This is a genomic window from Bacillus sp. GW823-FHT06A10, from assembly GCF_058795375.1.
Window position 1 is genome coordinate 333842 of record NZ_JBXAHT010000002.1, and the last position, 57671, is coordinate 391512.

The following is a 57671-nucleotide window of genomic DNA, read 5'->3' on the forward strand; positions in this document are numbered from 1 at the left end:
ACGGGAGCAACGGGTCCAACAGGAGCGACAGGAATAACAGGAGCAACGGGTTCAACAGGTCCAACGGGAGCGACGGGAATAACAGGAACAACGGGTTCAACAGGTCCAACGGGAGCGACGGGAATAACAGGAGCAACGGGTTCAACAGGTCCAACGGGAGCGACAGGAATAACAGGAGCAACGGGTTCAACAGGTCCAACGGGAGCGACAGGAATAACAGGAGCAACGGGTTCAACAGGTCCAACGGGAGCGACAGGAATAACAGGAGCAACGGGAGTGACAGGCCCAACAGGAGCAACAGGTACAAGTATCACGGCGACATATGCATTTGCAAATAATACGTCAGGAACAGCGATATCAGTACTTCTAGGTGGAACGAATGTCCCGCTTCCGAATAATCAAAATATCGGTCCAGGTATTACGGTTTCCGGGGGAAATACAGTATTTACGGTTGCAAATGCTGGAAATTACTATATTTCATATTCGATTAATATAACGGCTTCATTATTAGTTAGTTCACGGATTACAATCAATGGAGCACCACTTGCCGGAACAATCAATTCTCCTGCTGTAGCGACCACATCATTTAGCGCAACAATCATTACAACTCTTGCAGCAGGAGATGCTATTAGCTTGCAATTATTTGGTTTGTTAGCTGTCGCAACATTATCAACAACTACTCCAGGAGCAGTGTTAACGATAATAAGATTAAGTTAAACTATAACTCTCTTACTCTTTTAAGATTAAGAGAGTTTCTACATATAATAAGAAGTTAATGAAGTAAAGCATAGTTATACAAAAGTCAGAATATTATGATTGTAACGCTATGGTGACTATAATATAATGAAAATAACCATCATGAATGAACATTCATTTATTTTTTATGTATTTGAAGGGGGAATGAAGGTGGAAAAACCATGGTTGAAAAGTTATCCAGAGGAAATTCCGAGTACGATTTCTTATGATATTCAGCCGCTTCATAGATATGTAGAACAGATGGCTTCTCGCTACCCAGAAAAGAAAGCGCTTCACTTTTTAGGGAAGGATATTACGTTTTCGGACTTCCATGATAAGGTGAAGCGGTTTGCAAATTATCTTCAAAAGCTCGGTGTGGAAAAGGGTGATCGAGTTGCTATTATGTTGCCGAATTGTCCGCAAGCTGTAATTGGTTATTACGGTACATTACTTGCGGGAGGTATCGTAGTACAAACCAATCCACTGTATACAGAAAGGGAATTAGAATATCAGCTTCATGACTCGGGAGCAAAAGTAATACTTTGTCTCGATTTAGTGTTTCCAAGAGTAACGAATGTTCAATCTGCTACAAAAATTGAGCATATTATCGTAACTCGTATTGCAGACTTTTTACCATTCCCTAAAAATCTATTGTATCCATTTGTGCAGAAAAAACAGTCGAATTTAGTTGTGAAAGTATCAGAGAGTGAAACGATTCATCTTTGGAATTCAGTAGAAAAAGAAGTGAATACGAATGTTGAGGTGCCTTGTGATCCTGAAAATGATCTAGCTCTTTTACAGTACACAGGAGGAACAACCGGATTTCCAAAAGGAGTTATGTTAACGCATAAAAACCTCGTCTCTAACACGTTAATGGGAGTTCAATGGTTATATAATTGCAAAGAAGGAGAAGAAGTCGTTCTTGGGGTTCTTCCATTTTTCCATGTTTATGGTATGACAGCTGTTATGAATTTAAGTATTATGCAAGGATACAAAATGGTCCTTATTCCAAAGTTTGATATGAAAATGGTTTTTGAAGCGATTAAGAAGCATAAAGTGACATTGTTTCCAGGGGCACCAACTATTTATATCGCTCTTTTAAATAGTCCGCTTTTAAAAGAATACGATATTTCTTCTATTCGTGCTTGTATTAGTGGATCAGCACCACTGCCAGTAGAAGTACAGGAAAAGTTCGAAAAAGTTACAGGTGGTAAACTAGTAGAGGGATATGGTTTAACAGAATCCTCTCCGGTTACACATAGTAATTTTTTATGGGAAAAGCGAGTACCAGGTAGCATCGGAGTTCCGTGGCCAGATACAGAAGCAATCATTATGTCGCTTGAAACTGGTGAGGCATTACCGCCAGGAGAAATAGGTGAAATTGTAGTGAAAGGCCCTCAAATTATGAAAGGATATTGGAATAAGCCAGAGGAAACAGCGGCTGTATTGCAAGATGGCTGGCTCCATACAGGTGATGTTGGCTACATGGATGAAGATGGATTCTTCTATGTAAAAGATCGCAAGAAAGATATGATTGTCGCGAGTGGATTTAATGTGTATCCTCGTGAAGTTGAAGAAGTATTATATGAGCATGAAAAAGTGCAAGAAGTAGTGACAATTGGAGTTCCAGATCCGTACCGAGGAGAGACAGTTAAAGCATTTGTTGTGTTAAAAGAAGGTACGGAATGCTCTGAGGAAGAATTAAATCAGTTTGCACGTAAATATTTAGCGGCTTATAAAGTGCCGAAAGTATATGAGTTTAGAGATGAATTGCCGAAAACGACAGTAGGGAAAATTTTGCGCCGTGTTCTAATAGATGAAGAGAAGAGAAAGAATGAGGATGAGCAAACGGGCTAAGGCCCTTTCTTTTTGAAAAAATAGGATTGACACTTTTCTAAATAGTCAGTATTATAAGAATATGAATGACTATTCATTCAGTCATCTTCTTGAAGGGGACAGTAAAGTGAAGAAAAATAGACCGAAATACAATCAAATTATTGATGCGGCAGTCATTGTGATTGCGGAGAATGGGTACCACCAAGCGCAAGTTTCTAAAATCGCAAAGCAAGCTGGGGTAGCTGATGGCACGATTTATTTATATTTTAAAAATAAAGAAGATATATTAATATCCTTATTCCAAGAGAAGATGGGAGAATTTGTCGAAACAATTCGTCAAAAAACAGCAGGAATTGAAAGCGCTGTATCGAAGTTATTCATGTTGGTAGAAACGCACTTCTTGCTGTTGTCGCAAAATGATCCGCTTGCTATCGTTACGCAATTAGAGCTAAGGCAGTCCAATCAAGACTTGCGCCTTAAAATAAATGAAGTATTAAAAGGCTACTTACAAGTTATGGATGAGATTTTAGAGACTGGTATAAAACAAGGTGAATTTCAAGCAGATTTAAATGTTCGCGTGGCAAGACAAATGATCTTTGGAACAGTAGATGAAGTTGTGACCAATTGGGTAATGAGCGATCATAAGTATGATCTGGTCGCACTTTCAAAAACGGTACACGGGCTACTTATTGCAGCTTGTGGTTATCGTCAATAATGGGAGGGATCATGTTGAAATTCCTATCTGTAAGAGTTGAAGATCATATCGCGGTGGCGACGTTAAATCACGCACCAGCGAATGCGATGTCTTCACAAGTTATGCATGACGTTACTGAATTAATTGATCAAGTGGAAAAGGATGATAACATTCGTGTTGTTGTTATTCACGGTGAAGGACGTTTCTTCTCAGCAGGAGCAGATATTAAAGAATTTACATCTGTTATTGAAGCGAAGCAAGCAACAGAATTAGCACAACTTGGACAAGTTACGTTTGAGCGTGTTGAAAAATGTTCAAAACCAGTTATTGCGGCAATTCATGGAGCGGCACTGGGCGGCGGCCTTGAGTTTGCTATGTCTTGCCACATGCGCTTTGCAACTGAAAGTGCAAAACTTGGTTTACCTGAATTAACACTTGGATTAATTCCTGGCTTTGCAGGTACACAGCGCTTACCACGTTATGTTGGGAAAGCGAAAGCTTGTGAAATGATGTTAACAAGTACACCAATTACTGGTGCAGAAGCATTAAAGTGGGGACTTGTTAACGGATTGTTCTCTGAAGAATCATTTTTAGATGATACGCTTAAAGTTGCAAAACAAATTGCTGGAAAAAGTCCAGCAACAACTCGTGCTGTACTAGAGTTATTGCAAACGACAAAATCGTCTCATTACTATGAAGGTGTACAACGTGAATCACAAATTTTTGGTGAAGTATTTACGAGTGAAGATGGAAGAGAAGGTGTAGCCGCATTTTTAGAAAAGCGTAAACCTTCATTTAGTGGCAGGTAGTTCAATTATTTTTTTAATATAAATTAACAGAAAATTAAAATTGATAGAATCTTTCTGAAAAACAAGGGGGTAAATGGAATGAACATCTACGTACTCATGAAACGAACATTTGATACAGAAGAAAAAATCGTAATTAAAAACGGTGCAATTTACGATGGCGAAGCGGAATTCATCATCAACCCTTACGATGAATATGCAATTGAAGAAGCAATTCAAGTAAGAGACGCACAAGGTGGAGAAGTTACAGTTGTAACAGTCGGTGGCGAAGATAGTGAGAAAGAACTTCGTACTGCATTAGCAATGGGCTGTGATAAAGCGGTATTAATTAATATTGAAGATGATGTAGAAAATGGTGACCAGTTCACGACAGCAAAAGTACTTGCTGAGTATTTAAAAGATAAAGATGCAGATTTAATTTTAGGCGGAAACGTTGCAATTGATGGTGCATCTGGACAAGTAGGGCCACGCGTAGCTGAAGCGTTAAATATTCCATATGTAACGACAATTACAAAACTTGAAATTGACGGTACAAATGTGAAGATTGAGCGTGATGTTGAAGGTGATACAGAAGTGATTGCAACTTCATTACCAGTTTTAGTAACAGCACAGCAAGGTTTAAATGAACCTCGTTACCCATCGCTTCCAGGTATTATGAAAGCGAAGAAAAAGCCACTAGAAGAATTAGAATTAGATGATTTAGATTTAGAAGAAGATGATGTGGAAGCAAAGACAAAAACAATTGAAATCTATTTGCCTCCTAAGAAAGATGCAGGAAAAGTGTTACAAGGCGAGCTGCAAGATCAAGTAAAAGAACTTGTATCGTTGCTCCATACAGAAGCGAAAGTAATCTAATAAAATACGAAATTATATATGCAGGAGGGAAAATCTATGGCTCGTAAAGTATTAGTAATGGGTGAAGTTCGTGATGGATCGCTACGTAACGTTTCGTTTGAAGCGGTAGCAGCAGCAAAAACAATTGCAGAAGGCGGTGAAGTAGTAGGTCTTCTAATTGGAGACAGCGTTGCCTCTTTTGCAAATGAATTGATTCATTACGGTGCAGATCGCGTTGTGACAGTTGAAAATGATAAATTAAAATCATATACATCTGATGGTTATGCACAAGCGTTTTTAGCTGTACATGCTGAAGAAAATCCAGAAGGTATTGTCTTTGGACATACGGCACTTGGTAAAGATTTATCACCAAAATTAGCAGCGAAGCTTGAAGCTGGTTTAGTTTCTGACGTAACTGCTTTAGAGGTTGAAGGTGGAAATGTTATCTTCACTCGTCCAATTTACTCTGGTAAAGCATTCGAGAAGAAGATTGTAACAGACGGCATCTTATTTGCGACAGTGCGTCCAAATAACATTGCAACTCTGGAAAAAGATGAGTCTCGCAGCGGTGACGTATCTTCTATTACAGTTGATGTGAAAGATTTACGTACAATTATTCAAGATGTTGTCCGTAAAACAGCAGAAGGTGTGGATCTTTCTGAAGCGAAAGTTATTATCGCTGGCGGACGCGGTGTGAAGAGTGAAGAAGGATTTAAACCATTAAAAGAGTTAGCAGACGTACTAGGCGGCGCTGTTGGGGCATCTCGTGGTGCTTGTGACGCTGAATACTGTGAGTACTCATTACAAATTGGTCAAACTGGTAAAGTTGTTACGCCAGACTTATACATTGCATGTGGTATTTCTGGTGCGATTCAGCATTTAGCAGGTATGTCTAACTCAAAAATAATCGTTGCGATTAATAAAGATCCAGAAGCAAGTATCTTCAAAGTAGCTGACTACGGTATTGTTGGTGACTTGTTCGAAGTTGTACCTCTTTTAACAGAAGAGTTTAAAAAGTTAAAAGTACATTCATGATTTAAGTACCCTTGAGTTCCAAGTGAAGTACCCCTATATATAGAAAAAGGTGAGAGATCCCCTGTCTCTCATCTTTTTAGTATTTAATCCATATTTTTATATAGTATAAAGGAACATTTTTTTGTTACAATACATAACGATACATATTATTCGCCACGTATATAAGTTAATGATATACTCTTGGTAGAATATACTTGAAGGAGGAAATAAAATGGCAATTGTAAACGCAAATGACCAAAGCTTCGCAGCTGAAACTAGCGAAGGTGTTGTATTATTAGATTTCTGGGCACCTTGGTGTGGACCTTGTAAAATGATCGCTCCTGTATTAGAGGAGATCGATGCAGAACTAGGCGAAAAAGTAAAAGTAGTAAAAGTAGATGTTGATGAGAACCAAGAAACTGCTCGTCAATTCGAAGTAATGAGCATTCCAGCTCTTTTCGTATTAAAAGACGGTAAAGTAGTTGATCAAACGTTAGGTTACAAACCGAAAGAAGCGTTAGTAGAATTAGTTTCTAAACATTTCTAAAATAAAAAAGGCTACCAGTTGGTAGCTTTTTTTATTTTCTTTTTTACAGTCTTTCCGTTACAATAAAAGAACGTATGTTGGGTGTTTGAGCATAGTATGTTTTCAAGGGAAAATAAAAATGCTAAGTATGTAGAAATGGAGGGAGACGAGTGCACGAACATTTGAAAGAGAAGTTGGCTATTTTACCAGATCAACCTGGTTGTTATTTGATGAAAGATAAGCAAGGAACGGTTATATATGTTGGAAAGGCAAAAGTGCTTAAAAATCGTGTGCGCTCGTACTTTACTGGTTCACATGATGGGAAAACACTGCGGCTTGTAGGAGAAATTGTTGATTTTGAATATATTGTAACCTCTTCGAATTTAGAAGCACTTATTTTAGAGTTAAATCTAATTAAAAAATATGATCCGAAATATAATATTCAATTAAAAGATGATAAAACATATCCTTTTATTAAAATTACGGCGGAGAAGCAACCGCGCTTACTCATTACTCGAAATGTAAAAAAGGATAAAGGAAAGTATTTTGGTCCTTATCCAAATGCACAATCTGCTCATGAAACGAAAAAACTGCTAGATCGTATGTATCCACTTCGGAAATGTACGAATATGCCAGATAAAGTTTGTTTGTATTATCATATGGGTCAATGCTTAGCGCCGTGTGTGAAAGAAGTGACGGAAGAACAAAATAAAGAAATTGTAGATGAAATTATTAAGTTTTTAAATGGTGGACATAAAGAAGTTCGTTCAGAATTAGAAGTAAAAATGTATGAGGCCTCAGAGAAACTAGAGTTTGAACGTGCAAAAGAGTTGCGTGATCAAATTGCTCATATTGATGCGATTATGGAAAAACAAAAGATGATTATGAGTGACTTAGTGGATCGTGATGTGTTTGGATATGCAGTGGATAAAGGATGGATGTGTGTTCAAGTTTTCTTCGTTCGAAAAGGAAAGCTAATTGAACGTGATGTTTCTATGTTTCCAATTTACGATGAACCAGAAGAGGGCTTTTTAACATTTATCGGCCAATTTTATGAAAACAGTAGTCATTTTAAGCCGAAGGAAATTGTCGTTCCAGGAAGTATAGACTCGGAATTAGTAGAGCGCTTTTTAGAAGTAGAAGCGACACAGCCGAAACGTGGTAAGAAAAAAGACCTTGTAGAATTAGCAAATAAAAACGCGAAAATTGCTCTTGAAGAGAAGTTTTACTTAATTGAACGTGATGAAGAACGAACGATTAAAGCAGTAGATCATTTAGGGAAGCAGCTTGGGATTGAAACGCCGTATCGTATTGAAGCGTTTGATAACTCAAATATTCAAGGAACAAATCCTGTTTCTGCAATGATTGCTTTTATCGATGGGAAACCGGCGAAGAAAGAGTATCGAAAATATAAAATTAAAACGGTTCAAGGGCCAGACGATTATGAGTCTATGAGAGAAGTTGTGAGGCGCCGTTATACAAGGGCCCTTAAAGAAAATTCACCCTTACCTGATTTGATTATTATTGATGGAGGAAAAGGCCATCTAGCGGCTGCAAGTGATATTCTAGAGAATGAGCTCGGATTATATATTCCGATGGCAGGTCTTGTGAAAGATGATAAACATAAAACCTCCCATTTAATTATTGGGGACCCACCGGAACCTGTGATGCTTGAGAGAAATAGCCAAGAATTTTATTTATTGCAGCGTATTCAAGATGAGGTGCATCGATTTGCGATTACATTCCATCGTCAATTACATGGGAAATCTGTCATTCAATCAGCATTGGATGACATTCCAGGAATAGGTGATAAACGGAAAAAGGTATTGTTAAAACATTTTGGTTCATTAAAGAAGATGAAAGAAGCTTCTATAGAGGAATTTGTCGAAGCGGGTATGCCGAAAAATGTCGCGGAGACGATTTATACGTATTTAACAGATAAGAAGACGTTGTAGTTTACAACGTCTTCTGTTTTTTGGTATAATTTCTGAAGATTTAAAATAAATGCATCTGAATGAAAATACAAAAAAGTCAACTAAACTGATATGTCTAGTTGACTGTAGGTAATGCTTACACTTCAATGAGATCTTTTATATCCCATTTTACAAGAAATGTAATAGAGTCAGAACGTTTTTTCTTTTCTTCGTATGACTCTGCAACGACGTTCCGTTGCTTTTGAATTTGTTCAGCGATGAATCCAGCTTCTAGTTGATAAGAAGAATGTCGTTTTTGTTTTTGACGTTCTGCAATGAGTGTGCCTTTAAGTTGGAACTGCATTTCACGACGCTTATGTTCAATAATGCTTAAAGTGCCCCAGCCAGCTTTTTCAAAGAACTGAATGACTTCTTCAATTGTTTCTAGCGGATATTTTCTTGCAAGGTTTCTACCAGACCAGTATAAAATACCATCTAAATCGTTGCCGATTAAATCAGGTAGTAATTCTTCACGTAGCAATTCATAAGCGAAGGCGTTCAATGAAACATCTTCTAAAGATGTTATATCGATTGTATTTTTACTCACAATATTCCCCTCTTTCTATAGGGATTATTATATAACATTTTTCATTTATAAAAACAGATTTTTCTTTAGGGAAATCTGAATATCTAAGAAGAAAAAAAGAATTGCCAAATTATATGCAAATTATGTATACGTTTTCTTGACGCTTCGACAAAAATAGGGGTAAAATGAACTTGTTATCAAATTATGCTGAAATATTTCGAATAATTTTTTCAGTTTTTCTTATGCCAATAGTGAAAAAACATTATTGTTATAAATTAATCTGAAAACAGCAGTCAAACATTCAAGGGGGTAATGGGGACATGAAAGGCCGCGAGTATACGTTTCGTAAGTGGCACTCATTAATGGGGGTCATCCCGGTTGGTGTCTTTTTGACGCAACATCTAATTGTAAACAACTTTGCAACAAGAGGAGCAGAGGCTTTTAACAAAGCTGCAGGCTTTATGGAGCTCCTTCCATTCCGGTATGCGCTAGAAATTTTCATCATCTTTTTACCGATACTGTACCATGCTATATATGGCTTATATATTGCATTTACAGCTAAGAACAATGCGGTTTCTTACGGTTATTTCCGTAACTGGATGTTCGTTTTCCAAAGAATTTCAGGTATCGTTACGCTGATTTTCATTTCTTGGCACGTCTGGGAAACTCGTATTCAAGCAATGTTAGGTAAAGAGGTAAACTATGATATGATGGCAGATATTTTAAACAATCCAGCTATGTTTGCATTCTACTTAGTTGGTGTTGTTTCAACAATTTTCCACTTTGCAAATGGACTATGGACATTCTGCATCAGCTGGGGAATTACAGTATCTCCACGTTCACAAAGAATCTCTACTTATGTAACATTAGCTATTTTCTTAGGTCTATCTTATGTAGGTGTGAGTGCATTATTAGCGTTCATCGATCCACAGCTAGCAAATCAGTAAGGAGTGGGAGAGCATGAAAGGGAAACTTATAGTAGTCGGCGGTGGCTTGGCTGGCTTAATGGCAACGATTAAAGCGGCAGAAGCAGGAGTAAATGTTGAACTGTTTTCTTTAGTACCAGTAAAACGTTCACATTCTGTATGTGCTCAGGGCGGAATTAACGGTGCCGTAAATACGAAAGGTGAAGGGGATTCTCCATGGATCCACTTTGACGATACAATTTATGGTGGGGACTTCTTAGCGAACCAACCACCAGTTAAAGCAATGTGTGAAGCAGCACCTGGTATCATTCATTTAATGGACCGTATGGGTGTTATGTTCAACCGTACGGAAGAAGGACTTCTTGATTTCCGTCGATTTGGTGGAACGCAACATCACCGTACAGCATTTGCTGGTGCAACAACTGGACAGCAATTACTTTACGCATTAGATGAGCAAGTACGTCGTCACGAAGTAGCAGGACTTGTAACGAAATATGAAGGCTGGGATTTCTTACGAGCTGTTGTTGATGATGAAGGTGTGTGCCGAGGAATCGTTGCACAAGACTTACAAACTATGGAGATTAAAAGTTTCGGAGCTGATGCCGTGATTATGGCAACAGGGGGCCCTGGTATCATTTTCGGAAAATCAACAAACTCCATTATTAATACAGGTACAGCAGCTTCTGCTGTATATCAACAAGGTGCATATTATGCAAATGGTGAGTTCATTCAAATTCACCCAACGGCAATTCCTGGAGACGATAAATTACGTCTTATGAGTGAATCTGCACGTGGTGAAGGTGGACGTGTTTGGACATATAAAGATGGTAAACCATGGTACTTCTTAGAAGAAAAATATCCGGCTTACGGAAACCTTGTACCTCGTGATATCGCAACGCGTGAAATCTTTGATGTTTGCGTAGAGCAAAAACTAGGTATTAACGGTGAAAACATGGTGTACTTAGATCTTTCTCATAAAGATCCGAAAGAACTAGATATTAAACTTGGTGGAATTATTGAAATCTATGAGAAATTTACAGGGGATGATCCTCGTAAACTACCAATGAAAATCTTCCCAGCTGTTCACTATTCAATGGGTGGACTATGGGTTGACTATAAGCAAATGACTAGTATTCCAGGTTTATTTGCAGCAGGTGAGTGTGATTATTCTATGCACGGTGGTAACCGCCTTGGTGCAAACTCACTATTATCAGCAATTTACGGTGGTATGGTAGCAGGACCAAACGCAATTGAATATATGAAAGGTCTTTCTAAATCATCAGATGCTGTTTCATCTACTGTATATGAGCAAAATGAATTAATCGAAACAGAGAAATTTAACAATATTTTAACAATGGATGGTAATGAAAATGCATATGTTCTTCATAAAGAGCTTGGAGAATGGATGACAGATAACGTTACAGTAGTTCGTGAAAATAAAAAGTTATTAGAAACAGATGCGAAAATTGAAGAGTTAATGGATCGTTACAAACGTATTAACATTAACGATACAGCGAGATGGAGTAACCAAGGTGCTTCATTTACACGTCAACTTGCAAATATGTTTGAGTTAGCACGTGTTATTACAATTGGCGCATATAACCGTAATGAGAGCCGCGGGGCGCATTACAAACCTGAATTCCCAAATCGTGATGATGCAAACTTCTTAAAAACTACTATGGCAAAATTTGAAGGAGAAGGAAATGCACCAGCATTCCATTACGAAGACGTTGATGTTTCATTAATTAAACCACGTAAACGTGATTATTCTTCAAAACATGATGTAGCTGCTAAGGGTGAAGAGAAGGGGGATAAACAACATGTCTGAGAAAACAATCCGCCTCATCATTACGAGACAAGATGGACCAGATGCACAAGAGTTTGACCAAGAGTTTGAAATTCCATATCGTCCTAATATGAATATTATTTCGGCGCTTATGGAAATTCGTCGTAATCCTGTCGATTCAAAAGGAAACCAAACAACTCCGATCGCATGGGATATGAACTGCTTAGAGGAAGTATGCGGTGCATGTTCGATGGTTATTAACGGAAAGCCACGTCAATCATGTACGGCTCTTATTGACCAATTAGAACAGCCAATTCGCTTAAAGCCGATGAAGACATTCCCAGTTGTACGTGATTTACAAGTTGACCGCAGTCGCATGTTTAATGCTCTAAAACGCGTTAAAGCTTGGATTCCAATTGATGGTACGTATGACTTAGGTCCAGGACCAAGAATGCCTGAGAAAAAGCGTCAATGGGCTTATGAGCTTTCAAAATGTATGACATGTGGTGTTTGCTTAGAATCATGTCCAAACGTAAACAGTAAGTCTGACTTTATTGGACCAGCGCCGTTATCACAAGCTCGTTTATTCAACTCACATCCAACGGGTGAAATGCATAAAGCAGATCGCTTACGTGCAATTATGGGAGATGGAGGACTAGCAAACTGTGGTAACTCTCAAAACTGTGTGCAATCATGTCCGAAGGGTATTCCTTTAACAACTTCAATTGCGGCATTAAACCGTGATACAACAATTCAATCGTTCAAAGATTTCTTTGGTAGCGATAATAACTATTAATAAATATTGCCTCTTCATTTTGAAGGGGCAATATTTATAACTATATTTTTCAGTTTATTCTGTTTTTTGGCAGGAAGGGGAGATAGCGTTGAAGAGAATTTCTTATATTGAAGACTTCGAGAAATGGGAAAGTGGTTTTTCATTTTACAATCCTGTAAAGGTTCGTTTTGGTGAAGTAGATATGTTTGGACATGTAAATAATGTCGTTGCTTTTACTTATTTTGAAGAAGCTCGTATTGCGTTGTTTAAAGAACTTGGATTTATGCAAGAGTGGACACATGCATCATCAGAAATGATGATCGTTGTTGCGGATTTACAATGTAATTTTATTAAGCAAATATATTTTGATGAACAGTTGAAGGTGTATGTAAAGGCAGGATCGGTTGGGAACTCTTCTTTAGATCTACATTATATGGTGAAGAATGCAGAAGGAGAGGTTTGTTTAGTAGGTCGTGGAATGATGGTTCAAGCGTCGAAAAAAACAGGAAGAGGCGAACCATGGCCTGAAGAATGGAAGAAGAAATTACTACAATGATAGAGTGAAAGAAAAATAAGAGAGCAATTTGCTCTCTTATTTTTTGTCTTCCATCGCTTCTTCTAATGTTAAGTGATGTTTATATAGGTATGTAGCGTATGGATTACCAACGTAGCGTAAGTGCCATGGTTCATATGCATATTCTGTTGTATCTGTTTTATCTTCTAAGTAACGAATGACAAAGCCGAATTCATGAGCGTGTTCCGCGACCCATTTTCCTTCTGCTGTCTCCCCGAAAATAGGCTCTAATTGAAATTTAGCTGTTTTTGAACTAATATCCATTGCTAAACCCGTTTGGTGTTCACTCGTACCAGGAATTGCGCTTACTGAATTAGCCTCAGCTTTTCCTTGACGTCTAACGTATGTATCATGCAACGATTTTTGGCGTTTGTATGAACGATAACCAGATACAGCTGTAAGATCAAGCCCTTCTTTTTTCGCAGCTTTGAACATGTTTTCAAGTGCCTCCGCAGCATCTTTGCGTAGCAATGTTTTTTCTTTATCTTTTGGACTAGAAAATGGTACGTTTGGTCTCGTTAAGTCTTCAGGAATGTATCCATCTGGTAGTTTTCGATGTTTATTAATTAAGACAAGATTAGATTTTGGATTTGTTACAACTGAAAAGTCATTGTCTATTTTCTTTGCATTATGATCAGCTTTGGGAAAAGCAGGAATCTCTTCTTTTGGGTGGTTAGTATGTTTTTGACTTTCGACAGCTTTCGCTTCATTATGTAGTGGTGATTTAGAACCAAAGTAAGTGAAAGATGTGATACCGATTACAATAGTAGTGGCAGAAATAATTATTATCTTTTTCATAATGCCTTGTAATCACAGTCCCTTCTTAATAAAATGTGTATCGTTTTTTTTTTATTATAAGTCTAGTTTGTTGGAAAAGGAATATAAGAGTCATAACGTAATAGAAATGCAAAGAAAATGTCAGAAAATGTGTGAATTTGTAGTATTTTTTTATATAATTCATTTCTTATCTTTCATGAATTGCATTTTTTATGTAATATATATACATAAGAAGATGTAGCGATTATCGAGAATAAAGAACTTCTTGTATAGACTAGGAGTGAATGGGAATGGATTTTGCAACAATTATTGGACTTGTTTTAGGATTTTTAGCAGTGGTAGTAGGGATGGTCGTCAAGGGCGCTGACGTAACAGCCTTATTAAATCCTGCCGCAGCATTAATTATTTTTATCGGTACATTTGCTGCAGTATGTATTGCATTTCCGATGAATCAACTAAAAAGGGTTCCAAAACTATTTAAAGTTCTTTTTGGTTCAAATAAAAAGGATTTAAGTTATGAACAGTTGCTAGAATTATTTGTTCATTGGACATCTGAAAGTAGAAAATACGGTATTTTGTCTTTAGAGCAACAATTAGACAAAATTCAAGATGAATTTCTTTTGCGCGGTATGAAATTTGTGATTGATGGCGTATCCGCAGAAGATTTAGAGCAGATTTTGGAATCTGAATTAGAGGCAATTGAAGAAAGACATGCAAAGGGAGCTGCTATTTTTTCACAAGCTGGTACGTATGCACCGACATTAGGAGTTTTAGGTGCTGTTATCGGTCTTGTAGCTGCGCTTGGTAACTTAACTGATATTGAAAAGTTAGGTCATGCTATTTCGGGTGCGTTTATTGCAACGATTTTTGGTATTTTTTCAGGTTATGTATTATGGCATCCATTTGCAAATAAGTTAAAGCAAAAATCTTCAGCTGAAATTGAGAAAAAACGTTTAATCATTGATTGTTTATTAATGTTACAAGAAGGTACATATCCGTTTATTATGAAGAACCGCATTTTAGGTGCACTTTCTGCAACTGAGCGTAAAAAGCTAGAAAAAGGAGCAGAAAAAAATGCGGAGTAAGAAAAATAGAAGAGGCAAAAAGAAAAAACATGATGAGCATATCGATGAAACGTGGTTAATTCCATATTCTGATATGTTAACGTTGTTATTTGCATTGTTTATCGTTTTATTCGCAATGAGTAGTATAGATGCTGCGAAGTTTAAACAGATGGCAGTTGCTTTTCGAAGTGAATTAGCTGGGGGAACAGGTAACAAAGAATTTTTAAGTGATCAAAAGCCAAATGAGGAAAAAGAATTATCAGCAAGTAGCCTTGAGGCAGAACAAGCAAAAAAACAAGAAGAAGCTAGAGCTAAAGAAAAAAAAGAGATGGATGAATTGAAAGCATTACAAAAAAAGATTGATCAATATATTAATGAAAAACAATTATCCTCTTCTTTTCAAACTAAATTAACTGAAAAGGGATTAATGGTGACAATATTAGAAAATATACTGTTTGATTCGGGGAAAGCAGATGTGAAATTAGAATCTTTAGGGATTGCGAAAGAGATGTCTAGCTTACTTGTTTCAGCGTCACCTCGTGAAATTACAGTATCGGGTCATACGGATAATGTCCCTATTGCCAATGCGCAGTTTGCGTCGAATTGGGAATTAAGTACGCAGCGGGCAGTTAATTTTATGCAAGTATTACTGCAAAATAAAGAATTACAACCAGAAAAATTTAGTGCGATTGGATACGGAGAATACCGTTCAATTGCTCCAAACGATACACAAGAAGGAAAGGCAAAGAATAGACGTGTGGAAGTGTTTATCTTGCCTTTAACAGAGAAAGTAAAATAAAGAGGATGGCGAATGCCATCCTCTTTTATTTTACTTCAAATGATTTTAAGTTGTCGCGACGGATTTTATCTTTTTCTGCATCTGATTTTTTGAAATCATAATCATATAAAGCGCCTTCCCAATCGCCATACATTGGATTCGGGAAAATAATGAATTTCTCACCAAATTGTGCTTTTGAATCTTCTACTGTTTGGTTACGATCTTTTACAGATTTTCCATCAAAACCTGTGAAATCAGATAAGTTATCACCGAAGAATAAGACAATATCATGGGTTTGAGAAACGAGTTCACGGCGTTTTTCTTTTCCTTTTTCTTTCGGATCTTGTAGTAATATATGTTCTTTCGTTGCTTGAGGAGCACCTACACGCTCAAGATTTTTAATTGTTGCATCTAGTTGGTTCGTTTTACGATTTGAGATGTAGTAAATATCTACACCTTTAGACTCTGTATATTTTAAGAAATCAATTGCGCCTGGAAGGGCTTCAGCCTCAGCTTTATTAATCCAATCATCCCATTTGTAAGGATAGCCTTTGCCTGTTTTTACGCTCATTGCTTGATGAGGACTGTTATCTAAAACAGTTTCGTCTAAATCAAGTACGATAGCAGGTTTTTTCTCTGTCCCTTTTGCAAGAACTGCATCAAGCTTTAATTGACCGATATTGTACCCTTGGTAGTAAAGTGCTTTCGTTTCGCCAGCTGTTTGATACCATAAATCAGCCATTAATTGCTGTTCTGTTAATTTTACTTTCTCTTCTTTCGCCACTGTTTTCTCTGGTGTTCCTGAACATGCTACAAGTGATGTAGATAGAACCGCTACAGATAATAGAGTGGTAATGCCCCTCTTCATCTTCATATGTATCCTCCTTGATGTTAGAAAATCATTTTATATTATATATTAAAATATAATATTTTTATATGAACATTTGCATATTGTCTTTTGTATATATAGTAGTATGTCCTATATTAGAAAGATGAGCAAAATAATAATAGTTATTTTGACAAGTTTTATTGTCGTAATGACAATTATAATTGACAAAAAGGGTTTTGTTATTTACAATTTTAACTAAATAGAACAAATGATGGATTAATGACGGTGTTTACATATAAGAGGATGAAGTGTAGTGCTATATTTTTTCTTGAATAAACATAGTCTTTGAAAGAGAGTACGAATGATACTAAAGGGGAGGCTTTATACTTTGAGTTTACAAATTCAAAACTTAACGAAACAATTTGGGGAATCAAAAGCAGTTAACGGTTTGCAAATTTCGTTACCAAAAGGTGAAGTACTAGGATTACTTGGACGAAATGGTGCAGGGAAAACAACAACAATCAAAATGCTTCTCGGATTATTAACGCCTAATGAAGGTACGATTACGTGGGATGGAAAAGCATTTGGGGATAGTGGCGTAACAATTGGGTATTTACCAGAAGAAAGAGGTTTATATACAAAAAGTAGAGTAATAGATCAGTTGCGATATTTTGGTAGATTAGAAGGAATGTCGAAGAAAGAAGTAGATCACGCTATTGATCATTGGTTAGAGCGTTTAGCGATACCAGAATATAAATTTAAAACGGCTGGAGAGCTTTCAAAAGGGAATCAGCAAAAAATCCAATTAATTGCTGCTCTTCTTCATAATCCGGAACTTCTCATTTTAGATGAACCATTCAGCGGCCTTGATCCAGTTAATGCCGGGATGTTAGCTAGTATTATTGAAGAACAAGTACAGAGCGGAAAGACGATTATTTTATCAAGTCATCGTATGGAACAAGTAGAGGCTTTTTGCCAACATGTATGTATTTTGAAAAAAGGTGAAGCAGTCGTAAAAGGACAGCTAAGTGATATTAAGAAAGAATACGGTTTCCGTAATTTAACGATTGAAGATACAGTAGAGAATGAAAAGGGATTAGAGGCTATACATGTATCGTATGAAAAACAACAAGGCCTTCTTTATGTGAAAGTACAAGACGATGCGGAAGCTCTCAAGATTTTGCAACAGTTGCAAGAGCAAGGTGTTAGCTTACGACAATTCAAAATGTTAGAGCCGACGTTAAATGAAATCTTTGTAGAGAGGGCGAAATAACGATGCGTAAATTTTCTCACGTATTTTCATTTTATTTTAGGGAAGCATTTTTATCTAAAAAATCATTAATTACGAGTGCCATTTTATTTTTAGTTGTGTTTGGGATTTTTGCATTTAATCATTTTACTTCAGGCGATGATAAAAATAAGGATAAAGATAAAATTGCAGTTGTAGTAGAGAGTTCCACATATAAAGTACAAAAAGATGAGCTAAATAAGTTATTGCCATCAGCAAAAATAACACTTGGTTCAAAGGATGATTTTGATAAACTGCATAAGCAAGTAGAAGAAGGCGATTTAGATGGTCTATTCCATGTGACGGAAAAGGGTGGGGCTCCATCGATTACATATATGTATAATGGATTTCCAAGCCAAGCAACTTCTGCAATTATGGCAGGATATTTAAAGCAACAATATACGATGGTGACAATTGCCAAAAATAATGTTTCACCAGAAATTGCACAGCAATTACAAACAGAAATTCAAGTAAAGCAAGAAGCGATAAAAGATCGTACATCTTCTTTCGGAATTGCCTATTTCTTTACATTTGCTTTATATATGTTTATTGTAGCGTTCGGAAATACAATCGCAATGAATATTGCATCTGAGAAGGCGTCACGTGTAATGGAAGTAATGCTTCCGAAAGTGAAACCTCTTACGATGATGTATGCGAAAATTTTAGCGGTTGTTTCAACGGCTTTATTGCAACTTGTCATATTGGCATGTGGTTATCTTATTCCATATTTGTTAGGTTGGGTCGATTTAGAAAGTGCCTCACTATTGGGTATTCCAATTGACTTTACGAAATTAGATGCAAAGGTTGTAAGCATGTTTCTTGTTTATTTCATTACGGGATATTTACTTTATGCAATGATGTATGCTGCTGCTGGAGCTGTCGTGTCTAAGACGGAGGATTTACAAGCTGTATCTTTCCCGGTAATGATTTTAATTATGGCTGCATTCTTCATTAGTATTAAATCATTAAGTGATCCGAATAGTACTATCGTTGTTGTAAGTTCTTACGTTCCATTTTTTACACCGATGGTTACCTTCTCACGTATTGTAGCTGGTGAAGCAGGTATGCTAGAAATTACGATAACATTAGCAGTCTTATTGGCGACAATTGCGATATTAAATGCTGTTACAAGCCGCATTTACGTAAATGGCGTAATGAATTACTCAGATAAAGTGAAATTTAAAGATTTAGCGAAATTTATAAAGCGTCAATAATGAGAGAAAAGCATGATTTCCTATTGAAATCATGCTTTTTCTTTATGTATAAATTAAAAATAGTATATAATAATAAGAGTCGTCTTTTAATAGAATGAATAAAAAGGAGGGTGTGCAGATGGGGATTAGTAGTCGTTTTACAGTAGGTGTTCATATGCTGACATTACTTGCGATAGATCGAAACTCTCGCTGTACCTCTGAATGGATTGCCGGTAGTGTGAATACAAATCCAGTTGTGATTCGTCGCATTACAGGAATGTTGAAGAGAGCAGGACTTGTTGATGTACAAGCTGGTAAAGGTGGTACGACACTTGCTCGAGATTTAGAAGAAATTACATTACTTGATGTATATAAAGCAGTGGAAGTTGTAGAAGAAGGACAGCTATTTTCCTTCCATGAAAATCCCAACATTGAATGTCCAGTAGGAGCTAATATTCAATCAGTATTAGAAATTATTTTAATGCAAGCGCAAGAAGCGATGGAAAACGTGCTTGCAAATGTAACGGTAGATCAATTAGTTACAAATTTAAAGTCTAAAATGAAAGAATAAAAAAGCGAGCTTCCTCATAATGAGGGCTCGCTTTTTTTTATTCAGAAATATTGAAAATTCTATTTTTCAGTATTTAAAATGAATTTACCTACGATAGCTGCGAAGATACCACCAAGAATTGGTGCTACGATGAATACCCATAGTTGAGAAAGTGCTTCTCCACCAACAAATAAAGCTGGTGCGATACTACGAGCTGGGTTAACAGATGTTCCAGTTAACGGAATTCCTAATAAGTGGATTAAAACTAATGTGAAACCAATTACTAGTCCAGCTAAAGAAGAACTTCCTTTTTTACCTGTTACAGCGACGATAACTAAAATAAATACGAAAGTTAAAATGAACTCAACTAAAAATGCTCCAGATAAACCAAGAGTTCCGAAACCATTTTGTCCTAAATTATCTAAAGGTGTTTTAGCAGATTTTAAAATTGTTACTAACGTTGCAGTTCCTAATAAACCACCTAAAATTTGAGCTAATACATAATAACAAAGTTCCATAGCGTTCATTCGTTTGTTGATGAACATAGCTACTGATACTGCTGGGTTAATGTGACATCCAGAAATTGTTCCGATGCTATATGCCATAGCTACAATAGATAAGCCGAAAGCCATAGCGATTCCTAATGTTCCAATTCCTTCGATTCCGCCGCCAGTGACAGCTACTCCAGTTCCGAATAATACAAGTACAAAGGTACCAATAAATTCAGCGATTGCTTTTTTTAACATAATTTACCTCCTATTAATGCGCATGAAACGTATTATAACATACGTTTTAGTATAAACAGCCAATGAAATACTATTCTGATAAGGCAAAATAGGGGGACAATAAAAAAGAGTATGGTTCATCTCTATAGAACCATACTCTTTTTTTATGCTGGTTTTTTCTGTTTAACGGCTGGAATAGATCGGTTTAAAATACTATTTGCAACCATTCCTAACATAATAATAATCATTCCAAGTAGGGAAAGCCCGCCAGGAAACGAACCATTCAAGAAAACAATTTCTCCAAGTACGGTAAAGACCATCGTTCCAGCTTGTGTTGCTTCAACAGCTCCAAGTAAAGCCAGGTTATCTTTTGCTAAGTCAGTAGCAAAGAAAAATGTCATCGTTGCAATAACGCCGGAACATAATGCTAACAAAAATCCTTGAAGCATTTGGCTAGATGTTGGAATACCGGTAGTAGAAAATCCGTATACACCAAGCAAAATTGTTATAGGAAGACTTCCAATTGCCATTCCTAATACACGTTGGAACGTATCAAGGCGTCCGCCAACAAGCTCCATCATTTTTCGGTTACCGAACGGATATAAGAAAGCGGCTAATACGACAGGTAAAAAACCTGAAATGAACTGAGTCATTGTAATATGGCCTGCGGCAGTTGCTTGCATACAAATTACACCAAGTAAAATAAATAAAGCAACATATAAGCTACGAAGTGGAATTTTTCCACGTACAAGTTTCGTACCTGATTTTGTTTCTATTTTCACAAAAAATAGTGGTGATAGTAGTAAACCAGCTAAAATCGTAACTTGCCAAGTTCCAGCAACGAGCCAAGCTGGAGAAAAGACAGCTGAGAAACTTAATAAAGAATAAAAACCAATACCGGCAACAGAACCCCATCCGATCCACGCCAATGGATGTTTTTTTAACTCTTTCCATAATCCCCTAAAGTTTTTGCGAAATAAAACGATAAGGAATAAAATAGGGAGAGCAAATAAAAAACGGAAGGAAGCTGTCCAAGCCCAGCTCGTTCCAGATACATTCATTGCTCTATTAATAATAAAGGTTGCAGAAAAAAAGGCCGATGATAAAAGACCTAATAAAATTGCGCGCATGAAGTATAGCACTCCTTTCAAAATAAATAATTATGTATAGTATGATATACTTTAATTAAATAAAAGTAAACTATTTTATACTTCGAGGTGGTTTTATATATGAAAGAAAATGAAGATATGCAAACGAAAGAAGTCATTCAACAAGTTGGACAGTTATTGAGACAAATTCGAAATGAACAGAAATTAAGTTTAGAAGAATTAGCTCATAAAACAGGAGTTAGTAAATTAACATTAGGAAAGATCGAAAGAGGGGAAACAAATCCGACGCTAGCTGTCATTTGGAAAATAACGAAAGGGTTATCAATTCCTTTATCTAGATTAATGGTTTTTGGAGAACCAGTAGCCGTTGCGCGCTGTGGAGAAGGATTTGCAGTAGATGTAGGACAAGCATGGCATTTAGAAACGATGTTCCGTTATACGAAAGAAACAGGGATGGAAATGCACCGTGCTTGTTTACGATCAAATAGTATATATGAACCAGAAGCTCATCATGAAGGTGCGATTGAGCTTGTAACGGTAATGAAAGGGAAAGTGTCTATTCAAGTGGAGAATGATGTATATGAATTAAATGAGTTTGATTCCATTCAATTTGAAGCGAATAAGAAGCATATTTATAAAAATGAAGAAGAAGAAGTGGCGGTATTACATTTAACGATGAAATATTCTTCATGAAAAAATCCCCTATAGAAAAATCTATAGGGGATTTTGTATACACTATGCTCAAATATATGAAAGAATGTTATTAGTAAGAGCGTGGCATAAGTAATAAACAAATAAAATAAACTAAAAACCCCGTCCCAAAACATAAAACTGCAATGACCCAAAGTATGCGAATGAGAGTAGAGCTAATATCAAAATATTCTCCTAAACCACCGCATATACCAAATAGCATTTTATCAGTTTCGGATTTACATAATCTTTTTGACATCTTCCAATACACTCCTTTTTATAGCAAACTCTATACTTCTATTCTATATGGAAATCTATGAGGAGACTATGAGGTTGTATGACATTTTTTTAGGGAACAGTCATATTAATTGTCTTAATTTTCAGTTGATATTAAAATTATAGTAAGAGGTAACTTTTAATAAAGGGTGGGGAAATAGAGATGACGGTATATTGGTTGACTAATGTAACGCTTGAATCGGGGTATACATATGAAGAGGGGAGAATTTCAAAAACAGAAACAGAGTTATGTAGTTTACTTATTGAAGAGGGACGAATTAAAAAAATTATAGCAGGGACTGTTCAAGAGGAAGGGGTACTCATTCTTGATGCTAATCGTTTATTAATTTTGCCCGCTTTCGAAGAGATGCATATTCACATTGATAAGACATATTATAGTGGTCCTTGGAAAGCTTGTATGCCAGCAGAAAGTATTTTTACACGTTTTAATGAAGAAGAAAAAATTTTACCAAAGCAATTAGCGACTGCCCAAAATAGAGCGGAAAATATGCTAGAGTTACTACTGCAAAATGGTGCAACGAATATTAGAACGCATTGTAATGTTGATCCAATTATTGGGCTTGGTAATTTGGAGGCGACGTTAGCGGCATTAGAAACATATAAAAATCGAGTGTCTAGTAGAATTGTTGCGTTTCCGCAACATGGATTATTGCGCAGTAATTCTGTACAACTCGTGAAAGATGCGATGCGTATGGGTGCTCATCTAGTCGGAGGCGTAGATCCAGCTACAGTGGATAATGACATTGAAAAATCATTACATACAATTATGGATATCGCAGTAGAATTTAATGCGGATGTTGATATTCATTTGCATGATGCGAATAATCTTGGAACATTTACGATGAAGAGATTGGCAAGTTTAACAGAAGAAGCAGGATGGCAAGGTCGTGTAACAATTAGTCATGCACTTGGACTTGGTGGTGTTACTGATAAAGAGGCTGAAGAAGTGGCAGAAAGACTCGCAAATGTAAATATTGATATTACTTCAACGGTACCAATTGGTAAACAGGTAATCCCAATTCCGTTATTAGATAAAAAAGGTGTTAAGGTTTCATTAGGGAATGATAGTATTACAGATCATTGGTCACCGTTTGGAACAGGTGATATGCTTCAAAAGGCGAATCGATTAGCAGAGCGTTTTGGGTGGAGTGACGAAAGGTCTTTAGGAAAAGCACTTCGCTTTATTACAGGAGGAAAAGAAACGTTAAATAATGAAGGGAAGCGAGTATGGCCGAATGTAGGGGATGAAGCGAGTTTTGTTTTGACAAATGCGACATGCGCTGCTGAAGCAGTAGCGCGTCAAATAGAAAAACGTTTAGTCGTGTATAAAGGAAATATTGTTGTTGGAAGTTTAAATGAAGTGGAATTAAATAATCTTGTGTAGAAGAATCGTTTAAATATTTTGAGGGGGGTTCTAATGGTAAGTCTAGAACTCTTCTTTTTTATTCTTACAATATATTTTTTATAGGAAAGCTAGAAGGGATGAAAATTTTGGACAATCAACATAACCAAAATCATATTATGGGAACTTTGCAATGGTTTATATTTTTATTAGCAAATTCAATCGCACTACCAATTGTCGTTGGCGGATTATTTCATCTTACGACGGAAGAAATATTTTATTTAATGCAGCGTACGTTTTTTGTAGTTGGTATATCTTCTTTTTTACAAGGCTGGCTTGGGCATAGACTGCCAATTGCGGATGGGCCGGCTGGATCTTGGGTTGGTGTATTTACCGTACTTGCTTATGCAACGGCCGGACAGGATCAATTACATAGTACACTGCAAATTTTAGAATTAGGAATGATAATCTCCGGTGTTCTTTTAATAGGATTAGGAGTAACTGGTTTTATAGGACGTATTTTATTTTTATTTACGCCGCTTGTGACAGGGACGTTTTTACTTTTATTATGTTTACAATTAAGTGGTGTATTTTTAAAAGGAATGTTAGGAATTACAGCTACTATTTCTCAAATCGACGGATTTACAGCAATGATCGCGTTTAGTATATTTTTGTTCGTTATTATACTATCTAATTTCGGAAAAGGCTTTGTCAAAAGTTATGCAGTTTTAATAGGATTAATTAGTGGGTGGATTATTTTTCTCATTGCAGGAAAAGTGACAATCCCATCTCAAGTAACTCATTTTGTGCAACTTCCACATATATTTGCTTGGGGACTTCCGAAATGGAATATAGGTATGGCTGTGTCAAGTTTCGTTATGGTATGTATTTTAGTTTCGAATACGGTGGCAGCTATTATAGCAATTAATCAAGCAACTATTCATAAAGCGACTATTGAACAAAAACAGTTGAAAGATGGAACATGGGTTGGGGGGATTTCACATATCATCTCTTCTGTATTTTCAACTGTAGGTGTCGTTCCGTTACCAGCAACGGCAGGATTTATACGTTTAACAAAACAAAAGTATATACGATCGTTCTTAATGGCATGTGCGTTACTAGTCGTAATGTCTCTTTTTCCAAGTATTATTCGTTACTTAGCATCTTTACCATCTGCTGTCGCATCGGCTGTTTTAATGGCTTCGTTCGTACAGTTAATTGGAATTGGATTTAATAATATAAAACAAGTGCCGATGAGTGAAAGGAATGTAACGATTTTAGGCGTTGCAGTATTATTTGGCAGCGGCGTTATGTTTTTACCGTCTGGAGCACTCCAATCCTTGCCGTCTGTTATGCAATATATATTCGGTAATGGTTTATTTGTAGGTACGGTTGTAAGTATATTGCTAGAACAAATATGGCGCGTTGGAAAGTAAGTGGATAAAAAGAGTGTACGCACTGTATAAAAGTCTAAAATAACATAGGAAATAAAGCCCATTTTCATTCACCACCTGCACATTTCGTTCATACAATATCTTGACTAAATAAACACCCAACTTACACATACACAGCTCTGGCTTAAGCAAGGAGGGTTATACCAGTTGAAGGAAAAAGCGTATCAATCTAAACCTTTACTCACAAAGAGAGAAAGAGAAGTATTTGAATTACTGGTTCAAGATAAAACAACGAAGGAAATTGCAGGTGAACTTTTTATAAGTGAAAAGACAGTTCGCAACCACATCTCAAACGCAATGCAAAAGCTAGGGGTTAAAGGACGTTCACAAGCAGTTGTGGAGCTTCTTCGTATGGGAGAGCTCGAACTATAAGAAAGCAGCCGACTTTTATACAAAGAGTCGGCTATTTTTTTGTTTGCTTCACTTGCTATATGAATGATAAGAACACTCCATACATAAATAGGTAATAAGGAGGGGATATGTTGAAAAGGATACTGTTAGTTTCAACAAGTGCTCATGATATGAATGGACACCCGACGGGTTTGTGGCTTGAAGAGCTCGCAGCTCCTTATCATTTATTTAAAAAGGCTAAGTTTGATGTTGATATTGTGTCAATAAAAGGCGGGAGAGTACCTATAGATAGAGTGTCTATTCCGAATGGTATACCTCGCGAATTCAAGCATGTAGCTTCTTTATTACAAAATACGAGGCCGATTTCAAATGTTCATTTCTCGGATTATGATGCGGTTTTATTTGGTGGTGGGCACGGGGCGATTGTAGATTTTCCAGGCAATCCATATGTAGCAAATTTGATTGAGAATATGTATAACAATAACCGGATTGTAGCGGCTGTTTGTCACGGAGTAAGCTCCTTAGTCGGTGTGAAAAATAAGGATAGCTCGTTTTTTGTTGCCGGTAAGCGTATAACAGGTTATACAAACGATGAAGAAAAAGCTGTACATTTAGAAAAGCGCGTTCCGTTTTTGTTAGAAAGTAAGTTGAAAGAAGAAGGAGCTTTGTTTTATGTAGCGCCTAATTTTACGCCGCATGTGGTAGTAGATGGGCATTTAATTACAGGGCAAAATCCACAGTCTAGCGTGGAAATAGGTAAGGCTATAAAAAGGGCTGTAAATAAATTATAGAAAAAGTACCCGCTACTAACAAAGGTAGTGGGTATTTTTATCCTAAAATTCCCCCCTCAAAATTGGTTTGTAACTGTCCAGTTGGTGATAATGGATTCTAGTTCTTTATGTATAGTATATGAAAATGTAATAAACTAAAAAAGCATAATGAGTATAATAACTTCATTTATAATCATTCGTGAATTTGCTATACTATTTTGTATGGACAAAAGGGGAGGCTCTTTTAAATGAGAAAAGTCGCATGTGCAAATACTTATATTAATAAAATAAAGCCCGTTATTAGAAAGACGAGTTTTAGCCAATTGAAAATAGATGAAATTGCGAAATATATGGATATTAGTAAAGCTACTTTATATAAACGTTTTTCTTCGAAAGATGAAATTATTGAGGCGGTAGTAGAGGATTTTATGAATTATCTACTCGAAGGTGATGCGGACAATCAAGATGAAAGCATGTCTTTTGCAGAACGTTTCCAAAAGACGTTTATCCACTCTTTAAAATGTGTGACATATATTTCGGATGTTTTTTTGCAAGATTTGAAAGAAGCATATCCGCATTTGTCAGATCAATTAGTCGCTGCACAACAAAATCGTAATCATAATTTGCAAATGTTTTTTGAAGCGGGTATGGAACAAGGTTATTTTAATAAAATGAATGCACAATTATTTATGGTACAAGATGATGTGATGTTACGACGTATTATAGATCATTCTTTTTGTATTCAGTACGATATTACTTTAAAGAAAGCGATATTTGATTTTTATCAATTAAAGAAGTATCAACTTTTTAAACCAGAGTATATAGAAGCAATTGATGATTCTGAAATTGAAAAAGAAGTTATTGCTATTTTGCAAATGATTTCGTAAAAAAGCAGATCTCCCTTAGTAGAGGGAAATCTGCTTTTTTAGTACATATTATTTTTGCAACTGTTTTAATACTAATTCGGCTACTGAACCACCTGAAGCTGGGTTTTGACCAGTGATAACACGATTATCTTCTAGAGCAAAAGCTTCCCAAGGCTGTGCAGCTTTTTCGTAAAGTCCTCCATTTTTAATGAGTTCATCTTCTGTTAAAAATGGAACGAATTGATCTAATTCAGCTAATTTTTCTTCTTCATTTGAAAAGCCTGTTACCTTCTTACCGCTAATTAAACGATCCCCATTACTTAATGTAATATGAAATAAACCAGCTGCTCCATGACAAACGGAAGAAACAATACCGCCGTTTTCATAAATATTGCGGCTAATATTTTGAAGTTCTTTATTTTCTGGGAAGTCCCAAATAACCCCGTGACCACCTGCGTAATAAATAACAGCGTAGTCTTCTGGATTCACTTCACTTGGTTTCATTGTAGAACCGAGGCGATTCATAAACTCTTTCTTTTGGTACCATTCCCAATCGATGCTCTCCGCCATTGCTAAACTATGTGGATCAATTGGTGTATAACCGCCTTGTGGACTGACGTAATCAACTTCGTAACCCGCTTCTTCTACTTTTTTTACGAAATGTACAGCTTCACCGAGCCAAAGTCCGGTAGCCCTACTTAAATTTGGGTATTTTTCTACGCTTGTTAATACAACTAACATTTTTTTCTTCATCATAATCCTCCTATAATGTCTCTTCTATATAAAAGTTCTGTATTCGTTTCATTTTATTAAGTTAAAAAATGCAAATTTGAATAATCATGCCAGTCCTCCTTATATCAGCTTCGAAATTAGTGTATAATAACTTTTGAACAAAGTAAACTAAAAAGACTAAATTAGTTTACTTTGTATGTTTTTCGTTGACAAACTGTAATGCTGAAACTATGATAGTTCCATGAATATCGAACAATATACGTGTTTCGTTTCGAATTCAATTTATCGCGCGATAAATTAGCACCATTTATACATTTAATGAAGTTGTTTAGTGGTGATACAACATTTAAATAACTTCATTTTTTTATCTATAGTTTGACAGTTTTAAAATTGCAATCAGGAGAGTGTTACACATGGGGAAAGATATAAGTAACCATTCGAAATGGTTTGTTTTTACATTATGTTTTATTGTTTTGTTAGGACCGATGAACGCTGTGTTATTTAATGTAGCGCTAGAGGATATTGCCAATGATTTATCAATTAGTCAATTGAAAGTAAGTTGGGTTGTAGTAGGGTATTCTTTAGTCGTCGGTATCGGTTCGATGATATATGGAAAACTGGCTGATCGTTACAGTGTAAAAAGGCTATTAATTATTTCTATTATCATATTTGTAGCTGGTTCTATTGTTGGGTTTGTGAATCAATCTTATGAGATTATCATTTTCGCAAGGCTAGTGCAGGCGAGCGGAGGAGCAGCGTTTATTGCGCTTAGTATGATTGCGGTGGCTAAATTAGTTGCTCCAACTAAAAAACCGGGTGCGTTAGCAATGATTAGTTCTTCTATTGCATTAGCGGTTGGTATTGGACCTTTAGTTGGTGGGGCAATTACAAATACGTTAGGGTGGCCGTATTTATTTTTATTTATGGTTATTTCAATGGTTGGTATTTTCTTGCTCGTAAAATTTATGCCAGAAGAGGTGCAACATACCGATGAAGTGTTTCACTTTGATTTCATTGGAGCAGTTTTATTATTTGTATTGATTACGACCGTTTTATTAGGAGTGAATATTAATAGTTGGCTTTTTGTGTTATCTGTTGCTTTCCTATTTTTATTCAAGGCTCATATGAAGAGAGCAGAGTCGCCGTTTATTGATATTGAGTTGTTTACAAATAAACCATTACTGCGTTTAATAGCGGTCGGATTTATCATTAATGTGGCGTTATGTGCTAGTTTATTATTATTACCATTACTGTTAGGAAGAGGGCACGGATTGTCTCCGTTCGTTATTGGAATTGTATTGTTTGTTGCATCTCTCTTTGGTATTGTATCTAGTTTTATTACCGGAAAGATTATTCCTGCGTTTGGGAATGTGAGGATGATGTATGTAGCGTCTGTAGTTATGATCATTGGCTTTTTAATTTTAGGGATTATTCCAGACGGGAACTTACTCTTTATTTTATTTGCGGTTATTTTAACATTTATGAGTTATTCGGCAATTCAAGTATCATTAAACACATTTATTCCGAAAACATTAAATCCAGCTAAAGTTGGAGTTGGCCTTGGTTTATATAATTTAATTAACTTTTTCGGTATGGCATTCGGACCAGCTGTAGCGAGCAAAATTATGGAATCTACAAATAGTTATCGATTGAATTTTATTTTGATCGTCATTTTAATTTCTGTTCATTTCGTCTTATTAATGGGAATGTCTTCTTTTCAAAAAAAGATGGATCAATGAATATGCACTTTATATAGAAGAAACCGACTTTCTTATAGAAGGTCGGTTATTTTTCTATCTTGCAAATTATGAAAAAAAGGAGCAAAATAAAAAAGGTCCTAGTCAATACATGGGCAAATGAAAATTTTCATACAGAAGCATTTGAAGTGAGCGAACTTAAAGTGTGTAAAATATAATGATAAACATAAAAGATGATGAATGAGAAAACGGGTGATGAAGTTGAATAGAGCAATCGGTGTTATCGATTCAGGAGTTGGCGGTTTAACAGTAGCGAAGGAATTAATTCGTCAGTTGCCGAAAGAGCGTATCATATATTTAGGAGATACAGCACGTTGTCCTTATGGTCCACGTTCTCGAGAAGAAGTACGTCAATTTACGTGGGAAATGACGGAGCATTTACTAGATTTAAATATTAAAATGTTAGTTATTGCGTGTAATACAGCAACTGCAGTTGTATTAGAAGAGATGCAAAAACAATTACCAATTCCAGTAGTAGGAGTTATTCACCCAGGATCACGTACAGCTTTAAAAGTGACAAACACGTATCACGTTGGGATTATTGGAACGATTGGAACGGTGAAAAGTGGTGCATACGAAGAGGCGTTAAAGTCTATTAATAACCGTGTTATGGTAGAAAGTTTAGCTTGTCCACCTTTCGTTGAACTTGTAGAGAGTGGGAATTTCGAAAGTGAAATGGCGTATGAAGTTGTAAGAGAAACGCTGCAACCACTGAAAAGTACCGATATTGATACACTTATATTAGGGTGTACACACTATCCGATTTTAGGACCTGTTATTAAAAAAGTAATGGGAAATAAAGTACAACTAATTAGTTCTGGTGATGAAACAGCACGTGAAGTAAGTACAATCTTATATCATAGTAAAATGTTGAATGAAGGAGAAGAACAAAGCGATCATCTCTTCTTAACAACAGGAAAAATAGGCTTGTTTAAAGAAATTGCATCAAAATGGTTCGGTCAACCGATTGAAAATGTGAAGCATATTCATTTAGAAAAAGAATAATAGTAGAATTCATATAAGTGAGCTCCTGAGAAATCAGGAGTTTTTTGTTTTATCTTGCTATTTGCTGGGCAGTTAGACCCTCCACTGATTAAAGTTTCACTTTATAAGAGGCACAGCTTGTTCTAAAATGTGAAACGGCTCGTATACATAATAGTACAAACTTAGATTTTAGGGGGGAATGGCATGCCTAAATCCACTTTTAAATGGGTTGTTGGTGCTACTGTGAGCGCTGTTTTACTAACAGGGTGTGGCTTTATAAATCAGGAGAAAGCAACTGAACAAATTGATCCGCCAAAACAAGTTACGTATACAGAGGGTGGGAAGAAAGAAGTAGCTAAAAAAGATAAGCAAGGGCAAATGGTAAATAGAGAACTATACCTTGTTGATAAAAATGGTTATGTTGTACCACAAACGTTAGCTATACCTACTCCGAAAGCAAATGAGACTGTGAAGCAAACGTTAGAATACCTTGTGAAAGATGGACCGGTAACGAATTTATTACCGAATGGGTTTCGTGCAGTCATTCCGGCGAATACAACGATGACTTTAGATTTGAAAAAGGACGGGACGGCAGTTATTGATTTCTCTAAAGAAATGAAAAACTATGCGAAAGAAGAAGAGCGTCAAATCATTGAATCTATAGCGTGGACGTTGACGCAATTTACAGAGATAAAACAAGTGCAGTTCCAAATAAATGGTGAGAAATTGGCGAAGATGCCGGTTGCTGGTACACCGCTTGGTGAAGGAGTGAGCCGTGCAAATGGTATTAACTTCGATGATGAACAAGTAGCAGATGTAACAAATACAAAACCAGTCACACTGTATTTTATGGCGCAAAATAATAATAAACAGCAATACTACGTACCAGTCACACGCCGCGTTGCGGAAGGTAAAGAAAATGACTATGCAGCAATTATAGATGAACTTGTAAAAGGTCCGATCCATCAATCGCTCCTGAATGATTTTAATCCAGGCGTTAAGCTTATTACGAATCCGAAATTACAAGACGGAAATCTTACATTAAACTTTAATGAAAATATATTTGTAAACCCAGATAAAAATATGATCTCAAATTACGTATTGAAGTCGTTAGTTTTATCTTTAACAGAAAAGAAAGGTGTGAAAAATATTTCTATTGAAGTGAATGGAAAAGCAAATCTTATAGATGAAAAGGGCGGAAAGTTAATAAAACCTGTAGATCGTCCAGAAAACGTGAATACAGGTAGTTTTTAATCTTGAATAATTTGATATACTTAAGTAAGAAAGGAGAATTGCTTTTTGGGTTCTCCTTCTTTTATTGTATACATATCATACATTTAAATTTGGCTATACTAACGAGTAGTAATTAAGAGGAGGTTATTTTTATGCGAGTAGATGGTAGAGAGAAAACAGAATTACGCCATATACATATTCATACGAATTATTTAAAACATCCAGAGGGATCTGTATTAATTGAAGTTGGGGATACAAAGGTGATTTGCTCAGCGACAATTGAAGAGCGTGTCCCGCCATTTATGCGTGGAGAAGGAAAGGGCTGGGTAACAGCTGAATATGCGATGATTCCACGTGCGACAGAACAACGTACAATTAGGGAGTCAAGTAAAGGGAAAGTAACAGGACGTACAATGGAAATTCAACGTCTAATTGGACGAGCATTACGTGCGGTAGTTGATTTAGAAGCGCTTGGCGAGAGAACAGTTTGGATTGACTGTGATGTTATCCAAGCAGATGGTGGAACGAGAACAGCGTCTATTACAGGTGCATATGTAGCGATGGTATTAGCTTTCGAGAAATTATTACAAGCAGAAAAAGTATCTAAAATTCCAGTAAAAGATTATTTAGCAGCAACGTCAGTAGGAATTGTTGAAGAGCAAGGTGTTGTTTTAGATTTAAACTATGCAGAAGATTCTAAAGCAGACGTTGATATGAACGTAATTATGACTGGAAAAGGCCAATTTGTTGAAGTGCAAGGAACTGGAGAAGAAGCGACGTTTAGTAGAGCGCAGTTAAATGAACTACTTGATGCTGCGGAAAAAGGCATTTTCCAACTGATTGATATACAAAAAGAAGCTTTAGGTGACATCGTATCTCATATAGAGTAGAGGTGGAAAGTATGAAACAAGTTGTTGTAGCGACAAAAAATATGGGAAAAGTACGTGAGTTTGCTGAATTATTTGAGCGATTTGATTTAGAAGTGAAATCATTACACGATTTTCCTCATATTGAAGAAGTCGAAGAAACTGGTGAAACATTTGAAGAAAATGCGATCTTAAAAGCGGATAGTTTGAGTAGACAGTTGAATTCTATCGTAATTGCGGATGATTCGGGTCTTATTGTAGATGCTTTAAATGGAAAACCAGGAGTGTATTCAGCGCGTTTTGCTGGTGAACCGAAAAATGACCAAGCAAATATCGATAAAGTGTTACAAGAATTAAATGGCGTTGACTTTGAAAGGCGTAAAGCTCGTTTCTATTGTGCATTAGCAGTTGCTTTCCCTGAAGGTGATAAAAAGCCTGTCATTGTAAATGGGACATGTGAAGGATTTATCTTAGAACAACGCCGCGGAGAAAATGGCTTTGGATACGATCCGATTTTTTATGTGGAAGAATACAAAAAAGCAATGGCGGAATTAAGTTCAGATGAAAAAAATGCTATTAGCCATCGTGGCCGTGCTCTTCGTAAGTTAGAAGAAAAAATCCCGGAATGGTTTTTAGGAGAATAAGGGAGAGAGAATGATGAAAGCTTTAATCGTAAGCGATAGTCATAGCTCTGTGAAGGAATTACAGCAGTTGAAAGAGAAATATGAAGGGAAAGTAGATATCATGATTCATTGCGGTGATTCAGAGCTAACGCCTGCTCATGAAGAACTGCAAGGTTTCCATGTTGTAAAAGGAAACTGTGATTATGCTAACTTTCAAGATGAAATTGTAACTGATGTAGATGGAATTCGCTTCTTAGTAGTGCATGGACATCGCCATAATGTGAAAATGACATTACAAACGCTAGCGTACCATGCTGAAGAAGTGGGAGCGCAAGTTGCATGCTTCGGACATTCTCACGTATTAGGTGCGGAATTAATCGAGGGCGTTTTATTTATTAATCCAGGCAGTATTTTATTACCACGTCAGCGTGTAGAAAAGACATTTTCTTTATTAGAAATGGATGAAAATCAAATGGAAGTTCGTTTCGAAACGTTAGACGGACAACTAGTTGAACAAGCAGTTTTTAAAAGAGGATAAGAAAATTTATCCTCTTTTAAAAAAGGTGTTGACTTTATGTGTGGTTATACATATAATAAATATTGTCGATAGGGCAACGGCGCTAACGAAGAAAAGAAAATAACATATGCGGGTGTAGTTTAGTGGTAAAACAAGAGCCTTCCAAGCTCTGGTCGAGAGTTCGATTCTCTTCACCCGCTCCATGTCCCAGTAGCTCAGCCGGATAGAGCATACGCCTTCTAAGCGTACGGTCGGGAGTTCGAATCTCTCCTGGGACGCTAAAAAAACCTTGTTATCTTTTGATAACAAGGTTTTTTGTTTGTCTACAAATTGATGTATGTGCAAGAGGTTTAAAAATATTATAACGGGATATATGATAATGAGTATATGCAACAGATTAAAGTGCATTAAAAAGAGCGCTTAAAAAACGCTCTTTGCTAGTCAGTTATATTATTTGTTTGTTCAGGCTCATCAAATGGTTTATGCACGTATTGAAAACCATATCCAGCTTCAACGAGAGCCTCATCAATCTTTTCTAAAAATTCTATGCCCCATTCAGTAAAAAGATATTTCCCGAATATCTTAATAACAAAACCATACCCTTTTACTTCAGGATACCTTTCGTAAACCTCGTCACTTTCTATAAAGCCCAAATACAAATTGATTTTTTCTTGCAGTAATTCAATATGTTTTTCCTCATCAGACCAGTCTAATTCATCAGCGATGACTAAATAGGCTATTTTTTCTTCTTTATTGTAGCCCATAAAATCAACTTTTTCTAATTCGTATAAAGACATAAGTACACCTCTTATCTATTGTTTTCTTCTAATTTCAACTTTAGTTGGAGGTATTTCCGTACCGCCTACAAAAGGTGGTTTCCCTTTGCCTACAACTGTTGCGCCATATTCCTCTTATTTAATTTAAAGAATCAATAGGCTTATGATGGAACTCAAATCCATATCCGTATTATCCTAATTTTTTACTTAGAATGTTCTAAAACTTTTTACCATTCTAGTAAGATTGAGCATCGATTGTCGGAACTTATCCCCGGCAGTGTGTTACAATTAATAGAAGCGGAAAACGAGAATCTCCAATTGACTGGACCTGTGATTGGTTAGAGGGTTTAAGAAGGTCGTATAAAAAAGGGAGATGGCGCAAAGATGGCGAGATCAAATGAGAATGATTTAACGGAGAAATTGGCAGAAGGTCACCGGAAATATGGTGATGGCAATTTTACAGTACAGAATATCGGTGATGAAACTAACCCGAATTGGACTGTCGTAAAAAATGTGAGGAAGGGATCGGCAGGCATTCGCGAAGGAGAAGATATATTAAGACTGCGATCCAAATATATAAAATAGTACGGAAATGGGCGGAGCGGGAGTTCGAATCTCTCCTGGGACGCTAAGAAAACCTTGTTATCTTTTGATAACAAGGTTTTTTGTGTATTTTAAATTAGTTGTTAATAAACTTGTCAAAGACAAAACCATAATCTTTCACATTATATTGTTTCTTCGTATCAACAAGCCAGTTAAAGGCAATATCGTTCATTTCTTTAAATTGCTCTGCTAAGTTTACTTGTGCGTTTGAAATACGGCTAAAGGCATTAGATGCCATATCTAAACTTTTATGTGCATATTGTAATGTAATATCGTTGTCGTATGAAATTTCTTCGATTTTAAGTAAAGCCTTATATAAATCTTTTAATTCTTCAATATGTTTTTTATGAACATCAATTGAGTAATGTTCATCGCCCATTTGAAACTTAATTTCTACATCTAAATCAATCGTTCCTGCAGTTTCAAGTGCTACGTTTTTAATTTGATATTTGCTATAACTAAAGCGGCGTAGTGTACGTTTTTTACTTGTTGCGCTTGTACCGTCTAAGTGAATTAACCCTTTGTTTGTGAAGCAATATTCATCTGATTTGGATTTAATTAGAAAGTAAATTTTCTCCCCATCTTCATGCATCACATAATCATCAGCATCGACCTTATCATAGTCTTTAGGTGTAATGACAGAACCTACATCGCTTAGTCCTAATACATCTGCCGCCATTTTTTTAAACATATATAATCCCCCTTGTAAATTAAATTCTTAATTGTACAAAAATATATTAACACGATTTTCACCAGTTGTTTTCTTGTAATACGAAAATATCTGAAAGTAAGTTAAGAAAAGTAACGAATAATTATTTTGATTCTAAATTATTTAGTAAATCTATTAGTTTAAGAGTCGATTCGTTCAAAAATAACTAAAAGAAAAAAGTTGATTTTACAAGTAATTATAGAGAAATTCCGTGAAAGCACCTCAAGCGATATGAGGTGTTTTTCAATCTCTTTTTGAAATCTTACAATTCTGTAAGGTAACTGTAAGGTAGTTCGATGGTAAGAAATTGCTAATCTTTTATAATGAAGATAACAACGATAAAACGAGGAGGAAAAAATGATGAAAGGATTAGTTGTAACGGGCTTAACGGTTGCTTTTGGATTTGTAGCGTATGAGAAATTAACGTATGTAGTTGATGTTGTGAAACATTTGATTGCTTAGAGAAAACAGCCATGAGAGGGAAAGGGAATGAGTGAATGAATGGAATGGTTATTTGGAATTATAGGTACTTGTAGTGTAGTGTTATTGTTCTTTGTCCCAAGTGGTATACTTAGTTCGACAACAAGTTTGTTCTTCTTAAGTTTGTTTGCTTGTACGATGCTTATTATTATGTTTTTAATGAAGCGAAGTAAACCAATCTTCTATTTTAGCATGATTGTTATGGCAATTATTGTTCTCCAAATTATTACCCTTGTAATATACCCCACAATTATAAAAGCTTTCCATTAATGATGAATCCTCTGCGCTTGTTGCTGGGGATTTTTATTTGTGCAATTTTAATTTTTAGTTGAAATTTATTCGTATTGGAATGTAAAAATTAAATATTTCCATATTTCAAACAAATAGTTTAGGGATGTTGTGTTCTCATTACGCATTTGATATATTTACTTTGAACATAATTAAAATCAAGAAAAAGAGGCGGACGTATGGATAAAAAAGAAAATACGGTCGTATTGTTTCCACAACTATCAGAGCGCTATATTGATGAAGGTTTTTTAGCGCTGAAAGAGCGGGAATTCGAAGATGCATTGCGTTGCTTTGAAATACTACGTCAGTATAATGCGGAAACGGAACAAACGGAATTAGCTTCAGTTATTTGTTTACTTGAATTAAAACGTATGGAAGAAGCGAAAGACAAATGTGAACAGTTGCTTAAAACAGGAGTTGTCTTATTTGGTGATATTCTTGAAACGTACGTAACTATTTTAGTTCAAACAAATGATTATGAAGGTGTTATTGAAACTGTTGAAAAGGTTTTACAAACGAAAGATATAATGCCTGATCAAAAGGAAAAATTAGCGCAGCTTGCTTTATTTGCAGAAGGTATGCTAAATGAGGGAGACGCATCGCTAGTGGATTCAAATTTTGAATTGGATGAGTTTACTAATGAAATTTTTGGAGAAAACTTTGGACAGAAGCTAAGAGCGATTCAGCGACTTTCGTTAAAAGACTTAGATCTTGCATTACCTGTTTTAAAGAAATTTTTAATAGACGAAGAGCAGCACCCCTATTTGAAAACTTCTATTTTGTATAAAATGATAGAAAGTCAGGTAGAAGAAGAAATAGAGGTAGAAAAGTTTGGAAATACGATTAAGGTGATTCCAGCATTTACAGGTCATAATGAGGAGCAATCCAATAACATTATACATAAATTATCAAGCCGATTAGAGCAAAATTATCCCGATATATTTGAAGCAATGGTTACATATTGGAAAGAGTTGCAAATTAGCGTTTTCCCATTCGCTCTATTAATGGATAAAGAAGAGATTTGGTCAGCTGTTTTAGAGAGAATTGGAAGAAAGCGTTTCGGATTGGCTATAGATGAAGAAGAGCTTATGGCAGCATATAATATCGAATTGGAAGAGTTTCATATTGCCTATCAATGGTTATTACGTGTTGAAAGAGAAGGATATTTGCCCGTATAATTATGAAAAAGAATCGTTCAGTTCTTGAAACGAGCATATTCTATGTTATAATGTAAGGGTTGCAAAAGGCGGAAATCTGCCTGTTTGTAAGAGAAGAGAAGTGTAATTCTCTTACTTAATATGTTTCATATTATTCTCGAACAAAATATACCGTAGTTGTCTTCTGGGCAATTAGTAGATTGGAACATTATATCTGAAAGCTTTTGCTAGAGGATTATTTGTGTATTTGTTATTTCAAAAAAGAGATAATGAAGATCTTAATCTATAGAGGTATGTGCATACATTATTATAGTTGGAGGGAAAGAATAAATGTCTACAAAATGGGAAAAATTAGAAGGTAACGTTGGCGTTTTAACAATCGAAGTTGATGCTAAAGAAGTAAACAACTCTATCGACGCTGCGTTCAAAAAAGTAGTAAAAACAATTAACGTACCAGGTTTCCGTAAAGGAAAAATGCCTCGTCCATTATTCGAACAACGCTTTGGTATTGAATCTTTATACCAAGATGCTTTAGATATTATTTTACCAAAAGCATACGGTGAAGCGATTGAAGAAGCTGGTATCTTCCCAGTTGATCATCCTGAAATCGACATCGAGAAGTTTGAAAAAAATGCTAACCTTATCTTCACTGCAAAAGTTACAGTGAAACCTGAAGTTAAATTAGGTGAGTACAAAGGTTTAGCAGTAGAAAAAGTTGAAACAACTGTAACTGACGAAGATGTAGAGAACGAATTAAAATCTTTACAAGAGCGTCAAGCTGAACTAGTTGTTAAAGAAGAAGGAACTGTTGAAAACGGTGATACAGCTGTAATCGACTTCGAAGGTTTCGTTGATGGCGAAGCATTTGAAGGCGGAAAAGGCGAAAACTACTCTCTAGCAATCGGTTCTGGTACATTCATCCCAGGTTTCGAAGAGCAAGTAATCGGTCTTAAATCTGGTGAGTCTAAAGACGTTGAAGTATCATTCCCAGAAGAGTACCATGCTGCTGAATTAGCTGGCAAACCAGCAACATTCAAAGTAACAATTCACGAAATCAAAACAAAAGAACTTCCTGAGTTAAACGACGAGTTCGCTAAAGAAGCAGACGAAGCGGTTGCAACTCTTGATGAATTAAAAGCAAAACTTCGCACAAACTTAGAAGAAGGCAAAAAGCACGAAGCTGAGCACAAAGTACGTGACGAAGTAGTAGAATTAGCTGCTGCTAACGCTGAAATCGAAATTCCAGAAGCTATGATCAACACTGAGTTAGATCGTATGGTTCGTGAATTCGAGCAACGTTTAAGCCAACAAGGTATGAACCTTGAGCTTTACTACCAATTCACAGGTACTGACGCTGACAAATTAAAAGAGCAAATGAAAGAAGATGCACAAAAACGTGTAAGAATCAATCTTGTTCTTGAAGCTATCATTGAAGCTGAAAACATCGAAGTTACTGAAGAAGAAGTAACTGCAGAAGTTGAAAAAATGGCTGAAATGTACGGTATGCCAGTAGACGCTATCAAGCAAGCTCTTGGAAGCGTAGACGCTTTAGCTGAAGATCTTAAAGTGCGTAAAGCTGTAGACTTCTTAGTAGAAAACGCTGCATAATAAAATAACAAGGCACGATTTTAATCGTGCCTTGTTTTATAAATATAGAAATATATTTATAAAACTTTTCGATGGAGAAGGAAAAGTTCCTTTACAAGTCGAATATACATATTTCAAAAGTTTTAAAATTTTTTTATTTGTACATAACTAGTCATATTATTTGTATTTCTCGCCACGTAGTGACATAATATGTATTTACATACGATACATTTATCGTGTACATACGAAGGCAAGAGGTTAGCACTTTGTAAGGGGTGTGAAAATATGTTTAAATTTAATGATGAAAAAGGGCAATTAAAATGTTCTTTCTGTGGTAAAACACAAACGCAAGTTCGAAAGTTAGTGGCAGGTCCAGGTGTTTACATTTGTGACGAGTGTATCGAACTTTGTACTGAAATTGTACAAGAGGAGCTTGCGAAGGACGAAGAAGTAGAATTCAAAGATGTACCGAAACCGGTAGAAATTCGTGAAATCTTAGATGAGTATGTCATCGGGCAAGATAGCGCGAAAAAAGCACTAGCGGTAGCGGTATATAACCATTACAAACGCATTAATTCTAACAGCAAAATTGATGATGTAGAATTAGCGAAGAGTAATATCGCACTTATCGGGCCAACAGGTAGTGGTAAAACATTACTTGCACAAACGTTAGCGCGTATTCTAAATGTTCCATTTGCAATCGCGGACGCAACATCTTTAACAGAAGCTGGATATGTTGGGGAAGATGTAGAAAATATCTTACTAAAATTAATTCAAGCAGCTGATTATGATGTAGAGAAAGCGGAAAAAGGAATCATTTATATTGATGAGATTGATAAAGTGGCACGTAAGTCCGAAAATCCATCAATTACACGTGATGTATCTGGTGAAGGTGTGCAGCAGGCACTTCTGAAAATTTTAGAAGGTACTGTAGCAAGCGTTCCACCTCAAGGTGGTCGTAAGCATCCGCACCAAGAGTTTATTCAAATTGATACAACGAACATCTTATTCATTTGTGGTGGAGCGTTTGATGGCATTGAGCCGATTATTAAACGTCGCCTTGGTGAGAAAGTAATTGGATTTGGTTCTGAGAAGAAAAATGCTGATGTAAATGAGAAGCATGTTTTATCTCACGTATTACCAGAGGATCTTTTAAGATTTGGTTTAATTCCAGAGTTTATCGGTCGTCTTCCAGTTATTGCGAACCTAGAGCCACTTGATGAAGATGCTCTTGTTGATATTTTAACGAAACCGAAAAATGCACTTGTTAAGCAATTCCAAAAACTATTGGAGCTTGACGATGTTGAGTTAGAGTTTGAAGAAGGTGCACTAATCGAAATTGCGAAAAAAGCAATTGAACGTAAAACGGGTGCTCGTGGACTTCGTTCTATTATTGAAGGCTTAATGCTTGATGTAATGTTCGAACTTCCATCTCGTAAAGATATCGAGAAGTGTATTCTTACAAAAGAAACAGTAGCTGATAATGAACCGCCAAAATTGGTGTTACAAGACGGTACTGTACTTGATACAAAAACATCTGCATAATGCGAAAGGGAAACAGCAATTTTTATAATTGCTGTTTTTCTTTATGTTTAGCTACGTTCCTCCGCGGAAATACTAAGAGATAAAATATTGCGGGAGGAAATAAATAATGAGCTGGACAAATATATTTTTAGTTGTTCAACTTGTTTTTGGTGTAATTGTCGGATTATATTTCTGGCATTTACTTCGAAATCAACGAACACAAAAAGTTTCAATTGATCGAGAATCGAAAAAAGAATTAGAACAGCTTCGTAAAATGCGTGAGATTTCTTTAACAGAGCCGCTAGCAGAAAAGGTGCGTCCTACAACCTTTTTAGATATTGTAGGGCAAGAGGACGGGATTAAGTCCTTAAAAGCGGCTCTTTGTGGTCCGAATCCGCAACATGTAATCATATATGGCCCGCCAGGTGTTGGGAAAACAGCGGCAGCACGTCTTGTATTAGAAGAAGCGAAACGAAATCCTAAATCTCCATTTCGTACGAATGCAACATTTATTGAACTTGATGCGACGACAGCTCGGTTTGATGAACGTGGTATCGCAGACCCTTTAATTGGTTCGGTGCATGATCCGATTTATCAAGGTGCTGGGGCGATGGGGCAAGCAGGTATTCCGCAACCGAAAAAAGGTGCTGTAACAGATGCGCATGGTGGTATTTTGTTTATTGATGAGATTGGCGAACTCCATCCGATTCAAATGAACAAAATGTTAAAGGTGTTAGAAGATCGAAAAGTATTTTTAGAAAGTGCGTACTATAGTGAAGAAAATACGATGATCCCAACATATATACATGATATTTTCCAAAAAGGCTTACCGGCAGATTTTCGCTTAGTTGGAGCAACGACACGTTCGCCAGAGGAAATTCCTCCTGCTATTCGGTCACGTTGCTTAGAAGTATTTTTCCGTGAATTAGATACGGAAGAGATTCAAAAAGTAGCGAAAAACGCCGCAGAAAAAGTGGAAATGCAAATAGGTGAAAATGGTATTGAAATGATTGGGATGTATGCAAGAAATGGACGAGAGGCGATTAATCTCGTACAAATTTCTGCTGGTATGGCGATAAATGAAGAACGTTCTTTCATTAAAGATGAAGATATAGAGTGGGTTGTTCACTCAAGTCAGCTTACGCCGAAATACGAAAAGCACATTTATCCGATTCCAAGGATTGGTCTTGTAAATGGTCTTGCTGTATACGGACCAAATACAGGTGCGTTATTAGAAATTGAAGTAACAGCAATTCCGGCGAAAGATAAAGGATCGGTAAATGTTACCGGAATTGTAGAAGAAGAAAGTATTGGTAGTCAAACGAAATCGATTCGCCGTAAAAGTATGGCAAAAGGCTCTGTTGATAATGTATTAACAGTACTTCGTTCTTTAGATGTGTTGCCAGAAGGATACGATATACATATTAATTTTCCAGGTGGTATCCCAATTGATGGACCTTCTGCAGGAATCGCTATGGCAACAGGTGTATATTCTGCGGTGCATCGCACATATGTAAATAATGAAGTAGCGATGACAGGTGAAATAAGTATACACGGAGAAGTAAAGCCTATTGGTGGCGTGTACGCAAAAATAAAAGCTGCGAAAAAAGCGGGAGCTAAGAAAGTCATTATTCCTGCTGAAAATATGCAACCATTTTTGTATACGATAAAGGGAATCGAAATTATTCCTGTCCGTAAATTAAAAGAAGTATTTGAGTTAACGTTTATGCAAGAAAATATGCATAGAGAGCTAGATGTACATACTAACGTAGACGAAACAGATGCACAATCTATGTAAAAATAAACAATAATAAAATTTGCCAGACTTCGTTTAAGTTTGTATGCTTAATCGGAGTCTTTTTTCTTTTCGTGAGGTAGAAAAACAAGCTATTTACAATTGCGAGGAATCTCAGCAATTGCATCTAGGTGTATTGTAATATAAAATAGTTGAACAGGAGTTTAATTTATTATGGAGGTGCTATGTCTAGTATGAATACGAACGAAAGAATCGTGCCCCTCCTACCATTAAGAGGCGTTCTCGTATATCCAACGATGGTTTTGCATCTTGATGTAGGACGTGATAAATCGATACAAGCACTAGAGCAGGCGGCAATGGATGAAAATATCATCTTTTTAGCAATGCAAAAAGAAATGAATATCGATGATCCGAAAGAAGATGACATATATAGTGTAGGTACAGTGGCGAAAGTAAAGCAAATGCTAAAATTGCCGAACGGTACGCTTCGTGTCCTTGTGGAAGGTTTACATAGAGCAGAAGTAATAGAGTTTATCGAAGAAGAAAATGTAGTACAAGTGTCTATTAAAACGGTAACTGAAGAAGTAGAAGATGATTTAGAAGAGAAAGCTCTTATGCGTACGTTACTGGAGCATTTCGAACAATATATTAAAGTTTCGAAAAAAGTTTCAAATGAAACATTTGCAACGGTAGCTGATGTAGAGGAACCAGGGAGATTAGCTGATTTAATTGCTTCTCACTTGCCGATTAAAACGAAGCAGAAACAAGAGATTCTAGAGATTGTATCTGTAAAAGAACGATTACATACACTTATTTCAATTATTCAAGATGAACAAGAGTTACTTAGCCTAGAAAAGAAAATTGGGCAACAAGTGAAACGTTCAATGGAGCGCACGCAAAAAGAATATTTCTTACGTGAGCAAATGAAGGCGATTCAAACTGAACTTGGCGACAAAGAAGGTAAGGGCGGAGAAGTAGAAGAACTTCGTGAAAAAATTGAACAGTCAGGAATGCCTGAAGAAACAATGAAGGCTGCGCTGAAAGAATTAGATCGTTATGAAAAGTTACCAGCAAGTTCTGCGGAGAGTGGTGTTATTCGCAATTATATTGATTGGTTATTAGCGCTTCCGTGGACAGAGGCAACAGAAGATATAATTGATCTTGCTCATTCGGAAGAGATTTTAAATAACGATCATTACGGTCTTGAAAAAGTGAAAGAGCGTGTACTTGAATATTTAGCTGTACAGAAGTTAACGAATTCATTAAAAGGACCTATCCTTTGTTTAGTAGGCCCTCCTGGGGTCGGAAAAACGTCGTTAGCGCGTTCAATTGCAACATCATTGAATCGTAACTTTGTCCGTGTATCTCTTGGTGGTGTGCGTGATGAATCTGAAATTCGTGGTCACCGCCGTACATATGTTGGAGCAATGCCAGGACGCATTATTCAAGGTATGAAAAAGGCGAAAACAGTTAATCCAGTCTTCTTATTAGATGAGATTGATAAAATGTCTAACGATTTCCGTGGAGATCCATCAGCAGCATTACTTGAAGTATTAGATCCAGAACAAAACCATAACTTCAGTGATCATTACATTGAAGAACCATATGATCTATCGAAAGTTATGTTTGTAGCAACTGCTAATACACTTTCAAGTATTCCAGGTCCATTACTTGACCGTATGGAAATCATTTCGATTGCTGGCTATACAGAACTTGAAAAAGTACACATTGCTCGTGAGCATTTATTGCCAAAACAATTAAAAGAGCATGGCTTACGAAAAGGTAATTTACAAGTACGTGATGAAGCGCTTCTTGAAATTATTCGTTATTATACACGTGAGGCTGGTGTTCGTACGCTAGAACGCCAAATTGCAAAAGTTTGCCGTAAAGTAGCGAAAATTATCGTTACAGCAGAACGTAAACGTATCGTTGTGACAGAGAAAAAGATTGTTGATTTACTTGGTAAACACATATTCCGTTATGGGCAAGCTGAAAAAACAGACCAAGTTGGTATGGCAACAGGTCTAGCTTACACAGCAGCAGGCGGCGATACACTTGCAATTGAAGTTTCTGTAGCGCCAGGAAAAGGGAAACTAATTTTAACAGGGAAACTTGGGGATGTTATGAAAGAATCAGCACAAGCTGCGTTTAGTTATATACGTTCTCGTGCAGAAGAGCTTCAGATTGATCCGAATTTCCATGAGAAAAATGATATTCATATTCATGTTCCAGAAGGAGCAGTTCCGAAAGATGGACCGTCAGCAGGTATTACGATGGCAACGGCACTTATTTCTGCACTAACAGGTATTCCTGTAAGTAAAGAAGTAGGTATGACAGGTGAAATTACACTTCGTGGTCGTGTATTACCAATTGGTGGCTTAAAAGAAAAAACATTAAGTGCTCACCGCGCAGGCTTAACAAAAATTATTTTGCCAGCAGAAAACGAGAAAGATTTAGATGATATTCCAGAGAGCGTAAAAGAAAACCTTACGTTTGTGCTTGCATCTCATTTAGATGAAGTATTGGAGCACGCATTAGTAGGAGTGAAACAATGAAAGTAACAAAAGCAGATATTGTAATTAGTGCTGTTAAACCAGAACAATATCCAGACAGTGATTTACCAGAAATTGCATTAGCAGGTCGTTCAAATGTCGGGAAGTCTTCCTTTATTAATAAAATTTTAAATCGTAAAAAGTTAGTGCGTATTTCTTCTAAACCAGGAAAAACGCAAACGCTGAATTTTTTCTTGATCAATGAGATGATGCATTTTGTTGACGTTCCAGGTTATGGATATGCGAAAGTGTCTAAATCAGAGCGCGCGGCATGGGGGAAAATGATTGAAACGTACTTTACAACGCGTAAGCAATTAGACGCAGCTGTATTAGTAGTTGATTTACGTCACCAACCGACAAGTGATGACGTGATGATGTATGATTTCTTAAAGCATTATGAAATCCCAACAATTATTATTGCGACGAAAGCTGATAAAATCCCGAAAGGGAAATGGCAAAAGCATTTAAAAGTTGTAAAAGAAACGCTTGCTGTTGAAATTGGCGATGAAATCGTTCTATTCTCTTCTGAAACAGGACTTGGAAAAGAAGAAGCGTGGAAGGCAATTCATAAAATGACAAAAACAAAAAACGCGTGACGAATGTCGCGCGTTTTTTTCTTTATATAAGCTGTTAACGTACGTTTAATGTAACTTCAATATTACCTCGTGTTGCTTTAGAGTAAGGACATACACCGTGAGCCGCTTCTACAAGTTCTTGTGCTTCGCTATGTGAAACGCCAGCGACATGTACATCAAGCACGGCAGATAGGCCAAAACCACCATCTGTATCTTTTCCGATAGAAACGTGAGCGGTTACTTCTGTACTTTCTACTTTCATACGTTTTGTACGAATGACAAGTTGTAATGCACTATCGAAACAAGCTGCATAACCAGCTGCAAATAGTTGTTCTGGATTTGTTGCTTCTCCACCTGCACCACCTAGTGCTTGTGGCATTTTCACATCAAGATTTAATATGCCATCATCTGAAACTACTTTCCCATTTCTTCCACCTGTTGCTGTTACTGAAGCAGTATATAATTTATCCACATTTATTCCCCTTTTCCATCATTAATTGTTTTCATTGTTTCAATTAGTTTATTTAGTTGAATTAATAAAGAGCGATATTCTTGCTCTGTAATTCCTAAGTTTGTAGCCATCGTTGTCGGTAATGAACAAGCCTTTTCCTTTAAATCTTTGCCTTGTTCTGTTAATTCAATACAAACTTTTCGCTCGTCTTCTTTGGAACGAACACGTTTTACAAGTGTTAATGATTCCATTCGTTTTAACATAGGTGTTAACGTACCGGAATCTAAAAATAGACGTTCTCCAATTTCTTTTACTGTTAGTCCATCTTGCTCCCATAGTACGAGTAAAGTAATGTACTGGGGATACGTAATACCCATCTCTTCTAAATAAGGTCGATAAAAACGAGTAACCTCTCTAGAGCAGGCATAAATAGAAAAACAAAGTTGGTTATCTAGATGCAAAGAGTCCTCTGTCATACATAACTCCCTTCTTGTTAAGTTGTGCACAATTTAATTTTGTAAAATCAATATAACGAAAAATAAATAAAATGTCAAATACATTGTATTGAGAAAGTGTCTGCTACATTTTGGAACAATCATACATATTTTCCTTCATGATGAAAGAAGATAGGAAAGATGATGTTATAATTTATATGGAATAGTTTCCATCACTTGATTATGAGGACTTTTTTTGGTAACGTACAAATAGAGTTATTAATTTATAATCATTATAAAGTAGAAGTTTTTTTATTAGTTTGCTGAATCTCCTTTATTACATACGGAGAATAATTAAAAAATAATCGGTTGTTCACACGATTGTCAGATTCATAAGAGGAAAGTTGTATTATGATAGTAGATAAAGTGATAAAACGGGTGAAGGGGGACATGCTGCGTGCATATTCTTGTTGTTAGTGTAAATTATCGAACAGCCCCTGTAGAATTTCGTGAGAAACTCACATTTCAGGCAGCAGAGCTAGAGCGAGCGATGACTACATTACAAAATCAAAAGAGCGTGTTAGAGAATGTCATTGTATCAACTTGTAATCGCACTGAGATTTATGCTGTTGTAGATCAATTACACACGGGACGGTATTATATTAAGAAATTTTTAGCTGATTGGTTTCAGCTTGAAATAGAAGAAGTCGCACCATATTTAACTATTTTTGAACAAGATGGTGCAATAGACCATTTATTCCGCGTAACGTGCGGTTTAGATTCTATGGTAGTGGGAGAAACACAGATTTTAGGCCAAATAAAAGATAGCTTTTTAGAAGCACAACAAGTTAAAGCAACAGGCACAATTTTTAATGAATTGTTTAAGCAAGTCATTACATTAGCAAAACGTGCCCACTCAGAAACAACAATTGGTGAAAGTGCGATGTCTGTTAGTTATGCTGCTGTTGAGCTTGGAAAGAAAATATTTGGCGAGTTAACAGATTGTCATGTGCTTATTCTTGGTGCTGGTAAAATGGGCGAACTTGCATTGCAAAACTTATATGGAAGTGGTGCTCGTAAAGTAACAGTTATGAATAGGACGCTTTCGAAAGCAGAAGTAATGGCTGAGAAATATATGGGACATGCAAAATCGTTAAGCGAATTACAATGTGCATTATTAGAAGCAGATATTTTAATTAGTTCAACTGGTGCATCAGAGTATGTCATTACGAAAGAGATGATGACAAAGGTAGAGAAAATGCGCTCTGGTCGTCCTTTATTTATGGTTGATATTGCAGTACCACGTGATATTGATCCAGCGATTGATGAGTTAGAAGGTTCTTTCTTGTATGACATTGATGATCTGCAAGGAGTAGTGGAGGCAAACCGTGCTGAGCGTTTGAAAGAAGCAGAGAAAATTCAATTTATGATTGAAGAGGAAATTGTTCTATTTAAAACGTGGTTAAGTACACTTGGTGTTGTTCCGTTAATAGCAGCTCTTCGTGATAAGGCACTTGCAATCCAAAGTGAAACGATGGTAAGCCTAGAGCGAAAAATACCAAACCTTAGTGATCGTGAGAAAAAAGTTATTAGTAAGCATACGAAAAGTATTATTAATCAATTATTAAAAGACCCAATTTTAGTAGCAAAAGAAATAGCTGCTGAAGAGGGAGCGAGCGAAAAACTAGCGTTATTTGCAAAGATTTTTGATTTAGAAACAGAAGAAGTAGAGAGTCGTGCGGAAGAAGTAGAACATAAAAGAGTGTGGACACCATCCGTTCCATCTTTATAATTTGGAAGGATGATCGGATGAGTTTTTTAAATAACAGTATTATTTATCATATTGCAATTATTTTATATGCTTGTAGCATTAGTTTATATTTTATAGATTATTTCCAAAGTAACCGAAAGGCGAACCGATTTGCTTTTTGGTTACTTTCGATTGTATGGGTATTGCAGTCTATTTTTATGTTGCTTAGGGCGACAGATTCAGAAACGAATCCCATTTTAACTTTATTATCAGGGATTTATTTTTATGTTTGGTTATTGATTACGATGTCGTTAGTCATAAATCGATTTATGCGCGTTGACTTTTTAGTCTTCTTTACAAATGTTGTTGCATTTGGCGTAAGCGCTTTTTCTATTTTTACACCGCTCGGAAAGATGTCGCCAGTACTTGCAGAGCAATTAGTTTCAGAACTTGTATACGTGCATGTTGGAATGGCGATTATTTCTTATGCAACGTTTACGGTATCGTTTATTTTTTCTATTATGTATTTACTGCAATATCGCCTATTAAAAAAGAAAAAGTGGAATGCGAGATTAAGAAGGTTAGGGAATTTACCGAAGCTTGAATCTACGTCTTACGGATTAAATTTATTTTCTGTTCCATTTTTCTTACTAGCAATTTTATTGGGGTGTATATGGGGATATACAAAATTGGACAATTTCCATTGGTATGATACGAAAGTAATCGGATCTTTTGTCGTTTTATTTGTGTATTGCACAGGTTTATATTTACGAGCGGCAGATGTGTTGCAAGGTAAGAAAATTGTACAGTGGAATATCGGATCGTTTCTCGTAATGCTAGTAAACATTTTTCTATTAAGCAGTTTATCCAATTTCCACTTTTGGTATTTATAATGAGGAGAGAGAATTATGCGCAAAATTATTGTAGGGTCACGAAAGAGTAAACTAGCATTAACGCAAACAAACTGGTTTATTGATCAGTTAAAAGCGCTAGGTCTACCATATGAATTTGAAGTGAAAGAAATTGTCACAAAAGGTGATGTTATTTTAGATGTTACTCTTTCAAAAGTAGGCGGAAAAGGCTTGTTCGTTAAAGAAATTGAGCATGCGTTACTTACGAAAGAAATCGATATGGCTGTACATAGTATGAAAGATATGCCGGCCGTACTTCCAGAAGGTTTAATGATTGGCTGTACACCAAAGCGTGTTGACCCTCGGGATGCCTTTATCTCAAAAAATGGAGCATCGTTTAAAGAGTTAGCGGAAGGTGCTATTTTAGGTACGAGTAGTTTAAGACGTAGTGCACAGCTACTCGCTGCGAGACCAGATTTACAAGTGAAGTGGATTCGTGGAAATATCGATACACGTTTACGTAAATTAAAAGAAGAAGATTACGATGCGATTATTTTAGCGACAGCTGGATTACAAAGAATGGGCTGGGATGATGAAGTTATTACAGAACATTTAGATGAGACGTTATGTGTACCTGCTGTAGGACAAGGTGCATTAGCGATTGAATGTCGTGAGGATGATAAGGATTTATTGCAATTGTTATCGCATATTAATGATGCGATAACAGAAAGAACAGTGGCAGCGGAGCGAGTATTTCTTCATAAACTTGAAGGTGGATGCCAAGTTCCAATCGCTGGATATGCAACCCTTACAGAAAACGATGCAATCGAATTAACAGCTCTTGTCGGCTCTATGGATGGCTCTGTTTTATTAAAAGAGACAGTAGTGGGTACTAATCCTGAAGAAGTAGGATTAGAGGCCGCGGACCGTTTAATTAAACAAGGCGCCAAAGAACTCATTCTTGCTGCAAATAAGGAGCAACAATAAATATGAACGCTCTCGCTGGAAAAACGGTATTGATTACACGTGCCCAGCATCAAGCGAAACAAATGAGTGTAGCAGTGAAAGAAAAGAGCGGAATTCCATTGGAAATTCCGCTTTTGCGTATGGAAGGTATGTCTTATAGGCAAATTCAACATATTGAAGAGCAGCTACATTCATACGACTGGGTTATTTTTACGAGCAGAAATGGTGTAGCTTTTTTTCTAGATAGTTTAAAAAAGAAACTACCACTAACCATTAAAATCGCTGCGGTAGGTGTGAAAACAAAATTAGAGTTAGAAAAAAGGGGCTATCAAGTTCATTTTGTTCCGACTTCATTTGTTGCAGAAGCATTTGCCGAAGAGTTTCTAAAAGAATTAAATGGAAACGAACGTATTTTATTTCCAAAAGGCAATTTAGCAAGAGATGTAATACCAGTTAAACTGCGTGAAATTGGTGTTTCTCTAGATGAGTTGATCGTATACGGTACGAAAGTGAATGTAGAAAAAAAGCAAGAGCTTATAGCAGCGTTGAAGTTAGGAGAAGTAGACATTATTACATTTACGAGTCCTTCAACTGTTACTAGTTTTGTTCGTTTACTTGAGGGTGCAAACTGGAGAGAATGGACAAAAAAATGTACAATTGCTTGTATAGGACCTATTACGGAAAAAGAGGCAAGTCGTTATTTTCCGTCTGTTATTGTGCCGAAAGAGTACACTGTAGAAGCATTACTACAATGTGTTTGTGAATCTATAAAATGAAAGAATGGGGATAGAAATCTATGAACTCTTTACAATTTAATCGTCATCGTCGTTTAAGACAAAGCGGGGGCATGCGTGCGCTTGTGCGTGAAACGTTTTTACATACGGAAGATTTTATTTACCCTATTTTTGTATTAGAAGGTGAAAATGTTCGTAATGAAGTTCCTTCTATGCCAGGCGTATATCAAATTTCTTTAGATTTATTGCAAGCTGAAATGCAAGAAGTTGTTGATTTAGGTATTCGTTCTGTTATTGTATTTGGTTTACCTGCTGAAAAGGATGAAGTTGGATCATCAGCATATTGTGATCATGGAATTGTACAACGTGCTATTCAGCAAATTAAAGGTGATTTCCCTGAGCTAGTAGTAGTCGCAGACACATGTTTATGTCAATTTACAAGCCATGGTCATTGCGGTGTAATTGAAGATGGTATTATTTTAAATGACGAGTCTCTTGCAGTTCTTGCGAAAACAGCTGTAAGTCAAGCGAAAGCAGGAGCGGACATTATTGCGCCATCAAACATGATGGACGGCTTCGTAACAGCAATTCGCCATGCATTAGACGAAAATGGTTTTGGACACGTGCCAGTTATGTCGTACGCTGTGAAATATTCATCAGCATTTTATGGACCATTCCGTGATGCTGCGCACGGTGCACCGCAATTTGGTGACCGTAAAACATATCAAATGGATCCAGCAAACCGTATGGAAGCATTCCGTGAAGCAGAATCAGATGTAATGGAAGGTGCAGATTTCTTAATCGTAAAACCAGCTCTTTCTTACTTAGATATCGTTCGTGATGTGAAAAATAACTTTAATTTACCAGTTGTCGCTTATAATGTAAGTGGTGAATATTCGATGATTAAAGCGGCAGCGCAAAATGGCTGGATTAATGAAAAAGAAGTTGTTCTTGAAAAATTAATTAGTATGAAACGTGCAGGAGCAGACTTAATTATTACGTATCATGCAAAAGATGCAGCAAAATGGTTACAAGAAGGAGGCGCTAAATAATGAAAAAGTTTGATAAATCGATTGCGGCGTTTGAAGAGGCACAAGACTTAATGCCTGGTGGCGTAAATAGCCCGGTTCGTGCTTTTAAATCTGTTGGGATGAATCCGTTGTTTATGGAGCGTGGAAAAGGCTCTAAAGTATATGATATTGATGGGAATGAATACATCGACTACGTATTATCATGGGGGCCTTTAATTCATGGTCATGCAAATGATCGTGTTGTAGAAGCGTTAAAATCTGTTGCTGAAAGAGGTACAAGCTTCGGTGCACCAACAGAAATTGAAAATAAATTAGCAAAACTTGTTATTGAGCGCGTGCCATCAATTGAGATTGTGCGTATGGTTAACTCTGGAACGGAAGCAACAATGAGTGCACTACGTTTAGCTCGTGGTTATACAGGTCGTAATAAAATCTTGAAATTTATTGGTTGTTACCACGGTCATGGTGATTCGCTATTAATTAAAGCTGGTTCTGGTGTGGCGACTTTAGGTTTACCAGATAGTCCTGGTGTACCAGAAGGTGTAGCGAAAAATACGATTACAGTAGCTTATAACGATTTAGAAAGCGTAAAATACGCGTTTGAACAATTCGGTGATGATATTGCTTGTGTAATTGTAGAACCAGTAGCAGGAAATATGGGGGTTGTTCCTCCGCAGCCTGGATTTTTAGAAGGTCTTCGTGAAGTAACAGAACAAAACGGTGCATTGCTTATTTTTGATGAAGTAATGACAGGGTTCCGAGTAGCTTATAATTGTGGCCAAGGTTATTATGGCGTAACACCTGATTTAACATGCTTAGGTAAAGTAATCGGTGGTGGTTTACCAGTAGGAGCATACGGTGGTAAAGCAGAAATTATGCGCCAAGTTGCACCAAGCGGACCGATTTACCAAGCTGGTACTTTATCAGGTAATCCACTTGCAATGGCAGCAGGTTATGAAACGTTAGTACAGTTAACGCCAGAATCATATGTAGAATTTGAGCGTAAAGCTGAAATGTTGGAAGCTGGATTACGTAAAGCAGCTGAAAAACATGGCATTCCACATCATATTAACCGTGCAGGTTCTATGATTGGTATTTTCTTTACAGATGAGCCCGTTATTAATTACGATGCAGCAAAATCTTCAAACTTAGAATTCTTTGCGGCTTACTATCGTGAAATGGTAGAACAAGGTGTATTCTTACCGCCATCTCAATTCGAAGGTTTATTCTTATCGACAGCACATAGTGACGCAGATATTGAGGCGACGATTGCAGCAGCTGAAATTGCAATGTCAAAATTAAAATAATGTATTAGAGAAAAATCGCTCTCCATAAGGGGGGCGATTTTTTTTATTCATAAAGTAAGCTTTCTCTACATAAATCTGTAATGACATATAGTTTGGGAGGGGGAAAAGAAGTGGCTGCAGATCATTCGTTACGATTTTCATTAAAAGAATCTGTTTGGTTCCAAAAGGGACAGGAAGTCGATGAACTTTTGTCAATTTCGTTAGATCCAGACGTTGAGATAGAAGAGCTTGATCATGAAGTAATCGTGAGAGGGCAATTAGATTTAACGGGAGAGTATGTTGCACGAAAAGATGATTCGGCGTATTCATTAAGAGAACTATCGCCAGCAAAGTCAATTGATTATGTAGAAACAAGGGAGGATGGGGTTAATGAACTTGTTCATTCCTTTCCGCTTGAAATATCAATTCCGAGAAATCGAGTGAAAGTAATTGAAGAGCTATATGTATCAATTGAGGAATTTGATTATGAATTAAAGGAAAATGGTTGCTTACAATTATTAGCGGATATATCTATTACCGGTTTGTGTGATGAAGAGAGAAACGAGGATGAAGCTGAAGAGGAAGAAACGGTGTATGCTGAGTTAGAAGAAGATTCAGCACAAGAGGATGAAAATAGACCGGCGCCGCATGTAGAAGAACCAGCATATAAGGAATCAGATGAGTGGGAAGATTACGCATTTGAACCGTTCCAATTAGAGGAAAGAAAAGAGCAGGAATTAGAAGAAGAGAAGATAGAGGAACATGAATTTGTGGAGCGTGAAGAGGAGCAAGAAACAACGCCGCAATTTGAATTGTTTGGGCGAAAAGATTTCAAGAAAGAAAAAGCGAAAAAGCAGGAAGAACAAGAAGAAGAGTACTCACAGCGAGATGAAAATGCGCTTTATTTAACAAAACTATTTACGAAAGAACCGGAAGAAGAATTTACAAAGTTAAGAATGTATTTCGTGCAAGAAGGGGATACAATTGAATCTATTGCAGAACGTTATGAAACGTCTGTGCAAAATGTGTGCCGTGTCAATCAAACAGAAGATATATTTTTAAATACGGGGCAAATTATTTATATTCCCGTTTCAAGGGTAAAGGCGAAATAAGGAAGTGAGTGTTTTCACTCGCTTCTTTTCTTAGAGGCTATGTTTTGAATAGAAAGGGTTATTCGTATGGATATTGAATTACGAAATCACTATGAACCTATCGTGAGGCAATATAGATTGGATACGCAGCATATGGAAGAGCACGGAAGCGTAATGAAAATTTATACGAATCAAGGTCCATATGCACTCAAGAAAATAGAAGGCAGAAAGTTAGAGCGGAATAATTTTCTGCATCATATTCAATATTTGAAGGAGAAAGGTTTTTCAAATTATGTACCTATATACCACGCGACGGATGGAAATTATATTTTAAGTGACGGGACGTATAATTATTATTTAATGCCTTGGTTAGAACGTGCAGAAGGAAACGGCGAGGATAATGATCAATACCATAAAATGTTTCAGACACTTGGAACGTTGCATCAAAAAACTGTGAAGGAAGAAACATATACGGAAGAAGATTTAGAAAAACATTATACAACTATATCCGATCGCTGGGAAAATGATGGTGAGATGTTAGAAGAGTTTCTCGTAGAATCTGAATCAAAATGGTATATGTCCCCGTTTGAATTACAATATTGTACGTACTATCATCATGTAATGAGAGCGCGTGAATTTGCAACGAAGCAATTAAATGAGTGGAACGATGCGATGAAAGAAAAAGAGAAAACACGTATTACTTTTGTGCATGGTAACGTGTCACTTAATCATTTTTTATTTGACTATGAGCGAAATGGCTATTTTATTAGTTTGGAAAAATCGAAGTTTGCAACGCCTGTGCAAGATATAGTAGGTTTTTATTCACGGTCTTTAAACACATATCCAATCGCAAGAAGTGATCGGTTTGAATGGTTTCAAATGTATCAAAAAAATTTCCCTTTTACGAAAGAAGAGCAACTACTTATGTTTGCGTATATGACGTATCCATCGCAATTTATTCGGCAAATCCAGTCTTATAAGAAAAGAAGAGATAATCGCAACGAGGAAAATGAACTGCGCGGAGTAAAGAGTTTGCAACAATCGCATTGGCTCGTTAGCAATATAGAATATTTCCTGTCACAATTACAAGCTGCCCAGCAAGGGAACGGGTAAAGTAAAACTTTAATCAGCGGGTGGCGCCAACCTAACTTCTTTGCTTCAGCTGAATTTTGAGGTGGGGTCTTATTGCCCGCAAATAGCGGGATAAAGAAGATAAGTAGAGAATGCTACTTATCTTCTTTATATTCACCCGAAAAGTCATAGTTTTAAATTTATCTTGACGAATAAGGTTTCGTTTTTTACACTATTGTATATAATAATTAACAATCATATAAATGCCTTGAAGGGGAAGAGTATAACATGAAACGTCTTCAGAGAGGAGAATCAGTAGCTGGGAGATTCTCTAGATAGTTATGTTAGAAGGTAGCCCTGGAGCATCTTTTCTGAACAGAATAGTTCTCATTAGGAAAAGACGGATTTGTCCGTTATCAAATTAAGAGTATAAGCAAATTATGAATTTGTTTGTAAATAAAGGTGGTACCGCGATGTCCCTCGTCCTTTTTGGATGAGGGACATTTTTTATTTTAAGGAGGGAAAATAATGTCAAACACGGAAAAGAATTTACCAACTAAATATGATCATATGTCCGTTGAAGAAGGCCTTTATCAATGGTGGCTTGAAGGCAAATATTTTGAAGCAACAGGAGACGAGAAGAAACAACCGTATACAATTGTAATTCCACCTCCGAACGTAACTGGTAAGTTACACTTAGGTCATGCTTGGGATACAACTCTTCAAGATATTTTAACTCGTACGAAGCGTATGCAAGGTTACGATGTGCTATGGCTTCCAGGAATGGACCATGCTGGTATCGCAACACAAGCGAAAGTAGAAGGAAAACTTCGTGAAGAAGGTATTTCACGTTACGATCTTGGCCGTGAGAAATTCCTTGAAAAAGCTTGGGAGTGGAAAGAAGAGTACGCTTCTCACATTCGTCAACAATGGGGGAAAGTTGGTTTAGGACTAGACTATTCTCGCGAACGTTTCACATTAGACGAAGGTTTATCTGATGCGGTTAATAAAGTATTCGTTCAATTATACGAAAAAGGCTTAATTTACCGCGGTGAATATATTATCAACTGGGATCCAGCAACACGCACAGCTCTTTCTGATATTGAAGTAATTCATAAAGAAGTTCAAGGTGCATTCTACCATATGAACTATCCGTTAACAGACGGTTCAGGTCACATTCGCCTTGCTACTACTCGTCCAGAAACGATGCTTGGTGATACAGCGGTAGCAGTTCATCCAGAAGATGATCGTTACAAACATTTAATCGGAAAAACAGTTACACTTCCAATCGTAGGCCGTGAGATTCCGATTATTGCTGATGAGTACGTAGAAAAAGACTTCGGAACAGGCGTTGTAAAAATTACACCAGCTCATGACCCGAACGACTTTGAAGTAGGTAACCGTCATGACTTACCACGCATCTTAGTAATGAACGAAGATGGATCGATGAACGAAAAAGCTGGTAAATATAACGGTATGGATCGTTTCGAATGCCGTAAAGAATTAGTGAAAGACTTACAAGAAGCTGGCGTATTAGTAGAAATCGAGCCACATATGCATTCAGTAGGTCATAGTGAGCGTAGCGGTGCAGTTGTTGAGCCTTACTTATCAACACAATGGTTCGTAAAAATGGCTCCACTTGCTGAAAAAGCAGTAGCGCTTCAACAAAAAGAAGAAGAAAAAGTAACGTTCGTACCAGAGCGTTTTGAAAACACATATTTACGATGGATGGAAAATATTCATGACTGGTGTATTTCTCGTCAATTATGGTGGGGACACCGTATTCCAGCTTGGTATCATAAAGAAACTGGTGAAGTATACGTAGGTACAGAAGCACCAGCAGATATTGAAAACTGGAATCAAGATAACGACGTACTTGATACATGGTTCAGTTCAGCGCTATGGCCATTCTCAACACTTGGTTGGCCAAATGAAGATTCAGCAGACTTCAAACGTTACTATTCAACAGATGCACTAGTAACGGGTTATGACATCATCTTCTTCTGGGTATCTCGTATGATTTTCCAAGGTTTAGAGTTTACAGGCGAGCGTCCATTTAAAGATGTATTAATTCACGGTTTAGTTCGTGATGAGCAAGGTCGTAAGATGAGTAAATCTCTTGGTAACGGTATTGACCCAATGGATGTTATCGAGAAGTACGGTGCAGATGCAATGCGCTATTTCTTATCAACAGGAAGT

General features: G+C 36.6%; 57 protein-coding genes, 2 tRNA genes and 1 other annotated feature (1 of these 60 cut by a window edge). Of the genes, 48 read left to right on the forward strand and 11 right to left on the reverse strand.

Going from position 1 to position 57671, the window contains the following annotated elements:
* The 8 genes from AC1Q8M_RS16515 to uvrC form a co-directional block, all read left to right on the forward strand.
* Positions 1-717: BclA C-terminal domain-containing protein (locus tag AC1Q8M_RS16515; protein ID WP_492334167.1), on the forward strand; the 717-nt coding region annotated here is incomplete at its 5' end.
* Between the two features lie 189 nt (positions 718-906).
* A complete protein-coding gene (locus AC1Q8M_RS16520; protein WP_000414744.1) occupies positions 907-2592 on the forward strand; it encodes a long-chain-fatty-acid--CoA ligase in 1686 nt (561 codons plus the stop codon).
* Positions 2593-2698: 106 nt separating this feature from the next.
* On the forward strand, positions 2699-3286 hold the full coding sequence (gene fadR, locus AC1Q8M_RS16525) for a fatty acid metabolism transcriptional regulator FadR (RefSeq protein ID WP_000742223.1): 588 nt from the start codon (positions 2699-2701) through the stop codon (positions 3284-3286).
* A gap of 11 nt (positions 3287-3297) precedes the next feature.
* Complete coding sequence (locus tag AC1Q8M_RS16530; RefSeq protein ID WP_000911289.1) at positions 3298-4074, forward strand: enoyl-CoA hydratase; 777 nt, start codon at positions 3298-3300, stop codon at positions 4072-4074.
* Between the two features lie 78 nt (positions 4075-4152).
* Positions 4153-4926: an electron transfer flavoprotein subunit beta gene (gene etfB, locus AC1Q8M_RS16535; RefSeq protein WP_001029028.1), complete on the forward strand. Its 774-nt coding sequence runs from the start codon at positions 4153-4155 to the stop codon at positions 4924-4926.
* Between the two features lie 36 nt (positions 4927-4962).
* Positions 4963-5940, forward strand: a complete 978-nt coding sequence (etfA, locus tag AC1Q8M_RS16540) for an electron transfer flavoprotein subunit alpha (protein WP_000101946.1) — start codon at positions 4963-4965, stop codon at positions 5938-5940.
* A gap of 211 nt (positions 5941-6151) precedes the next feature.
* A complete protein-coding gene (trxA, locus tag AC1Q8M_RS16545; RefSeq protein ID WP_001018944.1) occupies positions 6152-6466 on the forward strand; it encodes a thioredoxin in 315 nt (104 codons plus the stop codon).
* 149 nt (positions 6467-6615) lie between these two features.
* Positions 6616-8400, forward strand: coding sequence for an excinuclease ABC subunit C (gene uvrC, locus AC1Q8M_RS16550; RefSeq protein ID WP_000544300.1), 1785 nt, complete (start codon positions 6616-6618; stop codon positions 8398-8400).
* A gap of 115 nt (positions 8401-8515) precedes the next feature.
* Here uvrC and AC1Q8M_RS16555 read toward each other — a convergent pair whose 3' ends face one another.
* Positions 8516-8965 (reverse strand): YslB family protein, encoded by a 450-nt coding sequence (locus AC1Q8M_RS16555; protein ID WP_000042214.1) that lies wholly within the window; start codon positions 8963-8965, stop codon positions 8516-8518.
* A gap of 299 nt (positions 8966-9264) precedes the next feature.
* Between AC1Q8M_RS16555 and sdhC the strand changes: the two genes are divergently transcribed.
* The 4 genes from sdhC (at position 9265) to AC1Q8M_RS16575 (ending at position 12987) form a co-directional block, all read left to right on the forward strand.
* Positions 9265-9891 (forward strand): succinate dehydrogenase cytochrome B558, encoded by a 627-nt coding sequence (gene sdhC / locus AC1Q8M_RS16560; protein ID WP_000678354.1) that lies wholly within the window; start codon positions 9265-9267, stop codon positions 9889-9891.
* Between the two features lie 13 nt (positions 9892-9904).
* The gene (sdhA, locus tag AC1Q8M_RS16565; RefSeq protein ID WP_000676743.1) at positions 9905-11698 is read left to right on the forward strand and encodes a succinate dehydrogenase flavoprotein subunit; all 1794 of its coding nucleotides are present in this window, start codon (positions 9905-9907) and stop codon (positions 11696-11698) included.
* Positions 11691-12452 carry a succinate dehydrogenase iron-sulfur subunit gene (sdhB, locus tag AC1Q8M_RS16570; protein ID WP_001291830.1) on the forward strand — a complete coding sequence of 254 codons (762 nt, stop codon included), beginning with the start codon at positions 11691-11693 and terminating at the stop codon, positions 12450-12452. Before sdhA ends, sdhB begins: the two co-directional genes overlap by 8 nt.
* Positions 12453-12540: 88 nt before the next feature.
* The gene (locus tag AC1Q8M_RS16575) at positions 12541-12987 is read left to right on the forward strand and encodes an acyl-CoA thioesterase (protein ID WP_072940449.1); all 447 of its coding nucleotides are present in this window, start codon (positions 12541-12543) and stop codon (positions 12985-12987) included.
* Between the two features lie 36 nt (positions 12988-13023).
* Here the strand turns inward: AC1Q8M_RS16575 and AC1Q8M_RS16580 are convergent, their stop codons facing one another.
* A complete protein-coding gene (locus tag AC1Q8M_RS16580) occupies positions 13024-13803 on the reverse strand; it encodes a M15 family metallopeptidase (protein WP_053563591.1) in 780 nt (259 codons plus the stop codon).
* Between the two features lie 269 nt (positions 13804-14072).
* Here AC1Q8M_RS16580 and motA point away from each other — a divergent pair, with 269 nt between their 5' ends.
* Both motA and motB read left to right on the forward strand, forming a co-directional pair.
* Complete coding sequence (gene motA, locus AC1Q8M_RS16585) at positions 14073-14867, forward strand: flagellar motor stator protein MotA (protein WP_000344862.1); 795 nt, start codon at positions 14073-14075, stop codon at positions 14865-14867.
* Positions 14857-15645, forward strand: coding sequence for a flagellar motor protein MotB (gene motB, locus AC1Q8M_RS16590; RefSeq protein ID WP_001256741.1), 789 nt, complete (start codon positions 14857-14859; stop codon positions 15643-15645). The genes motA and motB overlap by 11 nt, the downstream gene beginning before the upstream one ends.
* Before the next feature lie 25 nt (positions 15646-15670).
* Here the strand turns inward: motB and AC1Q8M_RS16595 are convergent, their stop codons facing one another.
* Positions 15671-16498: a 5'-nucleotidase, lipoprotein e(P4) family gene (locus AC1Q8M_RS16595; protein WP_000782771.1), complete on the reverse strand. Its 828-nt coding sequence runs from the start codon at positions 16496-16498 to the stop codon at positions 15671-15673.
* 343 nt (positions 16499-16841) lie between these two features.
* Between AC1Q8M_RS16595 and AC1Q8M_RS16600 the strand changes: the two genes are divergently transcribed.
* The 3 genes from AC1Q8M_RS16600 to AC1Q8M_RS16610 all read left to right on the forward strand — a co-directional run bounded on the left by AC1Q8M_RS16600 (position 16842) and on the right by AC1Q8M_RS16610 (position 19505).
* The gene (locus AC1Q8M_RS16600) at positions 16842-17726 is read left to right on the forward strand and encodes an ABC transporter ATP-binding protein (RefSeq protein ID WP_065229401.1); all 885 of its coding nucleotides are present in this window, start codon (positions 16842-16844) and stop codon (positions 17724-17726) included.
* A 2-nt stretch (positions 17727-17728) separates the two neighbouring features.
* Positions 17729-18955 (forward strand): ABC transporter permease, encoded by a 1227-nt coding sequence (locus AC1Q8M_RS16605; RefSeq protein WP_072940454.1) that lies wholly within the window; start codon positions 17729-17731, stop codon positions 18953-18955.
* 118 nt (positions 18956-19073) lie between these two features.
* Positions 19074-19505, forward strand: a complete 432-nt coding sequence (locus AC1Q8M_RS16610) for an Rrf2 family transcriptional regulator (protein ID WP_000512998.1) — start codon at positions 19074-19076, stop codon at positions 19503-19505.
* Positions 19506-19564: 59 nt separating this feature from the next.
* Here AC1Q8M_RS16610 and AC1Q8M_RS16615 read toward each other — a convergent pair whose 3' ends face one another.
* A complete protein-coding gene (locus tag AC1Q8M_RS16615) occupies positions 19565-20230 on the reverse strand; it encodes an aquaporin (protein WP_000913213.1) in 666 nt (221 codons plus the stop codon).
* A 143-nt stretch (positions 20231-20373) separates the two neighbouring features.
* On the reverse strand, positions 20374-21339 hold the full coding sequence (locus AC1Q8M_RS16620) for a DMT family transporter (RefSeq protein WP_001201640.1): 966 nt from the start codon (positions 21337-21339) through the stop codon (positions 20374-20376).
* A 99-nt stretch (positions 21340-21438) separates the two neighbouring features.
* Here AC1Q8M_RS16620 and AC1Q8M_RS16625 point away from each other — a divergent pair, with 99 nt between their 5' ends.
* The gene (locus tag AC1Q8M_RS16625; RefSeq protein WP_000661921.1) at positions 21439-22011 is read left to right on the forward strand and encodes a helix-turn-helix domain-containing protein; all 573 of its coding nucleotides are present in this window, start codon (positions 21439-21441) and stop codon (positions 22009-22011) included.
* Between the two features lie 70 nt (positions 22012-22081).
* On the opposite strand, the gene AC1Q8M_RS16630 is transcribed toward AC1Q8M_RS16625, so the two are convergent.
* Positions 22082-22267, reverse strand: coding sequence for a PspC domain-containing protein (locus AC1Q8M_RS16630; protein ID WP_000044337.1), 186 nt, complete (start codon positions 22265-22267; stop codon positions 22082-22084).
* A gap of 180 nt (positions 22268-22447) precedes the next feature.
* On the opposite strand from AC1Q8M_RS16630, the gene AC1Q8M_RS16635 reads away from it, so the two are divergent.
* From AC1Q8M_RS16635 to AC1Q8M_RS16655, 5 genes are all read left to right on the forward strand, one after another.
* Positions 22448-23689 carry an amidohydrolase family protein gene (locus AC1Q8M_RS16635; RefSeq protein ID WP_098361464.1) on the forward strand — a complete coding sequence of 414 codons (1242 nt, stop codon included), beginning with the start codon at positions 22448-22450 and terminating at the stop codon, positions 23687-23689.
* A gap of 98 nt (positions 23690-23787) precedes the next feature.
* Positions 23788-25083 carry a purine/pyrimidine permease gene (locus tag AC1Q8M_RS16640; RefSeq protein WP_098361465.1) on the forward strand — a complete coding sequence of 432 codons (1296 nt, stop codon included), beginning with the start codon at positions 23788-23790 and terminating at the stop codon, positions 25081-25083.
* 165 nt (positions 25084-25248) lie between these two features.
* Entirely contained in the window at positions 25249-25473 is a 225-nt protein-coding gene (gene gerE, locus AC1Q8M_RS16645) for a spore germination transcription factor GerE (protein WP_000659484.1), read from the forward strand.
* 107 nt (positions 25474-25580) lie between these two features.
* The gene (locus AC1Q8M_RS16650) at positions 25581-26243 is read left to right on the forward strand and encodes a type 1 glutamine amidotransferase domain-containing protein (RefSeq protein ID WP_016512275.1); all 663 of its coding nucleotides are present in this window, start codon (positions 25581-25583) and stop codon (positions 26241-26243) included.
* A 227-nt stretch (positions 26244-26470) separates the two neighbouring features.
* Positions 26471-27109 (forward strand): TetR/AcrR family transcriptional regulator, encoded by a 639-nt coding sequence (locus tag AC1Q8M_RS16655; RefSeq protein WP_016512276.1) that lies wholly within the window; start codon positions 26471-26473, stop codon positions 27107-27109.
* Positions 27110-27157: 48 nt separating this feature from the next.
* Here AC1Q8M_RS16655 and AC1Q8M_RS16660 read toward each other — a convergent pair whose 3' ends face one another.
* On the reverse strand, positions 27158-27841 hold the full coding sequence (locus AC1Q8M_RS16660; RefSeq protein ID WP_000728528.1) for a type 1 glutamine amidotransferase domain-containing protein: 684 nt from the start codon (positions 27839-27841) through the stop codon (positions 27158-27160).
* Positions 27842-28233: 392 nt separating this feature from the next.
* Between AC1Q8M_RS16660 and AC1Q8M_RS16665 the strand changes: the two genes are divergently transcribed.
* From AC1Q8M_RS16665 to AC1Q8M_RS16700, 8 genes are all read left to right on the forward strand, one after another.
* The gene (locus tag AC1Q8M_RS16665; protein WP_098361467.1) at positions 28234-29559 is read left to right on the forward strand and encodes an MFS transporter; all 1326 of its coding nucleotides are present in this window, start codon (positions 28234-28236) and stop codon (positions 29557-29559) included.
* A 213-nt stretch (positions 29560-29772) separates the two neighbouring features.
* Positions 29773-30582 carry a glutamate racemase gene (gene racE / locus AC1Q8M_RS16670; protein ID WP_016512279.1) on the forward strand — a complete coding sequence of 270 codons (810 nt, stop codon included), beginning with the start codon at positions 29773-29775 and terminating at the stop codon, positions 30580-30582.
* A 183-nt stretch (positions 30583-30765) separates the two neighbouring features.
* Positions 30766-31815 (forward strand): spore germination protein GerM, encoded by a 1050-nt coding sequence (gene gerM, locus AC1Q8M_RS16675; protein WP_001126743.1) that lies wholly within the window; start codon positions 30766-30768, stop codon positions 31813-31815.
* A 131-nt stretch (positions 31816-31946) separates the two neighbouring features.
* Entirely contained in the window at positions 31947-32684 is a 738-nt protein-coding gene (rph, locus tag AC1Q8M_RS16680; protein ID WP_001261762.1) for a ribonuclease PH, read from the forward strand.
* 11 nt (positions 32685-32695) lie between these two features.
* Positions 32696-33304 (forward strand): XTP/dITP diphosphatase, encoded by a 609-nt coding sequence (locus AC1Q8M_RS16685; protein WP_141533147.1) that lies wholly within the window; start codon positions 32696-32698, stop codon positions 33302-33304.
* Between the two features lie 13 nt (positions 33305-33317).
* Complete coding sequence (locus AC1Q8M_RS16690; protein ID WP_098366039.1) at positions 33318-33821, forward strand: metallophosphoesterase; 504 nt, start codon at positions 33318-33320, stop codon at positions 33819-33821.
* A 108-nt stretch (positions 33822-33929) separates the two neighbouring features.
* Positions 33930-34003, forward strand: a tRNA-Gly gene (locus tag AC1Q8M_RS16695).
* Position 34004: 1 nt separating this feature from the next.
* Positions 34005-34078, forward strand: a tRNA-Arg gene (locus AC1Q8M_RS16700).
* A gap of 159 nt (positions 34079-34237) precedes the next feature.
* Here the strand turns inward: AC1Q8M_RS16700 and AC1Q8M_RS16705 are convergent.
* The gene (locus tag AC1Q8M_RS16705) at positions 34238-34597 is read right to left on the reverse strand and encodes a DUF6572 domain-containing protein (protein WP_000061063.1); all 360 of its coding nucleotides are present in this window, start codon (positions 34595-34597) and stop codon (positions 34238-34240) included.
* Positions 34598-34960: 363 nt separating this feature from the next.
* Here AC1Q8M_RS16705 and AC1Q8M_RS16710 point away from each other — a divergent pair, with 363 nt between their 5' ends.
* Positions 34961-35161, forward strand: a complete 201-nt coding sequence (locus tag AC1Q8M_RS16710; RefSeq protein WP_000124460.1) for a hypothetical protein — start codon at positions 34961-34963, stop codon at positions 35159-35161.
* Positions 35162-35255: 94 nt separating this feature from the next.
* Here AC1Q8M_RS16710 and AC1Q8M_RS16715 read toward each other — a convergent pair whose 3' ends face one another.
* Positions 35256-35870: a PH domain-containing protein gene (locus AC1Q8M_RS16715; RefSeq protein WP_098366040.1), complete on the reverse strand. Its 615-nt coding sequence runs from the start codon at positions 35868-35870 to the stop codon at positions 35256-35258.
* A 519-nt stretch (positions 35871-36389) separates the two neighbouring features.
* On the opposite strand from AC1Q8M_RS16715, the gene AC1Q8M_RS16720 reads away from it, so the two are divergent.
* The 7 genes from AC1Q8M_RS16720 to ysxC all read left to right on the forward strand — a co-directional run bounded on the left by AC1Q8M_RS16720 (position 36390) and on the right by ysxC (position 45828).
* A complete protein-coding gene (locus AC1Q8M_RS16720; protein ID WP_001983650.1) occupies positions 36390-36638 on the forward strand; it encodes a hypothetical protein in 249 nt (82 codons plus the stop codon).
* A 197-nt stretch (positions 36639-36835) separates the two neighbouring features.
* Entirely contained in the window at positions 36836-37834 is a 999-nt protein-coding gene (locus AC1Q8M_RS16725) for a hypothetical protein (protein WP_000358255.1), read from the forward strand.
* Positions 37835-38143: 309 nt separating this feature from the next.
* Positions 38144-39421: a trigger factor gene (gene tig / locus AC1Q8M_RS16730; RefSeq protein WP_000105215.1), complete on the forward strand. Its 1278-nt coding sequence runs from the start codon at positions 38144-38146 to the stop codon at positions 39419-39421.
* Positions 39422-39685: 264 nt separating this feature from the next.
* The gene (clpX, locus tag AC1Q8M_RS16735) at positions 39686-40945 is read left to right on the forward strand and encodes an ATP-dependent protease ATP-binding subunit ClpX (RefSeq protein ID WP_000472289.1); all 1260 of its coding nucleotides are present in this window, start codon (positions 39686-39688) and stop codon (positions 40943-40945) included.
* Between the two features lie 106 nt (positions 40946-41051).
* The gene (lonB, locus tag AC1Q8M_RS16740; protein ID WP_000119173.1) at positions 41052-42722 is read left to right on the forward strand and encodes an ATP-dependent protease LonB; all 1671 of its coding nucleotides are present in this window, start codon (positions 41052-41054) and stop codon (positions 42720-42722) included.
* Between the two features lie 182 nt (positions 42723-42904).
* Complete coding sequence (gene lon, locus AC1Q8M_RS16745) at positions 42905-45235, forward strand: endopeptidase La (RefSeq protein ID WP_000097288.1); 2331 nt, start codon at positions 42905-42907, stop codon at positions 45233-45235.
* Positions 45232-45828 (forward strand): ribosome biogenesis GTP-binding protein YsxC, encoded by a 597-nt coding sequence (ysxC, locus tag AC1Q8M_RS16750; protein ID WP_000869118.1) that lies wholly within the window; start codon positions 45232-45234, stop codon positions 45826-45828. The genes lon and ysxC overlap by 4 nt, the downstream gene beginning before the upstream one ends.
* Positions 45829-45862: 34 nt before the next feature.
* On the opposite strand, the gene AC1Q8M_RS16755 is transcribed toward ysxC, so the two are convergent.
* Together AC1Q8M_RS16755 and AC1Q8M_RS16760 are read right to left on the reverse strand one after the other, a co-directional pair.
* A complete protein-coding gene (locus tag AC1Q8M_RS16755) occupies positions 45863-46279 on the reverse strand; it encodes an organic hydroperoxide resistance protein (protein WP_098361469.1) in 417 nt (138 codons plus the stop codon).
* A 2-nt stretch (positions 46280-46281) separates the two neighbouring features.
* Positions 46282-46734, reverse strand: a complete 453-nt coding sequence (locus tag AC1Q8M_RS16760) for a MarR family winged helix-turn-helix transcriptional regulator (protein WP_000133921.1) — start codon at positions 46732-46734, stop codon at positions 46282-46284.
* A gap of 415 nt (positions 46735-47149) precedes the next feature.
* On the opposite strand from AC1Q8M_RS16760, the gene hemA reads away from it, so the two are divergent.
* The 9 genes from hemA to AC1Q8M_RS16805 form a co-directional block, all read left to right on the forward strand.
* Positions 47150-48484, forward strand: coding sequence for a glutamyl-tRNA reductase (hemA, locus tag AC1Q8M_RS16765; RefSeq protein ID WP_000547865.1), 1335 nt, complete (start codon positions 47150-47152; stop codon positions 48482-48484).
* 17 nt (positions 48485-48501) lie between these two features.
* Complete coding sequence (locus AC1Q8M_RS16770; RefSeq protein WP_000009005.1) at positions 48502-49335, forward strand: cytochrome c biogenesis protein; 834 nt, start codon at positions 48502-48504, stop codon at positions 49333-49335.
* A gap of 15 nt (positions 49336-49350) precedes the next feature.
* Entirely contained in the window at positions 49351-50280 is a 930-nt protein-coding gene (hemC, locus tag AC1Q8M_RS16775; protein WP_001226406.1) for a hydroxymethylbilane synthase, read from the forward strand.
* A gap of 2 nt (positions 50281-50282) precedes the next feature.
* Positions 50283-51035 carry a uroporphyrinogen-III synthase gene (gene hemD, locus AC1Q8M_RS16780; RefSeq protein ID WP_061660448.1) on the forward strand — a complete coding sequence of 251 codons (753 nt, stop codon included), beginning with the start codon at positions 50283-50285 and terminating at the stop codon, positions 51033-51035.
* 20 nt (positions 51036-51055) lie between these two features.
* The gene (gene hemB, locus AC1Q8M_RS16785; RefSeq protein ID WP_001087056.1) at positions 51056-52045 is read left to right on the forward strand and encodes a porphobilinogen synthase; all 990 of its coding nucleotides are present in this window, start codon (positions 51056-51058) and stop codon (positions 52043-52045) included.
* Positions 52045-53331 carry a glutamate-1-semialdehyde 2,1-aminomutase gene (hemL, locus tag AC1Q8M_RS16790; RefSeq protein WP_000712942.1) on the forward strand — a complete coding sequence of 429 codons (1287 nt, stop codon included), beginning with the start codon at positions 52045-52047 and terminating at the stop codon, positions 53329-53331. The genes hemB and hemL overlap by 1 nt, the downstream gene beginning before the upstream one ends.
* An 80-nt stretch (positions 53332-53411) precedes the next feature.
* Positions 53412-54422 (forward strand): stage VI sporulation protein D, encoded by a 1011-nt coding sequence (gene spoVID / locus AC1Q8M_RS16795; RefSeq protein WP_003271973.1) that lies wholly within the window; start codon positions 53412-53414, stop codon positions 54420-54422.
* A gap of 66 nt (positions 54423-54488) precedes the next feature.
* On the forward strand, positions 54489-55514 hold the full coding sequence (ysxE, locus tag AC1Q8M_RS16800) for a spore coat protein YsxE (protein ID WP_000350660.1): 1026 nt from the start codon (positions 54489-54491) through the stop codon (positions 55512-55514).
* Between the two features lie 217 nt (positions 55515-55731).
* Positions 55732-55963, forward strand: a binding site (T-box leader).
* A 37-nt stretch (positions 55964-56000) separates the two neighbouring features.
* Positions 56001-57671: the 5' portion of a valine--tRNA ligase gene (locus tag AC1Q8M_RS16805; protein WP_000072222.1), read on the forward strand. It continues 975 nt past the right edge of the window; the window shows 1671 of its 2646 coding nt (coding positions 1-1671); its start codon is at positions 56001-56003; its stop codon lies beyond the right edge, outside the window.

Excerpts from the sequence above, each read along its gene's own strand:
- AC1Q8M_RS16530 (WP_000911289.1), top strand. The coding sequence starts at position 3,298 with ATGTTGAAATTCCTATCTGTAAGAGTTGAAGATCATATCGCGGTGGCG.
- etfB (WP_001029028.1), top strand. The coding sequence starts at position 4,153 with ATGAACATCTACGTACTCATGAAACGAACATTTGATACAGAAGAAAAA.
- etfA (WP_000101946.1), top strand. The coding sequence starts at position 4,963 with ATGGCTCGTAAAGTATTAGTAATGGGTGAAGTTCGTGATGGATCGCTA.
- trxA (WP_001018944.1), top strand. The coding sequence starts at position 6,152 with ATGGCAATTGTAAACGCAAATGACCAAAGCTTCGCAGCTGAAACTAGC.
- sdhC (WP_000678354.1), top strand. The coding sequence starts at position 9,265 with ATGAAAGGCCGCGAGTATACGTTTCGTAAGTGGCACTCATTAATGGGG.
- sdhA (WP_000676743.1), top strand. The coding sequence starts at position 9,905 with ATGAAAGGGAAACTTATAGTAGTCGGCGGTGGCTTGGCTGGCTTAATG.
- sdhB (WP_001291830.1), top strand. The coding sequence starts at position 11,691 with ATGTCTGAGAAAACAATCCGCCTCATCATTACGAGACAAGATGGACCA.
- AC1Q8M_RS16580 (WP_053563591.1), bottom strand. The coding sequence starts at position 13,803 with ATGAAAAAGATAATAATTATTTCTGCCACTACTATTGTAATCGGTATC.
- motA (WP_000344862.1), top strand. The coding sequence starts at position 14,073 with ATGGATTTTGCAACAATTATTGGACTTGTTTTAGGATTTTTAGCAGTG.
- motB (WP_001256741.1), top strand. The coding sequence starts at position 14,857 with ATGCGGAGTAAGAAAAATAGAAGAGGCAAAAAGAAAAAACATGATGAG.
- AC1Q8M_RS16595 (WP_000782771.1), bottom strand. The coding sequence starts at position 16,498 with ATGAAGATGAAGAGGGGCATTACCACTCTATTATCTGTAGCGGTTCTA.
- AC1Q8M_RS16605 (WP_072940454.1), top strand. The coding sequence starts at position 17,729 with ATGCGTAAATTTTCTCACGTATTTTCATTTTATTTTAGGGAAGCATTT.
- AC1Q8M_RS16610 (WP_000512998.1), top strand. The coding sequence starts at position 19,074 with ATGGGGATTAGTAGTCGTTTTACAGTAGGTGTTCATATGCTGACATTA.
- AC1Q8M_RS16615 (WP_000913213.1), bottom strand. The coding sequence starts at position 20,230 with ATGTTAAAAAAAGCAATCGCTGAATTTATTGGTACCTTTGTACTTGTA.
- AC1Q8M_RS16620 (WP_001201640.1), bottom strand. The coding sequence starts at position 21,339 with ATGCGCGCAATTTTATTAGGTCTTTTATCATCGGCCTTTTTTTCTGCA.
- AC1Q8M_RS16625 (WP_000661921.1), top strand. The coding sequence starts at position 21,439 with ATGAAAGAAAATGAAGATATGCAAACGAAAGAAGTCATTCAACAAGTT.
- AC1Q8M_RS16630 (WP_000044337.1), bottom strand. The coding sequence starts at position 22,267 with ATGTCAAAAAGATTATGTAAATCCGAAACTGATAAAATGCTATTTGGT.
- AC1Q8M_RS16635 (WP_098361464.1), top strand. The coding sequence starts at position 22,448 with ATGACGGTATATTGGTTGACTAATGTAACGCTTGAATCGGGGTATACA.
- AC1Q8M_RS16640 (WP_098361465.1), top strand. The coding sequence starts at position 23,788 with ATGAAAATTTTGGACAATCAACATAACCAAAATCATATTATGGGAACT.
- AC1Q8M_RS16650 (WP_016512275.1), top strand. The coding sequence starts at position 25,581 with ATGTTGAAAAGGATACTGTTAGTTTCAACAAGTGCTCATGATATGAAT.
- AC1Q8M_RS16655 (WP_016512276.1), top strand. The coding sequence starts at position 26,471 with ATGAGAAAAGTCGCATGTGCAAATACTTATATTAATAAAATAAAGCCC.
- AC1Q8M_RS16660 (WP_000728528.1), bottom strand. The coding sequence starts at position 27,841 with ATGAAGAAAAAAATGTTAGTTGTATTAACAAGCGTAGAAAAATACCCA.
- AC1Q8M_RS16665 (WP_098361467.1), top strand. The coding sequence starts at position 28,234 with ATGGGGAAAGATATAAGTAACCATTCGAAATGGTTTGTTTTTACATTA.
- racE (WP_016512279.1), top strand. The coding sequence starts at position 29,773 with ATGAAGTTGAATAGAGCAATCGGTGTTATCGATTCAGGAGTTGGCGGT.
- gerM (WP_001126743.1), top strand. The coding sequence starts at position 30,766 with ATGCCTAAATCCACTTTTAAATGGGTTGTTGGTGCTACTGTGAGCGCT.
- rph (WP_001261762.1), top strand. The coding sequence starts at position 31,947 with ATGCGAGTAGATGGTAGAGAGAAAACAGAATTACGCCATATACATATT.
- AC1Q8M_RS16685 (WP_141533147.1), top strand. The coding sequence starts at position 32,696 with ATGAAACAAGTTGTTGTAGCGACAAAAAATATGGGAAAAGTACGTGAG.
- AC1Q8M_RS16690 (WP_098366039.1), top strand. The coding sequence starts at position 33,318 with ATGAAAGCTTTAATCGTAAGCGATAGTCATAGCTCTGTGAAGGAATTA.
- AC1Q8M_RS16705 (WP_000061063.1), bottom strand. The coding sequence starts at position 34,597 with ATGTCTTTATACGAATTAGAAAAAGTTGATTTTATGGGCTACAATAAA.
- AC1Q8M_RS16710 (WP_000124460.1), top strand. The coding sequence starts at position 34,961 with ATGGCGAGATCAAATGAGAATGATTTAACGGAGAAATTGGCAGAAGGT.
- AC1Q8M_RS16715 (WP_098366040.1), bottom strand. The coding sequence starts at position 35,870 with ATGTTTAAAAAAATGGCGGCAGATGTATTAGGACTAAGCGATGTAGGT.
- AC1Q8M_RS16720 (WP_001983650.1), top strand. The coding sequence starts at position 36,390 with ATGGAATGGTTATTTGGAATTATAGGTACTTGTAGTGTAGTGTTATTG.
- AC1Q8M_RS16725 (WP_000358255.1), top strand. The coding sequence starts at position 36,836 with ATGGATAAAAAAGAAAATACGGTCGTATTGTTTCCACAACTATCAGAG.
- tig (WP_000105215.1), top strand. The coding sequence starts at position 38,144 with ATGTCTACAAAATGGGAAAAATTAGAAGGTAACGTTGGCGTTTTAACA.
- clpX (WP_000472289.1), top strand. The coding sequence starts at position 39,686 with ATGTTTAAATTTAATGATGAAAAAGGGCAATTAAAATGTTCTTTCTGT.
- lonB (WP_000119173.1), top strand. The coding sequence starts at position 41,052 with ATGAGCTGGACAAATATATTTTTAGTTGTTCAACTTGTTTTTGGTGTA.
- lon (WP_000097288.1), top strand. The coding sequence starts at position 42,905 with ATGTCTAGTATGAATACGAACGAAAGAATCGTGCCCCTCCTACCATTA.
- ysxC (WP_000869118.1), top strand. The coding sequence starts at position 45,232 with ATGAAAGTAACAAAAGCAGATATTGTAATTAGTGCTGTTAAACCAGAA.
- AC1Q8M_RS16760 (WP_000133921.1), bottom strand. The coding sequence starts at position 46,734 with ATGACAGAGGACTCTTTGCATCTAGATAACCAACTTTGTTTTTCTATT.
- AC1Q8M_RS16770 (WP_000009005.1), top strand. The coding sequence starts at position 48,502 with ATGAGTTTTTTAAATAACAGTATTATTTATCATATTGCAATTATTTTA.
- hemC (WP_001226406.1), top strand. The coding sequence starts at position 49,351 with ATGCGCAAAATTATTGTAGGGTCACGAAAGAGTAAACTAGCATTAACG.
- hemD (WP_061660448.1), top strand. The coding sequence starts at position 50,283 with ATGAACGCTCTCGCTGGAAAAACGGTATTGATTACACGTGCCCAGCAT.
- hemB (WP_001087056.1), top strand. The coding sequence starts at position 51,056 with ATGAACTCTTTACAATTTAATCGTCATCGTCGTTTAAGACAAAGCGGG.
- hemL (WP_000712942.1), top strand. The coding sequence starts at position 52,045 with ATGAAAAAGTTTGATAAATCGATTGCGGCGTTTGAAGAGGCACAAGAC.
- spoVID (WP_003271973.1), top strand. The coding sequence starts at position 53,412 with ATGACATATAGTTTGGGAGGGGGAAAAGAAGTGGCTGCAGATCATTCG.
- ysxE (WP_000350660.1), top strand. The coding sequence starts at position 54,489 with ATGGATATTGAATTACGAAATCACTATGAACCTATCGTGAGGCAATAT.